The sequence below is a fragment of the Colwellia sp. genome (assembly GCF_013214175.1).
GTDB lineage: Bacteria > Pseudomonadota > Gammaproteobacteria > Enterobacterales > Alteromonadaceae > Colwellia.
Genome location: NZ_JABSPA010000003.1, coordinates 57672 through 115342 on the forward strand (window position 1 = coordinate 57672; position 57671 = coordinate 115342).

Genomic DNA, 57671 nt, shown 5'->3' on the forward strand with positions numbered 1-57671 from the left:
CTAAGGTCATCAGGGGCGACATCGCCAGAGAGGATACGCACAACTTTGACGTCAAGATCTACTAGTGTTTTTACAAACTCAGGCATTTCAGATAAAGGTGGAGTTAAAATCAAGCCGGCAATACGTGCTTGCTTAACCATATTGACCACCTCTTCGGTAATACCTTGGCTTTTGGAGTCACAAGGATGAATCAGTAATTCAAAACCTTGTTGTTTACAGGCTGATAATATGCCCTTCTGCATATCAATGATGTAATACGCATTGGGGTTATCATATATATAGGCTATGGAGTAGGATTTTGCTCCCGCTAAATTACGCGCAGACAAATTGGGTTGGTAGTTAAGCTCATCAACAGCCCGTTGCACCTTTTCTCGAGTCAGCTGGCGTACGGACGCTTCATTATTGATAACACGAGAAACTGTTTTTATTGATACACCAGCTTGCTTTGCTACGTCATTTATTGTCGCTTTCATGTGCAGGTAACCTTGTTCTTATTATTAGAAATTGACTGGTTTTACCAGAGGCGTTGTTATTATTACATGGCTGTTCAGTGGTAATCTACTGGCTTTTGCAGTATTCTGTAGAGTATTATTAATTGACAGCGCTGTCATTTTTTTATAGGGTACCATGAAATATTTACAAGTCATAATGCTTAAATCGAGTAAAAACTCAGTTTGAAGTTGTGGTAAAGTCGATAATCGTGTCTCAATCACCTATAGGAACTAGTATGTCATCTCGCCAAGCCTTAGCTAGCTGGAAAAAGCTTCAGCAACTTGCCCAAGATAAAAAATCTCAGCACATGAATACCTTGTTTGCCGAGGACAGCGAACGTTTTAATAAGTTCTCTATTGAATTGCCCAACATGCTGCTCGACTACTCTAAAAACCTGATTGACAGTGAAACGATTACCGCCTTACTCGCTTTAGCAGAAGAGACCCAGGTTTGTGATTGGCGCGCAAAAATGTTCGCTGGTGAGAAAATCAATAAAACGGAAGACCGCGCGGTACTTCATACTGCACTACGTCGTCCAAGTGATGAACCGCTTATTATTGATGGTGAAAATGTCACTGACCATGTACAAAAACAACTTGCCGAGATGGAGGTTTTTGTTAATAAGGTCCGTCAAGGGCATTGGTTAGGTTATTCAGGCAAGCGTATCACCGATATCGTAAATATTGGCGTTGGTGGTTCAAATCTTGGTCCACAAATGGTAACCGAAGCTTTAAAACAGTACAGTGATGGCAGTGTTAATGTTCATTATGTTTCGAATGTTGATGGTGCGCAAATTGTTGAAGTACTACGTCCTTTAGAGCCGGGAAAAGTGCTTTTTATTGTTTCAAGTAAAACTTTTACCACTACAGAAACAATGACAAATGCTCGCACAGCAATCAATTGGTTAACCAGTGCCTCTTTTGATGAAAACTCGGTTGCTAAACATTTTGTCGCAGTAACTGCCAATAAAGAAAATGCCATGGGTTTCGGTATTAAAGAGGAAAATATCTTTGATATGTGGGATTGGGTTGGTGGTCGCTTTTCATTATGGTCGGCCATTGGCCTTGCCATCGCCCTTGATTTAGGCTTTGATAAATTTAAAGAATTACTTAGTGGTGCCCATGATATGGATCAACACTTTATCAATGCGCCATTAAAAGATAACTTTCCCGCTATTCTGGCCTTGATCAGCGTATGGAATACCACATTCCTTGGCTCGCAGTCACAAGCTATTTTACCTTACGATCAAACACTGCATATGCTGACCGCTTATTTACAACAAGCTGAAATGGAAAGTAATGGTAAGTCGGTGAGTTGGGATGGCGATGAAGTTGACTATGCCACTGTGCCTTCTATATGGGGTGAGCTAGGCATTAATGGTCAACATGCCTTTTATCAGTACCTGCATCAAAGTAATAATGTTGTACCGGCTGACTTTATTGGCTCAGTAAAAAGTGTTACGCCAGTAAAAGGCCATCATGAAACACTGATGGCAAACTTCTTTGCCCAAACACAAGCGTTAATGACGGGTGTTAATGAGGAGCAAGTCCGAGCGGACTTAAAAGCCAAAGGTCGTGACCAAGATTACATCGATAAAGTCGCACCACATAAAGTCCATAAAGGTAATCGACCTACCAATACAATTTTATTGAAATGTATTAACCCTAGAAACCTAGGCAGCTTAATTGCAGCTTATGAGCATAAGATATTTGTGCAAGGTATCATCTTGCAAATATGTTCTTTTGATCAATGGGGCGTTGAACTGGGCAAGGGCTTAGCAGCTGAAATTCAAACCGAATTAGAAAAAAATGCTATCTCAGACCAGCACGATTGTTCAACAGCAAGTTTACTGGCGTTTTATCAGGCAGCTAAATAACCTAAAGCAGAATCAGTCTTTAGAGCACAGTTAGCTCTGTTAATCTTAAAGGTTACTTACAGCTAGCCAAACCAATAAAAGCTAATGTCTACCTAGGTAGGCGTTAGCTTTTTTTTATTCTAAAATCAAATAAGTCAGTAAAATAAATACTGGCTTCTCCCTCCTTACTCTGTGAATATTTATTCTTTAAATTAGAATAAAAAGTCAACTGGTGTCTTTTTACGTATTTTTTTCATACAGAAAGTGATAGTTATTTAGATAATTATCTTATTAACAATAAATAAGTAAAATAATAAATTCTTTTAATTCAGGTTGTTAACGTATTTGTGTAATCAATTTGTAATTTTTGGTTAATTTATTCTGGTCAAATGTAAAAATAAACGGTATGGTTTCTTACGTCTTATGACAGCGTTGTCATTAAATATTGACAGCGCTGTCGTAAAACCAAAAAAATTATTCAAAATAAAATAATAACATTCTAAAAAACAAAACGTGTGTAAGGGAAAGTCAATGTCAACTAAAACATTTAAGAAAGGCGTATTAGCTAGTTCAATTGCTATGATATTAGCTGGTGTATCATCACAAGCTATCGCAGCCGAAGAAGCAGCTTCTAAAATAAACAAAGACGAAGTTGAAGTCATTCAAGTTACTGGTATTCGTGGTTCATTAAAAGCATCATTAAACGGTAAACGATTTTCTGACGCCGTTGTAGATGTTGTAACATCGGAAGATGTAGGTAAGTTTCCAGATGGTGATGTTGGTGAATCATTAGCACGTATTCCAGGTGTAACTGTTTCTCGTCAATTTGGCCAAGGCCAGCAAGTTTCTATTCGTGGTGCATCTGCACAATTAACACGTACTTTATTAAATGGCCATTCAGTAGCGTCTACTGGTTGGTTTGACCAACAACCAGTAGACCGTAGCTTTAACTACGCAATGTTGCCATCTGAAATGGTTGGTGGTTTAGAAGTTTATAAATCTTCACAAGCTAACTTAGTTGAAGGTGGTATCGGTGGTACGGTAATCGTTAAAACTCGCAGACCATTTGATCTTGAAGCAAACACTGTTTTTGCTAGTGTAAAAGGTCAGTATGGTTCAGTTAATGAAGAATTAAGCCCAGAGCTTTCAGGTTTATATAGCTGGAAAAATGATGATGAAACTTTTGGTATCTTAGTTGGCGGTGCTTACTCTGAAACTGATTACCAACGTAATGGTGTTGAAACATCTCGTAACTGGAGTGGCGGTATGGCGCCAACGACTTTTCAACAGGAACGTGAACGTACAGCTTTAAACGTTGATATGCAATACCGTCCAACGGATTCATTAGAATTGGGTTTGAGCATAATGTCGTTAGACTTAGGCGCAAACAACGCTAATACTCAACTTATTATGTTCCCGGGTGAAGATTCATGTACAGAAACAAACCCTGTTAATGGTAACTGTGTAAAAAGAACTAAAGTGGACAATAATTTGGGTTACGGCCCTGAAGGATTTCGTTCTGGTTATTTCCAAACTTGGGCTCGTGAATCTTCAATGGACTCTAACACGATTGATTTCGATTGGACTTATGAGGCTGATGCATTCACTTTTTCTGGCCGTATAGGTAATACTGCGTCAGATGGTGGCTCAAGAACGGCACTTGTTGGTGAGTATGCTCGTGACTCTAGTGATACTTTTGGTACATGGGATATGACCGGTGACCAAGCAACATTTGATGTTGAAAATAAAAACATCCCAATTACAGTGTTACCTGACAATATTGGTATTCAAACTTGGGCAATGGGCGATGGTCCTAACTCAGATGAAGAAACTTACCTAAACTTAGATTTTGCAATTCCAGTTGAATTTGGTGTTATTGATAACATTAGAACCGGTTTCCGTTACGCTGATCACTCAGTTAAAAGGGAAGACCTTAGCGGTGTACTAGCTGATGATTATGATCATGAAAGTACCTTTAGACCTGCAAGTGAATACTACCCAGGTAGAGTAACTTCAGGTGCTGGATTTACTCTTCCAGAAGCAAATCGTGCGTTAATTCTTGCTGACTCTAAAGCGGCAACTGACCATTATGTTTCTAATGCAGCAGGTTATGGTACAGTCGAAGAAGAAAACATTGCATTATATGTTATGGGTGATTTTAGCACTGATGGTATTCGAGGTAACATTGGTCTACGTTATGTATCTACTGATGCATCATCTGATTATTATGCATTAGATGCTGAAGGAAATTACGGCACTACACTTTCTACTGATACAGCAAGTTACAATGAACTTTTACCTAGCTTAAACGTGGTAATGGATTTAGCTGATGATGTTATTTTACGTACCTCAGCTGCACAAGTTATCTCTCGCCCTAACTACGCTGATATGTTTTCTGCGACTTCTTTATCTAACCTTAACTCGAATGTACCTGGCGTACAGGTAGCAACTACTGGTAATGTAGCACTTGAACCATTTAAAGCTTTCCAAGCTGATATTGGTGTTGAATGGTACTTTAGAGACGACGGTATGGTGAGTGTTGGTTACTTTATGAAAGATGTAAGTTCATTTATATCTGCCCGTTCAGAAACTCAACAACAAATTGGCATCGATATTCCTCTTTACGTAGATGATTCTACCATGAGCCCATGTGGACCTACACAACCGGATTGCTGGGATGTAGGCCAATCTACTAACGTAGGTGGTGGTTCTATTCAAGGTATCGAATTCCAAGTTCAAGATGCATTTGATAATGGTTTTGGTTACAGCGTAAACTACACCTATGCTGATGCTGAATCTCCGGCTGAAAACTACCCTGACCTTCAGAATGTTTTCTCTGATTCATCAGAGCATACTGTTAATACCGTTGGTTTCTACGAAAATGATGACTTCTCAGTGCGTTTAGCTTATAACTGGCGTTCAGAGTACATTATGCGTGAAGCTCCAAACTGGTACTTAAACCGTACTCACGAATCATTCGGTACATTAGACTTCAGTGGATCTTGGGCAGCAACTGACTATTTAAATATTACTTTTGAAGCGGTAAATATCTTAGAAGAAGATAGCTTGCAAACAGGTGCTTATGCTTCTGGTTCTGCTCCTTCTGCCGATTTAGAGCTTGGTTTCCCATCATGGACTTTCGAAGGCGAAGCAACGTATAAAGTTGGTTTTGCTGTTCGTTTCTAAAACACTTAGATTCAAATAAGAAAACATAGTTTCATGAATAAAGCCCAGCTAATGCTGGGCTTTTTACGTATTATGACTTATTCATATTTTGATCTGTTTTTAGACAGAAATTATTGAGGTTTTATGACGATTAAAAAAATTGCTATTGTCGGTGGTGGCACGGCTGGCTGGTTAGCAGCTAATCACCTTGGTAAAGCGCTTTATAAAAGAAAAGATATAGCTATTACCTTGATCGAGTCTCCTGATATTGCCCCTATAGGTGTTGGTGAGGGTACAGTTCCCGATATAAAAAAAACCTTAGCAAGCTTTGGTATTAGTGAAACCGACTTTATCCGCCAGTGTGATGTTACTTTTAAACAGTCGATTAAATTTGTAAATTGGTTAGATCAAGCTAAACATGGTAAAGACAATTTTTTTCATCACTTATTTGATGTACCTAACCGCGATGATAGTGAAAATTTAACAGTCGATTGGTTAACTCAAAATAATGACAAAGCTTTTGCTGAGCAAATATCAGCACAATTTAAAGTGTGCGAAGAGGGCAGAGCACCAAAGCAAATAACCAGTCCTGAATATCAAGGGGATCTTGCTTATGCATATCATTTAAATGCTGCTAAATTTGCCAAGCTACTTGCCGATAACGCGCAAACTAAATTTGGCGTTAAACATCGATTAACGCATGTTAGTGATGTAAACCTTAGTGATGACGGCTCTATTGCTTCATTAACCACTAAGAATGATGGTGATTTAGCTTTTGACTTTTATATTGATTGCTCAGGCTTTCAATCCTTACTTATCTCTAAGGCGATGAAGGTGCCTTTTATTGATGTTTCAGACCAGTTGTTAGTTAACACCGCTCTTGTGGTGCAAGTGCCAACCGATAAGGACTCAGATATACCGCCGTATACTATCGCTACGGCACACCAAGCAGGCTGGATTTGGGACATAGCCTTACCCAATAGACGTGGTGTTGGTTTTGTCTATTCAAGTAATCATATGAGTGATGAAGAAGCACAAGTTAAGCTAGATCATTACTTAGGCGGACATAACCCTGAGTTAGTTTACAAAAAACTGCCAATGAAAGTAGGTTATCGTGAAAAATTTTGGCACAAAAACTGTGTCGCCTTGGGGTTAGCTCAAGGTTTTTTAGAGCCATTAGAAGCTACATCTATCTTGCTAACCGATTTTTCGGCAAACTTTCTTGCACAACGCTTCCCTAGTGAGAAAGAAGATCTCTTGGTACTTGAAAAGCGCTTTAATCATGCCATGGGACATGCTTGGGCAAGAGTTGTTGATTTTATCAAGTTGCATTACTGTTTATCAGACCGAGATGACTCATCTTTTTGGCGTGAGAATAGAGATCCTAGCACCATGTCGACAGAGTTAAAGGAGAAATTAGCTTTGTGGGAGAACTTCACACCGATCAGTGATGATTTTTTTAGTCAATTTGAAGTGTTTTATTTGGAGAACTTTCTATTTGTCTTATATGGGATGAAATATAAAACGAAATTGACTAGGGGGGAGCTAACTGACTCGAAGGACCGCATTGCCGCGCTGCAAGATATCACCGCCAGCTTAATGAATAACTTGCCTGAACATAGGGCATTACTAGAGAAAATTAACAAATTTGGTTTACAGGCTCTGTAACAGGAGGGGCTGTATAGTTAACGCTTATGCTATACAGCCATGTATCAGTTTAATTTTCTGCGGAGCTTTTGTTTAAGTTAATTTGTAGCTTAGCAAGTCTTGCTATTTGGTGCATTGAGGACAAGTGAGCATAGATGATTGGTAATAAACCTTTGCTGCGTAATTCATTAAACTCATCATCCGGTAATGCTTCTAGCTTCTTTTCATCAATTACATAAAGTCCGTTAAGGGATAATTTTTCTTCACCAGCCAAATTAATATTAAGTGATTTCAATGTTAATAATTTTTTATTAGCCAAATATTGCATGATACCACTGGTTTGCTCATGCCTTTCTGCGACATCAAGTAAGTGTTCAGTTCTTGCTTTAAGGTAATCGGTCTGTTCACCCTTATCATCAAATAACGTTTGTCCCGAATCGTTATTAATCATAGAGCTATCAGTATCTATACAGACAAAGCAGTTATCATCATCTTCACTTTGTTTGACCAGAGAGAATGGGTAATTAAAGAAGCTACTAGGGATCACTTCAGCCGGCCAGTTTGCTGTTTGGCAATACAAGTTTATACCGGGCTTAAGTCCCATCATAGCCACGGCAGTAAATTGCCCCGTTTCAGTGTTTTTAACAAAGGCAATGGGAAACTCTGCAGCTAAAGGAATAAAATCCTGCACAACAACAGGTATCAGGTGTTGCTCTTTAAAGCGGGTGAAGTCTTTTTTATCTTGAACTTTAAGTGCCGCATGCTGCTGGTGATTTAAGGGGACAATATTTGTCATTATATAAAGACTCCGATGTTAGTATTTTAATTATTATGTTTGGTTGTGTTTGGATATTTGTATTTGATAACTCTGGATTATGTTATCTAGTCATGGCGCTACAATACTCGCAAATGAGGTGATAGAGAAACGGCCCTTAGCGGTATCGCCACTATAGCTTTCTTTCGATGTTAAGTTAGCGCCGTGTAAAAGGTTGCCTTGATAGATAACAAGACGGTTGAATTTTGCCTCTACCTTTAATACTTGCTCAAATAAGCTGGTTGAATCTGTTATGTAGCCATTATGCTCGTTCGATTTTGAGCTAACCTCATTTAGCATATCATCAAGAATCACTTCATCCTGTTCATTAAGCTCAACTATATTTTTTGGAATATACCGATAAATGCTAGTACCACCAAGCTCTTGACCTGAAAGGTAATGAACAAAAGCATACTCTGAGCTTTTACAGCTATCTACATGCGGCATTTTTTGTTCGGTAAGTAATTGCGAAGGTGGGCAAGTAACTAATGAAATTAGGCTTTTGTGAATAATAGCTGTGGATTGTTCACGACCGACTAATTTAGGGATAATACTCTCCTGAAAAAAGGCATGTAGCAAACGTATGTATGGCTCCGGCATATTGTCACGAATGCCAGGGTAATATGAATTATCTGCATGCATGGGATTGAAATAGGCAATGTTCTTGGCAAAGTGCATGACACTATCAGCACTTAGAAGAAAGTCATCAATGATATAAGCATTTAAATTCGTATAAGGAATTGAAACTTCTTGTATGGATAACTTTGGGTTTAACGTTAAGTTTTTCATATTACTGCTTATTTTTATGCTGTTTTAATAAATATTTATATAGCTAATATAAGAACCTTTGAAATTAATATACTTAAATTTGACAGCGCTGTCAAAGGGCGGTGTAGCGCATGTTGGTAGCTGATATAAGTGATAAATAATAACGCTCATTAACTATTGCTATGAATCGGCTAGTAAAATCAGTTAACTGAGATTAAAACATCCTCGCTAAATGTATGTTCTTGTAATCACTTTAGTGTTTTTTGTATTTAATTTTGACAGCGCTGTCAAAATTAAGGATAGTTATGTTAACAATAACATCTAAAGCAAAGCAGCTTTATCACTGAAAGTTGTAAAAGGTCCTTTAAAAATGCACATTAGCAAGATGAATAAAAAAGTTTTAGCGCTTACTATTGCCGCTAGCTTATCTCTACTCGGTTGTGAAAAATCACCTGCGCCTGCAGTTGATACCGGTGAGAAAATTAACTTACAAGCTATTTACTCTGTTGCTCAAAGTGATATTGATAACATTGCCCAGCATTTAGAGGTTAACTATCGTGTGGTTACTAATATCCCTAGTGATAAATGTGACAGTAAAGTTGCCGATGGCGCCTGTTTTGAAGTGGAGCTATCTTTTACCGCGACACAAGCCATAGCCGCTAAAGATTGGACTATTCATTTTAGTCAAATTGCACCCATTCAGTCTTTTGAAAGTGATGACTTTAGCGTAAAACACCTGAACGGTGATTTACATCAGATTAGCTTAAAAGATAACTTTTCCGGCTTTAGCCAAGGCGAGACAAAAACCTTAAACTTCCGCGCTATGTTTTGGTCATTAGCCGAGTCTGATGTGATGCCTAATTATATTGTTAGTGCACCTAGGCTTGAAGCTCGAGTTATTGAAAGTACAGTACCTTTCATTGATAAAGATACCGGTTTAGAAGTACTTCCTCATGTTGAAACCTTCACTGATAGCAATACTCAGTTTAAACGCAGTGCCGCAGATAAAACGCAATGGCTAACCCCGGAAAAGCTTTATCAACGTAATTCAGTACTGGTACAAGACAAGCTAGCCGTGTTGCAAGCAATTATCCCAACCCCTAAGTCGGTAAGTATCGACGCTAATATGGGTTTTGCTGATATTGGCCAAGGTATTGCGGTATCTTTAGGTAATGTTAAACACGGTGATGTTGATGCTGCGTTATCACGTTTAAGCACTCTCGGCGTTAAGCAAAACGCTGCGGGTTTACCGCTACGGTTAAGTATTCGCCCTAATAACAATAAAATTATCGGTAGCTACAGCTTAAATATCACCAGTAAAGAAATTATCATCATTGGTGTTGACGGTAATGGTGTCTTTAACGGCTTGCAATCACTGGCAAGTTTAGTGACTGTTGGTGAGTCACGTATACCTATGTTAGTGGTTGAAGATGAACCACACTTTGTCTTTCGTGGCATGTTAGTGGATGTTGCACGTAACTTTCATTCAAAAGAGTTTATTTTAAAACTGTTAGATCAAATGGCAGCTTACAAGTTAAATAAACTGCATTTACACCTTGGTGATGATGAGGGGTGGCGTTTAGAAATTCCCAGCTTACCTGAACTTACCGATATAGGCGCAAAGCGCTGTTTTGATGTTACTGAAGAAAATTGTTTAATGCCGCAGCTCGGTGCTGGCATTGATGAAAACTCATCAGTCAGTGGTTATTACAGTGTTAGTGATTATCACGAAATTTTAAAAGCAGCCAGTGCTCGGCATATTCAAGTGATCCCATCACTTGATATGCCGGGTCATTCTCGTGCCTCAATTAAGGCCATGACTGCGCGTTATAAAAAATACCAAGCCTTAGAAGATGAAGCTAAAGCCAAGCAGTTCTTACTAGAAGATTTCCAAGATAAAACTAAGTATTCTTCAGTGCAATTTTATGGTGATAACACCATTAATGCCTGTTTAGAGTCGTCTTATGATTTTGTCGTCGAAGTGATGACTCAAGTGAAAAAAATTCATGCCGATGCTGGCCAGCCGCTTACTCGATATCATATTGGCGCAGATGAAACTGCCGGTGCTTGGTTAGACTCGCCAGCCTGTAAAGCTTTTGTCGCTAATAACGATAAAGGTGTCACTAAAATGAGTGAATTAGGCGCTTATTTTATTGAACGTGTTGCCGGAATTTTATCTGAACTTGATATTGAAACAGCAGGTTGGAGTGATGGCATGGAGCATACTCGCAAGGAAAATATGCCAGCAATTGTGCAAGCCAATGCTTGGGATGCGCTATTTTGGGGAGGTCACGATAAGGTTCATCTATTAGCAAACCGAGATTGGCAAGTGGTTATCTCTAGCCCTGACGTTTTATATTTTGATTTCCCCCATGAGGCAGACCCTAAAGAGCATGGTTACTATTGGGCATCACGCCACACTAATACTGAAAAAGTATTCCAGTTTATGCCTGATAACTTGCCAGTTCATGCCGAATTTTGGTTAGACCGACAAGATAATACTTATGTCGCCGATGATACTAAAACCCCTTTAGCTGCCGGTAAAAAATTCTTAGGCATTCAAGGGCAATTGTGGAGTGAAAATGTCCGCACCGATGACATGGTTGAGCATAAAGTATTTCCACGTATATTAGCGTTAGCAGAGCGTGCCTGGCATCTTGCTGACTGGGCAGTGCCTTATAACTATCAAGGTGCTAAATATTCATCGCAGAGCAATACTTTTACTACAGAAATGCAAACTATGCGTGATAGCCAATGGGCTGAATTTGCCAATACCTTAGGGCAAAAAGAGTTTGCTAAACTTGAGCTAGCGCAAATTGATTATCGCCTTCCTACCGTGGGCGCCATTATCCAAGCAGGTAAACTGCATGCCAACATCGCTTTTCCAGGCCTGACAATTGAATATCAAGTGAGTGGCGGCAACTGGCTTACTTATCAAGAGCCTATTGCCGTTTCTGGTCAGGTAAATATCAGAAGTCGTAGTACTAATGGTCTAAGAGCAAGTCGTATCACCCAGGTTCAATAAGAAGGTTCAAATTAACTAACTGATATTTATCTAATATTATCAGTTAGTTAATTTACATTTGGTAACACTTGTAAAAAAAGCTGATATTTTATCCAAAAAACAAATGACAACGCTGTCATTTCTAGCTAAGATGAAAAAATCAAAAAATTAAAATATAGACAGTGAACATGGGATCGGTATGCTGACAAGTAGTGACAAAAACAATGAATTATTTTTAGGCATTGATGGTGGAGGCAGTAAATGTAAAGCCATTATTATGAATAAAGATAATGAAATACTTGGTACAGGCATCTCAGGTCCCGGTAATCCATTGCATGGTTTTGAGCAAGCAACTTATTCTATTACTGACTCTGCTAAATTAGCGTTAGCAGATGCTGGTTTAGCTCATATAGAGCTGAGTGAGATAATCGCTGGTGTTGGTTTAGCAGGCGTTAACTTACCTGTGCTATTTGACCAAATGGCCGCTTGGCAACATCCCTTTAAAGCAATGCATCTAGCGACTGATTTGTTAATCGCCTGTTTAGGTGCCCATAATGGTAGCGATGGCGCTGTGATGATTACCGGTACTGGCTCATGTGGCTTTGCTTGTGTCGATGAACAGCACACTATTGTTGGTGCTCATGGTTTCCCTCATGGTGATAAAGGCAGTGGTGCTTGGTTTGGTTTACAAGGGGTTAAGCAGGTTTTATTATCCCTTGATGGCTTAGTCGAGCCAACCTTGATGTCAGCGGTATTGTTGAAAAAACTTAACTGCAATGACGATACTGATTTAGTTGAAGCTGTTGCCAGTCAAAAAGCGACTTTTTATGCACAGCAAGCTAATTTAGTTTTTGATGCCGCTGAGCTAGGTGATAAAGTTGCCTTGGATATTGTTGCTGAAGGCGCCGAATATATTAATGGCATTGCTCGTACTTTAGCGGTAAAAAATCCACCGCGAATGTCTATGATTGGCGGCCTAACACCGCGATTGAAATCTTGGTTAGCGAGCGATATAAAAGCTAATCTGACTGAGCCATTAAATCCACCGGAAGTTGGCTCAGTACTTTTCGCTCGGCAGCAACAAGCTAAAGCGTCTGTGCAACAATCGGCGTAGTACTTTATCGCAAATACTTTTTAAAAAATTTTACCCATTGAAGTTGATACTCTAGGACAATCCATGACACAAACGCGCTTCCATGCTCAACGACTATTTGACGGACACACTTTTCTTGATGATCAAGTGTTGACTATAGTGGACGGTAGAATTACCGACATTGACCAAAACACGAGTCATGTCGATGTGTTTGCTCAAGGTTTAGTTGTTCCTGGTTATATCGACTTACAAGTTAATGGTGGTGGCGGAGCATTATTTAACGACTCGCCCTCAGTTGATAACCTAAAAATCATCATGGCTGCTCATGCTCAGTTTGGCACAACGGGTATGATGCCAACGTTAATTACCGATAAAGTTGCCGTCATGCAACAAGCTGCAGATGCGATTGCTCAAGCGATAGCCGAAGATGTTCCAGGCATTCTTGGTATTCACTTTGAAGGGCCGCATTTATCTATTGAGAAAAAAGGCACCCATTGTGCCGATTATATCCGCGGCATCTCTGCCGTTGAATGGCAGATCCTGTCCCGCCAAGATATTGGTCAGGTTATTGTCACTCTCGCGCCGGAAACGGTCAGTGCTGAAGATATTTCCCGTATGGTTGAGTTAGGTATTAAAGTTTGTCTAGGTCATACCAACGCTGATTTTGAAACGACGCAAAAAGCTATCGATGCGGGTGCTAGTGGCTTTACGCATTTATTTAATGCTATGTCACCATTACAGGGACGAGAGCCAGGGGTCGTTGGTGCAGCGCTATTAAATAACAACACTAGCTGTGGCTTAATTGTTGATGGTTTCCATGTTGATTACGCCAGTTGTAAATTAGCGATACAAGCTAAACCCCAAGGAAAAGTATTCTTAGTTACTGATGCTATGCCGCCAGTGGGAACAACACAAACCCAGTTCGCTTTATATGATCGCACTGTTTATGTCGACAATGGCAAGCTGACCTCAACCACGGGTGAACTTGCTGGCTCTTCGTTAGATATGGCGAGCGCGGTTAAAAATACTCATCAAGGCTTAGGTATTCCTTTGGATGAAGCACTTCGTATGGGTAGTTTATACCCGGCACAATATTTATACCAAAACCAAGCAGTCATTCGTGGTCAGCTTAGTCAAGGAATGCAAGCTGATATAGTGGTATTGAATGATGACTTATCAGTAAAAGAGACCTGGATTGCCGGTCAGAAATTTTAATTAATACAAAAAAAATTACGCAAAAACTATAATAACAATGCAAGTTAACGAGGAAGTTATGGAAATGTCACTCACGCAAGATAAACAAGAAAAAAAACAGAGTAATGCTGTGCCGATGATAATCGTCGCCGGGTTATTCTTCATATTAGGTTTCGTCACCTGGTTAAACGGCTCCTTAATGCCTTACTTGCAACAGATTTTGCAATTAACACCCTTCCAAGCATCACTGATATTATTTTCATTTTATATTGCAGTAACATTTACTGCGCTACCTTCTGCTGCGGTTATCCGTAAAGTTGGTTATAAAAATGGTATGGCACTTGGCCTAGCAACAATGACGTTTGCCGCTTTATTATTTATTCCTGCAGCTAAAACACAAATGTTTCCATTATTTTTGTTAGCTCAATTAATCATGGGCGCAGGACAAACATTACTGCAAACAGCTGTTAATCCGTATGTTGTCCGTATTGGTCCTGAAGAGTCTGCAGCAGCACGTATTTCAATTATGGGTATCTTAAATAAAGGCGCTGGTGTAGTAGCACCTATCGTCTTTACTGCCTTAATTTTAAGTGGTTTTACTGATACCGTTGGTACTGAATTAACACAGATTCAAATTGATGATATGGCAAACAGCCTAATTACACCGTATTTAGGACTTGCTATTTTTATTGGAGTATTAGCTTTTGCTATCCAAAAAGCTCCTTTACCTGAATTACCGAGTGAAGCAGAAGAAGGTGAACATAAAGGTCAGTTAAAAGAAGCGCTTACTCATCCTAACTTAGCACTTGGTGTGGTTGCACTGTTTTTATATGTAGCGGTAGAAGTTATCGCCGGCGATACTATTGGTGCGTTTGCCCTAGCATTAGGTGTTGAAAGCTACAGTGTTATGACCTCATATACTATGGCATGTATGGTTTTTGGTTATATTTTAGGTATTGCCCTTATCCCTCGCTTTATCTCACAACAAAAAGCTTTGATGGTCTCTGCAGTATTTGGTTTAGTATTAAGTTTTGGTGTTATCTTAGGTGATAACAACTCTTTTGCTATTGCTAATGCGCTTTCATTTATTTTGGGTGATGTTCAATTGCCTGATACTTTGATTTTAATTGCCTTTTTAGGGCTTGCTAATGCCATCGTCTGGCCGGCTATTTTCCCATTAGCACTTTCAGGTATGGGTAAGTTAACCAGTGTCGGCTCTGCGCTGTTAGTCATGGGTATTTCAGGTGGTGCTTTTGGACCATTGTTCTGGAGTTTAGCAAGTGGCAGTAGCGGACAAGCCGTTGATCTTCAAGGTGGTTATATCGTTATGTTACCTTGTTATTTATATATTTTATTCTACGCTGTTAAAGGCTGCAAAATGAAATCTTGGAAGTAAGTTAATATAACTGTGTTTATTGTTACTCACTAAAGAGTGTGATTTAAACACAAATAAAGACAACCTCAATGCTGCCCTGTTTTAACTTGGTTGGCTTGAGGTTTTTTTATGATTAAAATTCAATAGCTTAACTTATATAGGAAAGGGCTGTAGCATATGAATTTTTATTGTTTAAAACATGGATTACTGGTTGTACCAGATGTTGACCTAGTGCTCGAACCATACTAGTATTGGCTAACTGGTTAAGGTCTGACCACTTTTATGGTTTTGGGAAATAAAAGTGATTATCTGCTCTTAGCTGAAAGTAAATAATAATAAAATGACTTAAAATGACTTAAAATGACTTAAAAGGATTTAATAATGTCGGAAGCTAAAAGGAAAGTAACTGTGATCTATTGTTGTGATGACGACTTAGCTATGTATAGAAAAACACAGAGCTTTAATCTAAACGCCTATGGCGATATGATCATTCCACAAGACTTCAAACGTGGTAAAACCATAGTAGCGGTTTGTGAAGGCGAGGTAGATATTATCAACAGTGTTGGTGATAAGCTTATTGGCGAATACTAGTATTAACTTCACTAGTGATAAATAACCCGCTTAATAAAAAGTACTTAAGTAAAAAATAAGTAAAAAATAGATAAAAAAAAGGTGACAGTTATGTCACCTTTTTTTGTGTCGACCTATACTAGGACGGGTCAATTAAATCAAATGGTGTAATTTAAATTAATAGCCGCTAGATTTTTTACTTTCTAATTGTTTGTCAGTGTAAGTAGCTTTTTCATGCTTTTTCCCTGCAGCCTCTGCTAACTCAGCCGGCATATAGTTTTCATCATGTTTAGCAAGTACTTCACTGGCTTCAATACTTAGCCCTGTTGGCGGGTGTTCTGCCAGCCGGCCATTAGCCACTATGCCTTGGCCTTCACGGAATAGATCCGGCAAAATACCATCATAATAAACGGTAATCGTAATATCGCTATCTTTGAATACGATTGGCATGGTCATATCACTAAGCTTAAATGATACTTTAAGACTTTCAGGGTCGCGCTTTACTGACCCTGGAACCACTAAACCCCCTATACGAATACGTTGACCTAGACTTGGCTTTAAACCAGTCTCTTTTTTACCTTGGGTAATTTCAGAAGGGGTAAAAAATAAATCAATATTTTGACTTAAGGCATATAAAACAAGTCCAGCAACGGCACTTATGCCAATCAGGACAGAGCCAACAATAGCTAGACGTTTTTTACGGCGTGGATTCATTATTCAGTAACCTCATTTAATGCTTTATTTTGCTGTTCATTTTGTTGCTTACGTAGCTCTCTGGCTTGGCGGAGTTTATCTTCTCGCTGTTTACGCTTAGCTATTTGGTTGATGATCTGCTGATGACCAGCTTTAGAACTGATCAATAAAAAGGTAAGTATCAAAGCTGTCGCACCAAACGATAGCCAGACATAAAAGCCATAACCGCCCATATTGATGAAATCGCTAAAACTATTAAATTGCATTGAGTGCTCTCCTACTACTTTGCTCTATTTTTGAATTATCTAACTGGAATGATTAACTGTTATGTTTTTGTACTAGCTCACGCACCCAAGGACGAATGCTATTGCGCGCTAGAATTTCATTACGAAAACGTAGACAGATAATCACAGCAACTAATAAAGAAAAGCCGATAAAACAAATGATAAATGGCCATAACATATCTAAAGACATAGATGGTTTACCCAGTTTACTGACTGTAGAGCCTTGGTGTAGGGTATTCCACCAGTCGACAGAGTACTTAATAATTGGAATGTTTATTACGCCAACCAGCGTTAAAATACCAGCCGCTTTACCGGCTAAGTTTTTATCTTCAAAGGCATTATGCAAAGCAATGACGCCTAAATATAAAAATAATAAAATGAGTTCTGAGGTTAAGCGTGCATCCCAAATCCACCAAGTACCCCACATAGGTTTACCCCAAGCAGCACCCGTAATTAATGCTATGGCAGTAAACGCAGCGCCGACAGGGGCCATAGCAGCAGCAGAGGCGTCAGCCAATTTTAATTGCCATACTAGGCTGCTAAATGCTGCGATTGCCATAGCAAAATAAATGCCCATAGACAAAGAAGCTGCAGGTACATGCACATAGAAAATACGGAAGCTGTGACCTTGCTGATAATCGGCAGGAGCAAACAGTAATGCCCACACTAAGCCAATGCTCAAAAATATTGCGGCAAGAGCACTTAACCATGGTAATAATTTATTGGTAAAGTGATAAGACACTTCCGGGTTTGCATAGGGGTGTAACCATTTCCACATTAATTTATTCTCACTATTTTTGTCGGTTATAAGGCAGGATCACCGTGTTGTTTTTTATGGCAAAGTAACAGTGCTCTTTCGTGTTTATTGTGTCTATATTGAGCGTTACCATTTCCACGTACCGCCTATCATGTTAATTGGTACTCACTATTTTTGTCGGTTATAAGGCAGGATCACCGTGTTGTTTTTCATGGCAAAGTAACAGTGCTCTTGCGTGTTTATATTGGGCGTTACCATTTCCATGTGCCGCCTAGCATGTTAATTGGTACTCACTTTTAAGGCCGCGCCAACAGCAAAGGGGGCGAGGGTTAAAGATCCAAAGAATAAGGCGGCGATTATAGCAAGTTGGCCGCTGTAAGGTAAGCCAAGTGCGGCAGTGTCTATCGCGCTGGTGGCAAAAATTAATACCGGGATATATAGCGGCAGTACTAGCAAGCTAAGTAATACACCGCCTTTTTTTATGCCCACGGTAAGTGCAACGCCAACTGCACCAAGTAAGCTGAGTACCGGCGTACCTAGTAACAAGGTCAGAAACAAAGCGGTATAACTGTTTTCATCGAGATGCAGTAATACCGCCAGTAATGGCGCAATTAATATCAGTGGTAAGCCGGTAATTAACCAGTGAGCAAATATTTTAGCGAGTACTAATAAAAATATTGGGTGTGGGCTTAGCAACATTTGCTCAAGCGAGCCGTCGAGGTGATCTGATTTAAATAAGCGGTCTAACGATAATAATGTTGCTAATAATGCGGCAACCCAAATAATTCCTGGGGCAATTCGACTTAAAGTTTCCGCTTCAGGACCTATGCCTAAAGGGAAAAGCGTAATGACAATAACAAAAAATAATAACGGATTAATAATGTCATCTTTATGGCGCATGGCAATGGTAAGGTCACGCTTTAATACCAACATAAAGGCATGGCGATAAGAAAACTGCTGTGATAACTGCGCTTTATTATCGACTGAGCTATTTTCTACAGCAGTACTGTCGATAACTATATCCCTTACCACGCTACTGTCGATATTTGCTGCTGAGGTTTCAGTCTTTTGCGCTGACTGGGCTTTTAAGGTCATTAGGTTACTTTCTCTAAAACGGTGTTCATTTTCATATTAATCAAAAGCACTATCATAGCTGTAATCTAAGGTGATTTTTTTGATTTGCTCGGGCTTAATGCTAATTAAATCTTGGTGTGTGGTTAAGATAACACAACCACCACGCTCGGCATGGGCAGAAAACAGCTTTTCTAAACTGGCAACGCCTTGTTTATCAATGGCGGTAAAAGGTTCATCTAAAATCCAAATAGGCGCCTTACTTTGATATAAACGCGCTAAAGCAATACGTCTATGCTGACCAGCACTTAAGTGTGATGCTAAGCTATCTTCAAAACCTGCCAGGTTTACTTTAGCCAAGTAAGCTAAGGTTTCTGTGGTTTTGTTACCATGTAAGGCCAAATTAAACTCAAGGTTTTCTTCTGCGGTCATCTCACCTTTTACCCCAGCTAAGTGGCCGAAATATAATAAGTTTTCATGGAAATCTTCTCGGCAGCGCTGAATAGCTTGGCCTTTATAGTCAACTTGACCATCATAAGGTTGCGATAAACCAGATAAAATACGTAATAAACTCGTTTTTCCTGAGCCATTAGGACCTTCAACTTGCACGATATCACCAGCATTAATTTCAACTGATAATTCATCAAATAATAAGCGCTCTTCTCGAATACAGGTTAATTTTATTGCACTGAGTAAGGGCGTTGAGGTTTGTTTAGGCAATGTATTTACTTCTTTATTTATCAATGTTTTGTCAAAGTTTATCGCATTAAGCTAGGAGTGTGAATTCTAGCGTATGTTTGTCGAGTAATTCTTGATATGGATCGTATAATCACTTTGGGTGATATAATACCATAGCGAACATTAGCGTAGCCAAGAAAGTTGTAACATTATGAAACAACTTGGTGACCTAAATTACATTAATATCTCGCCCGATAAAATGTTAGTATGACGCGGTAATTTTTAACCTCATTAGTAATGATAACTATTATTAGAGGTTAATTGTTTTTTTTGAAGTAGAGCGGAGAAATCAATGATACCTGACCTGGTAGCAACCCAAATGCCTGAGCTTATACCCGAGCTTGGTCACTTAGCCCTTATTATTGCTTTAGCATTTTCTATTTGCTTAAGCTTGATTCCGTTAATAGGTGTTCATAGCCCTGAGCAGAGTTCTTTAAAGAAACTCATGAGCTATGCTAAACCCCTAAGTTACGGTATGTTTTTCTTTACCGGTATCAGTCTTGTTATTCTCGCCTACAGTTTTGTCGTTGATGATTTCTCCGTTAAATATATTGCCAGTCATTCCAATACACACTTACCTTATTATTTTAAAATAAGCGCCGTTTGGGGCGGTCATGAAGGCTCATTATTGTTGTGGGTTTTTTCTTTAACCGCATGGACTGCTGCGGTTGCACGGTTCTCAAACGGTATTGAAGAAGAATTCATTGCTCGTGTTTTAGCTGTTATGGGCATGATCGCCATAGGGTTTATCGCTTTTACCTTACTGACATCTAATCCATTTGAACGTTTATGGCCAAATGTACCCATGGAAGGTCGAGATTTAAATCCATTATTACAAGATGTTGGTTTAATTATCCATCCGCCATTATTATATTTTGGCTACGTTGGTTTTGCTGTTGCCTTTGCTTTTGCTGTTGCCGCGTTAATGGCAGGCAAGATGGATGCTGCTTGGGCACGTTGGTCTCGTCCTTGGACTGTTGGCGCTTGGGTGTTTTTAACCGTAGGTATCGCACTAGGTAGCTGGTGGGCATATTATGAACTTGGCTGGGGCGGTTGGTGGTTCTGGGATCCTGTTGAAAATGCATCATTTATGCCTTGGCTTGTTGGTACTGCACTGATCCACTCGTTAGCGGTAACAGAAAAACGTGGTACCTTTAAAAATTGGACTATTTTACTGGCAATATTTGCTTTTGGCTTAAGTTTATTAGGCACATTCTTAGTGCGCTCAGGAGTGATTACTTCTGTGCATTCCTTTGCAGCCGATCCTAGTAGAGGTATCTTTATTTTAGTGTTGTTGGCTATCGCAATGGGCGGAGCGTTAACCTTGTATGCCTTTCGAGCAAATAAGGTATCGAGCTTTTCTCGCTTTGCATTTTACTCCCGTGAAACCGCGCTACTACTGTGTAATGTAATTTTGGTTATTGCTACCGTCACGGTACTGCTAGGCACCTTGTATCCATTGTTGGTTGATGCCTTAGGTTATGGGAAAATTTCCGTCGGTCCTCCGTACTTTAATGCCGTTTTTATTCCGATAATGAGTATTCTCTTTATCATCATGGGTGTTGGTCCTTTAATTCGTTGGAAAAAAGCCAAAAAAGGCGAGTTACGTAAACAGCTATTAAAGCCGTCAGTGTTTAGTATTGCTTTTGGTTTATTGTTCCCCGTGGTTTATGGCGGTGAGTTTAATGCTTTAGTTGCCATGGGTATCACCTTAGCGACTTGGGTTTTCTTAGTTGTTGTTAAAGAAGTTAAAAACCAATATCAATTAGCCGGAAAATTAACTACCAGTCATTTAGGTATGGCAACGGCTCATGCTGGTATTGCGATCACTATTGTTGGCGTCACGCTTGTTTCCATGTATGAAAGTGAAACCAATGTAAAAATGTCGCTAAACGAAAGAGTCACTGTTTCAGGTTATGAAATTGAGTTCAAAGGCATTAAACATGTTGAAGGGCCAAACTATAGTGCTGAGCAGGGACAAATCAATATCTATAAAGTGACTGGCGAAAACGAAAGTGAATTTGTTACTTTACTCAAACCTGAGCGTCGCGAATATCGTGTGCAAACGATGGGCATGACCGAAGCAGGTATTGATGCTGGGTTGTTCCGTGATGTTTATGTCGCTTTAGGGGATCCATTACCAGGTGGTGCTTGGGCAATTCGAGTACACTATAAGCCATTTGTTCGTTGGATTTGGTTAGGCGCTATTTTCATGGGTATTGGTGGCATTCTTTCAATAGTTGATAAACGCTATCGCCGTAAAAAAGCCGTTGTCGTTAAATCAGCTCTAAAGGCCGATTCACTTAACGATACTGTGGCAGTTTCTGCTGCCAGTGCGGCAAAAGTGTCGGAGGCATAATTATGGGCAAGTTAATACGTTTTCTGCCACTGATTTTAGTCATTGCTTTAGGTGTGGTGCTATATCGTGGCCTATCACTTAACCCACAGGATATGCCGTCGGCGTTAGTGGGCAAAACTATGCCCGCTTACTCACTGAAAACGCTAAATGATAATGGACAAGTTGTAACCCAGGCAGATCTAAAGGGTGATATTGTTTTAGTTAATGTTTGGGCGACTTGGTGCCCAACTTGTAAGTATGAGCACCCGTATTTAGTTGATATAGGGAAAGACCCACAAGTTAAACTTTATGGTTTGAACTACAAAGATGATCGCGCTGCAGCGCAGCAGTGGCTAGAACATTATGAAGACCCATATGTGTTTTCTATTTTTGATGACGAAGGGACTTTAGGTCTAGACCTTGGCGTTTACGGCGCGCCGGAAACATTTGTTATTGATCATCACGGTATTATTCGTAAACGTTTTGCTGGTGCTATTGATACCCGAGTATGGCGACGCGAATTTGAGCCATTAATTGCTCAGCTCATTGAAGAAAAAAAGCAGGGGAAATAACATGCGCTTAACCAGACTATTTATACTCTTTTTGACCTTAGCTTTTAGCGTTAATCAGGCAGAGGCTAGTCCAGTAGATACTTATGAATTTCATGATGAAGTGACGAAAATTCGCTTTCAAGCGTTAACTAAAGAGCTACGCTGTCCTAAGTGTCAAAATCAAAATTTAGCCGATTCAAATTCACCTATTGCTGCTGACTTACGTAAAGAGCTATATGAGTTGTTGCAGCAAGGGAAAGCTGACAGTGAAATTGTTAACTTTATGGTAGACCGCTATGGTGAATTTGTTTTATATCGACCAAGAGTTTCATCGTTGACCTACGTGTTATGGTTTGGTCCAATAGTGCTGATTTTGTTAGGCATTATTGTCGTTATTGTCATTGTGCGCAGAAAGCCAGTGGATAAAAGTGACTTGGTTTTATCGAAAGAGCAACAAGATAAGCTTAAAAACTTTTTAAATGATAAATAACCGTTAGCATTCGAAGCATTCAAATAAGTAGTAGATAACATTATGGAATTTTTAGTAATCGGCCTTATATTTTTAATTTTATTATTATTAATGGTATGGCGACCTTTCTTTAAACAGAAAACAGAACAAGTAAGTGTTAGTGGTAACTTACGTGATGAAACCAATGTCCGTTTATATCATGAACACAAACAAGAAATAGAAAAAGATTATCGTGAAAATAGGATGGATGAGGAGAACTATCAATACTTGCTAGCTGAGCTTGATAATACCTTGTTACAAGATATTGAAAGCACAGCTAAAGCAGATAACGTTGCTATCGGTATGGGTAAAAAATATTCTCCTTTTTGGCCATTAGGCTTGAGTGTCTTTATTATCATTTTTTCTGTGGCGCTCTATAACAAACAAGGCAGTTATAAACTCATTACCGAATTACCAGCCGGACATGGCCAGCAACAAGCGATGTCAGCAGATAAAATGCTTAAGCAACGTGAAATTCAAGCGATGGCGCATATTGAAAAGCTGCAACAGCATATTGAAGCAACTCCTGAAGATAGTGAAGCTTGGTATAACTTAGGGCAAACCTATGTTGCCGTGGGTAGTTTTGATGAAGCGATTGCCGCCTTTACCCAAGTGATGAAAATTGAAGGCGAACATGCCGATTTATTAGGGGCTATTGCCCAAGCGCTTTATTATAAAAACGACCAACAAATTAATGTGCAAGTACAAGAGTATATTGATAAAGCATTAGCCCTTGATGTAAATGATGCATCAACTAATATCTTACTCGGTATGCACAATTTCATTGGTGAAAATTACCAGAGTGCCATTACTTATTGGCAACGTGTTATTGATGCCAATAATCAAGGCGTGAATATTGAAGCACTTACAGAAGCTGTGGCTGAGGCTAAAAATAGGCTCGGTAACTTTGCTAGTAATTCGGCAGGTAACCAAGCGAGTAATTCGGCAGCTAACTCAGCAAGTAGTTCGGCGGCTAGCTCAAAAAATGAAGCAAAAGATACTTCAGGGCCGCAACTTAAAGTGAGTGTTAGCTTGTCTGACGATATTGCCAAGCAATTAGCACAAGGCGAAGACCGCGTAGTATTTATTTATGCCGTACCAACAAATGGTCAACGTATGCCACTTGCCGCGGTTAAAATGAAAGCCAGTGATTTACCAACCGTTATTGTATTAAATAATAGTCAAGCCATGAGCAGTGAACATACTATAGGTAGTGTCGATAACGTGCATGTTTACGCCATTGTTTCAATGCAAGGTGGTGTTGGCATTAAGTCAGGAGACTATAAAGCTGAAGCTCTTGGTATTGATGTAAACCGCACTGAAACCCTTGAGCTTATAGTGAATAAACTCGTTGAATAATCTGCTTGAACAAAAGCCTAGGTTATTAATATAAAATAAGAAGAAAAAGCCAAATGAAATCTCGCTTTAGTGCACGGAAAGAAAGTAGCGACTGTACCGTTGAAGATAACACTGTTGAAGGTAATTCTGCTGAAGGTATTGCCGATAAGCAAAGTTCAACAACGGCAGTGTTATTAACTAATTTAGGTTCGCCAGATGAACCTAGCACTAGTGCTTTACGTCGTTACTTGCGAGAATTTTTATCAGATAGAAGGGTGGTTGAAATTCCTCGCTTGCTCTGGCTTTTTATTTTACACGGAATTATTTTACGTATTAGACCGGCGAAATCAGCCAAGTTATATCAAAGTATTTGGCAAGAAGATGGTGCACCTTTACTTACCACCACCGCCGCGCAAAAAGAAAAATTAGCCACGAAAATTAAAGCGCAATATGGCGATAATGTTATTGTTGATTACGCCATGCGTTATGGTAATCCATCAATTGCTAGTGCTTTACAGAAATTTCAGCAACAAGGTGTTGATAAAATAGTGGTGTTACCTTTGTACCCACAATATGCAGGGCCAACAACGGGCTCGACTTTTGATGCCTTAAGTAAAGAGCTGCAACAATGGCGCTATGTGCCATCAATCTACTTTTTAAACACCTACCACCACAACCCGCTTTATATTAAGGCGTTAGTTAATACTATTGTTGAACATGTTAAAGCGCATGGTAAGCCGGATAAATTGGTATTGTCTTACCATGGTATGCCCGAGCTATTTCGCCAGTGGGGTGATCCTTATTATGATTTTTGTTTACAAACAACCGACTTGTTAAAGCAACAATTATTAGCGACAGAGATAGCCTCGCAGTGTTGTTTTAAAGAAGATGAAATAATCTCTACTTTTCAATCTCGTTTTGGTAAAGCGCAATGGCTACAACCTTATACCGATGAAACATTAGCGAGTCTGCCGCAACAAGGTGATAAACATATTGCCATTCTAAGCCCTGCCTTTAGTAGTGACTGTCTGGAAACACTAGAAGAATTAGAGCATGAAAACCGGGAAATATTCATCAATGCTGGTGGTGAGCAATACCATTATATTGCTGCATTAAATGATCGCGACGATCATATTGACGCCTTGTTTGATGTCTTAGTACCCGCTTTGGGCTCGCCTGAGCTTAATTAGTACGGTATAAATGCGACTTTAAGCATCAAGCACTCTATTCAACTCATTTGCTAAGCCACACAAAGTCAGTATACTGTATTTGTATACAGTTGTCCTGGTGGTGGGTGGTAAATGAGTAATCAGCGAAAAATAATTCATATCGATATGGACTGCTTCTATGCTGCCGTTGAAATGCGAGATTTTCCTGAGTATCGAAATATCCCGCTGGCAGTGGGTGGCGATGGCCCTCGTAGTGTCTTGTGTACCAGTAACTATCAAGCACGTAAATTTGGCGTCCGTGCTGCCATGCCTGCCATAAAAGCAAAACAACTTTGCCCAAACCTGACCATAGTTCATGGTCGCATGGATGTGTACAAAGAAGCCTCTAAACATATCAGAGAAATATTTTCTCGCTACACCGACCTTATTGAACCTTTATCCCTAGATGAGGCCTTTCTTGATGTCACTGAGGCAACCTTGTGTCAGGGCAGTGCCACGCTTATTGCTGAACAGATTAGAGCTGATATTTTTAATGAGCTTAACTTGACTGCCTCAGCGGGCATTGCCCCGAATAAGTTTTTGGCTAAAATTGCCAGCGACGAAAATAAGCCTAATGGCCAATGTGTAATCACCCCTGATAAAGTCGCGAATTTTGTTGAACAATTATCGCTAAAGAAGATACCGGGTATTGGACCTAAAACTTTTGAAAAGCTCAATCGCCATGGTTATGTCACTTGCGCGGATGTACGTCAAAGTAATATAAGAGCATTACAGAATATTGTCGGTAAATTTGCTAATAGTTTGTATTTAAAAGCCCATGGTGTCGATAATCGAGCTCTAGAGGTCAGTCGGCAACGAAAGTCACTCGCCATTGAAACTACTTTGATGGAAGATTTATCAACCCAAGATGAGTGCCAGCTTGTTATTGAGTCCTTATATGAAAAACTGTTAATTCGATTAGCACCACACAGTAATAGGGAAATCATTAGGCAAGGGGTGAAATTGAAGTTTGCCGATTTTAATCAAACTACTGTTGAAACCCAGAGTAATGCCTGTCAACAAGCCCTGTTTTATAGCTTACTGTCAAAAGCCTATAGTCGAGCAAATAAGCGTGGCATCCGCCTCGTCGGCTTAACCTTAGGTTTTGCTGACAACCCAAGTGAAAGCCTTCAGTTGTCACTTTCACTCTAGTTTTTAGTAGCCAAGCACAGATAGACCTGAACCAAACGGCATAAGCTTACGCAGTTGGCTTATCAGCATGGCAACTTCCCTCACCGCAATTGATATGGCTATTAAACGCTTATTGGAAAAAGCTATTTCAATGCTGATGTTTTTGCTAGCAACGGCTGTCTATACCAAGCTAACCCTGGCTATGCTTGGCTTTCTATCGCTAACAAACTGAAACAAAAGCGTGTCTGCACAACAATTATCCAAAAATTGCGTGAAAGTTGTGAAATTGATTGGTATCTTCAAGCGGAGCTTGGGTATAATAAGCGTTTTGGCGCCAAGTACTCTATTGATGAAAGCATTAATAGTAAGCTTGACTAAAAGCAGCAAAAGAAAAACAAGCCAAGCAGCTTTGTTTTTTACCATCCCGTGGTTATTCCAGTGATGAAATCTTTGCGGTATTAGACTAAATTACAGCACGTAAATAGCGCCAAAATTAGCATAAACCCAGAATTTAAATAGACCTAAATCGATTTGTTGAGTATCCCATGATTAAAAGCACCGCCGAAGTCCGTCAGGCATTTTTAGATTTCTTTGCCACCAAACAACATCAAATAGTTAAAAGCAGCTCGTTAGTACCAGGTAATGATGCCACGTTATTGTTTACCAATGCCGGTATGGTGCCTTTTAAAGATGTATTTTTAGGCGCTGAAAAGCGTAGTTATACCCGAGCAACCTCAGCACAACGTTGTGTGCGAGCAGGTGGTAAACATAACGATTTAGAAAATGTTGGCTACACTGCGCGTCATCATACTTTTTTCGAAATGTTAGGCAACTTCAGCTTTGGTGATTATTTCAAAGAAGATGCTATTGGTTATGCTTGGGAGTTTTTAACTGTTGTTCTAGGCATACCAAAAGAAAAACTACTGGTTACTGTATATGCAACAGATGAAGAGGCTTTTTCATACTGGAAAGATGAAATTGGTGTACCAGAAGATAAAATAATCCGCATTGGTGATAAATCAGCGGATAAGAAGTATGAATCAGATAACTTCTGGTCAATGGGTGATACCGGTCCTTGTGGACCTTGTTCGGAAATTTTCTTTGATCACGGTGCCGATATTTTTGGTGGACCACCGGGCTCGCCTGATGAAGATGGTGATCGTTTTATTGAAATTTGGAACATAGTCTTTATGCAATATAACCGTCAAAGTGACGGTACTATGGAGCCATTACCTAATCCTTCTATTGATACTGGTATGGGCTTAGAGCGTATTTCAGCTATTATGCAAAATGTGCATAGCAACTATGAAATTGATATTTTCCAAGCATTAATTAAAGATACCGCTGCGCTACTTAGTTGTAGCGATTTAGAACATAAATCATTACGTGTTATTAGTGACCATATTCGTTCATGTAGCTTTTTAATTGTTGATGGTGTTGTGCCATCAAATGAAGGTCGTGGTTATGTACTGCGTCGTATTATTCGTCGTGCTATTCGCCATGGTCATAAATTAGAAGCTCAAGATCATTTCTTCCATAAATTAGTTGCCTCGTTAATCGGACAAATGGGTGAAGCCTATCCTGAGTTAGTCCAGCAACAAGCAATCATTGAAAAATTATTACGTATAGAAGAAGAGCAATTTGGTCGTACTCTAGATCGTGGCATGATTTTACTTGAAGATATTTTAGCTAATTTATCTGGCGATACCATCAAGGGTGATGACGTCTTTAAGTTATATGATACTTATGGTTTTCCAGCTGATTTAACCGCTGATATTGCTCGTGAACGTCAATTGAAAATTGATCAAGACGGATTTATTGCTGCGATGAAACAGCAACGTGAACGCGCACAAAAAGCGAGTAACTTTGGTACTGATTATAATCAACAGCTTAAATCTGATCACAAAACAGCATTTAAAGGCTACGACAATGACTCATATTCAGCGACTGTGGTTGAGTTATTTAATAGCCAAGATCAAGAGCCGATTCAGCAATTAAATGCTGGTGAGCAGGGCATTGTTATTTTAGATCATACGCCGTTTTATGCTGAATCAGGTGGGCAAGCAGGTGATAGTGGTTTATTACACCTAGACGGTGATGTGTTTGAAGTAACCGATACGATTAAATTAGGTAATGCTTTTGCCCATAGAGGCACTGCACGGACAGATATTGGCTTAAACCGTAGGGTAAAAGCTGAAATCAACGTTGAGCGCAGAGCTGCTATCGTTAAAAACCATACCGCAACACATTTATTACATGCAGCATTACGCAAAGTATTGGGTGAACATGTTACTCAGAAAGGCTCATTATGTGATAGTGATAAATTACGTTTTGACTTCTCTCATTTTGAAGGTGTTACAGCACAAGAGTTACATGCGGTTGAGCAAATGGTTAATGATGAAATTCGTCGTAACCACGCAAAGAAAACTGAGTCTATGTACATAGAAGAAGCTAAAGAAAAAGGTGCTATGGCACTCTTTGGTGAAAAGTATGATGATGAAGTACGCGTAGTTACCCTTGGCGATTTTTCAATAGAGCTTTGTGGTGGTGTCCATGTTGATAGAACCGGTGATATTGGTTTATTAAAAATTGTTTCTGAATCTGGTATTGCTGCAGGAGTTCGTCGTATCGAAGCTGTTACAGCTACCGGGGCACTTGACTTTATTAATCAACAGAGCGCCTCTTTAACGAATATTGCCGCGCTGGTTAAAAGTGATGTGGCTAATGTTGGTAACAAAGTAGAGCTGCTAGTTAGTCGCTCTAAGCAGCTTGAAAAGGAAATCGGACAACTTAAACAGGAATTAGCTGCACAAGCTGGCTCTGATTTAATTAATGATGCTATAGACATTAATGGCGTTAAAGTTTTAATTGCTGATCTAGGTGGTGTGGAGAGCAAAGCACTTCGTGGCATGGTTGATGAACTTAAAAATAAAATGCAATCAGGCATTATCATGTTAGCAACGGCTAATGGCCCGAAAGTGGGCTTGATCGCTGGTGTAACCAAAGACTTAGTTGGCCGTGTTAAAGCCGGTGAGCTAGTTAATATGGTCGCCCAACAAGTGGGTGGTAAAGGCGGTGGCCGTCCAGATATGGCACAAGCAGGTGGTAGCCAGCCAGAGAACATCACACCGGCCCTTGCTAGTGTATCTGCATGGTTAACAGAAAAGCTCGCTTAAACGCTAGATAAAATGGTTAGTAGTAATTAACTACTGATTTAAAGGGAATATAAAAGGAAGCATTTGCTTCCTTTTTTGTTTTTATTTCATGTTATAAAAATGAAAATGCCCATGGAGGCAGGGGCTTATTTGTTGTGATGTACAAATAAACACCAAAATATTGCAATTGATTACAGGATCGGTAGTAAAAATAGACTATAAAAGTATTCAAGGATATGGAATTATTGCTAAAATATGAAAGATAGATGTAGCAACAAAGTTACTTGTTGCCTATTATCGAAGCTTCATTGAAAACTATCATCGGATATGGTGTTTTTAGTGAATAATGACTTTTTATCGAAAATTGACTATTAGTTATAGTGGATGGATTAAAAAGTAACTAATTCTAATATATTACTAGCTTATATATATTTATTTAGTGATCTCACTTTAAAGGATAAGGAAGAAAACATGCTTATATTAACACGACGCGTAGGCGAAACTTTAATGATTGGTGATGAAGTCACCGTAACTGTTTTAGGCGTTAAAGGAAATCAGGTAAGAATAGGTGTTAATGCGCCAAAAGAAATCTCAGTGCATCGCGAAGAAATTTACATGCGTATTCAAGCTGAGAAAGGTGATGCTGAAGTTTCAGGTAACAAGGTCTAACTAATCACTGCTTTTTTAGTTGATTATTAGAGACTTTACTGAGAAGCGTTATATATTACGTTATATATAACAGCTAACAAAACACTGCTAAGGCGGTGTTTTTTTATGTATATGCTTGGTAAATGATTAAAAAACAATACAATCGGATGAATTGTCAGCAAACAGTAATAAATCCTAATTAAATACTAAAAATTGTTTGACTTATTTTTAGAATCCCTTATTATTCGCCCCGTTGGAGAGGTGGCCGAGAGGCCGAAGAGCTTCCTGTTAAAAGGGTTTCTGGTTTATCCCAGATGAAAGTTCTTTTCTAACGCGTTTTATTATTAAACGCATTGGAACTTGACAATGAAAAGGTAAAGTATTGGAGAGGTGGCCGAGTGGCCGAAGGCGCTCCCCTGCTAAGGGAGTAACGGCTTTAAATCCGTTCGAGAGTTCGAATCTCTCCCTCTCCGCCATTACTTTTATTACGATAAATAATGGTTGTGAAGAACGAAAGTTCACTATCTTGAGACTAGGATATAAAATATAGCTAATGAGGGCGCGTAGCTCAGCTGGATAGAGTACCTGGCTACGAACCAGGCGGTCGCAGGTTCGACTCCTGCCGCGCCCACCACATTGAAAACCCCACCTAATTGGTGGGGTTTTTTTTCGTTATAAAGTCAAAGGTGATATTGCTTAATATAAAGCATCACTTGAGTCATTTAGAATGAAGAGAGTTAATCGCGGGTAATAAGGTTTTTTTAGAGTTCCTTATTATTTGTAATTATTGGAGAGGTGGCCGAGTGGCCGAAGGCGCTCCCCTGCTAAGGGAGTATCTGGTTTGTAGCCGGATCGAGGGTTCGAATCCCTCCCTCTCCGCCATTATTTTTCTTATGAGAAATTATGGTTGTGTAGAACGAAAGTTCACTATCTTTAGACTAAGATATAAAAGATAGTTTATTGTGGGCGCGTAGCTCAGCTGGATAGAGTACCTGGCTACGAACCAGGCGGTCGCAGGTTCGACTCCTGCCGCGCCCACCACATCGAATGCCCCATCTAATTAGGTGGGGCTTTTTCGTTTCTGGATATCTACAAATTAATTAAAGTATGTGGGGCGTGTAGCTCAGCTGGATAGACTTATCTATATGGAACGTTGGCTACGATGGGTCACTGTACAGTCGCAGGTTTCTCTTGTAGGTAGATGTCTGCCGCGCCCACCATATCGAAAGCTCCTCCTTAACAGGTGGGGCTTTTTTCGTTTCTAATCAGGTAGAAATGTATTAATACTACTTGCCTGAATAGCCCTGCGTAGGCCTACGACAAATGGAAGTTCGGCTATATTAATTTCCTTATTCTGTTGCCGGATCTTAACTCAACGCTAGCCATGTTCTTTAGCTGAACAGTTTGCTTTATTCGTGGGCATTCTATGAGGCTCATCATTAGGATGAACGCCGTTTGGTGGTAAAAGTAAATGTTTGTTATTTAATTTGTGTTGTTTTTTGTCCGTGTTTTTTGTACTAACTACCAATAGTTTCGTATATATATTCCATAATATGGGTGGTGCGTCCAGTTGTGTATATTGTATATTATTGCGTTTTATCTTTTGCTGAATGCCTATATTCATGGATTTGATAATGTATACAATATTACAAGTATGCAAAGTGCTCCGTATATTTCTGTATATTTCTGTATATATGGTGAATATTCGCCATTTAAGGGCTTGACGGTGAGTTATTTTTATGAAATTGAATAAAATTGTTTGCAATGTAGCTATTGGAGTGATTATTCTAATTATAAGATATTTGAATGAGAATAAATAATGGACAATATGCAGCAGCAGTTTATTGAAGCTGGCACCCTAATGTTAGCCGGAATGGTATTTGTATTTGTATTTTTAAGTATGTTAATTATATTTATTAATACAGTACTGGCAAAACTGGCAATAAAATTTCCGGATCCTATTGTCGCATCGTCTTCTCGCGCTAATAAAAAGAGCAAGAGCCACAGTAAACCTCATGGTGATTTTTCACCAGCAGTTGTTGCTGCAATTAGCGGAGCGGTCAAACGCTATCGTAGCCAACATGGCCAAGATAAATAATCTTGATAAAAATTGAAACTCTTCTTCACCATTATAATTAAAAATTAGATTAAAGGGCATAAACATGAGTAAGCCATTAGGTATCACCGAAGTAGTCTTAAGAGATGGGCATCAGTCAATTTTAGCCACCAGGCTTCGCTTAGCCGATATGCTGCCTATTGCTGCGACACTTGATGAGGTTGGCTATTGGTCAATTGAGTCGTGGGGCGGAGCAACCTTTGATTCGTGTATTCGTTATTTAGGTGAAGATCCTTGGGAACGAATTCGTGCCCTTAAAAAAGCGATGCCTAAAACCAAACAGCAAATGTTATTTCGTGGCCAAAATATTCTAGGTTATCGCCATTATGCTGATGACGTAGTTGAAAAATTTGTAGAGCGTGCTCATATCAATGGTATTGATGTGTTTCGTATTTTTGATGCCATGAATGATGTTCGTAACTTGCAAACATCTATTAAAGCCGCAGTTAAAGTCGGCGCGCATGCCCAAGGTACGCTAAGTTACACCGAGAGCCCAGTACATAGCTTGGACGGTTGGTTAACGATGGCGAAAAAAATCGAAGACATGGGTGCTCATTCTTTATGTATTAAAGATATGTCAGGATTATTGAAACCTTATGATGCAGCTGAGTTGATTGGTAAGTTAAAAGAGACGGTTGCTCTACCTATTGCTTTGCATTGTCATGCGACCACAGGTTTAAGTCTTGCCACGCAAATGAAGGCTATCGACAGTGATATTGATGTAATTGATACCTCTATTTCTTCAATGAGCATGACTTATGGTCACTCTCCAACAGAAACCATTGCTGCGATTGTTGAAGGTGGTCCTCGGGCTACAGGGCTCAATGTTGAAAAAATGGCAGAAGTTGCTGCATATTTTCGTGATGTAAGAGAAAAATATGCTGAATTTGAAGGTAGCTTAAAAGGTGTTGATGCCCGAATTTTAACCGCGCAAGTTCCTGGTGGCATGTTAACTAACATGGAAAACCAGTTAAAAGAGCAAGGCGCGGCGGATAAATTTGATGAAGTATTAATTGAAATACCCAAGGTACGTAAAGACCTAGGTTATATCCCTCTAGTTACTCCTACGTCACAGATTGTTGGTACACAAGCTGTACTTAATATCTTAACCGGTGAGCGTTATAAATCGATAACAAAAGAAACTGCTGGGGTGTTAAAAGGTGAATATGGTGCAACAGCTGCGCCAGTTGACTTGGAATTACAAGCAAGAGTATTGGACGGTAAAGAAGTTATCACTTGTCGTCCGGCTGATTTACTTGACCCTGAAGTTGATAAATTATCAGAAGAGCTACAAATTCTAGCCAAAGAGAAAGGCATTAGCTTAGCGGATGAAATTATTGATGATGTATTAACCTATGCATTGTTTCCGCAAATAGGCTTGAAATTCTTAGAAAATCGCAATAATCCTGCAGCTTTTGAACCTATCCCAACTAAAGCTAGTACTAAGGCAAAAACTGTCGCAGACAATGCTAGTACAGGTGCAACTGAAAATTATGCCGTGAGTGTTGATGGTAAGGTTTATGATGTAATCGTTGCGCCTGGTGGCTCTATTGATTCGATAACCCTTCCTGCCGGTGATGATGCGATGAAACAATCTGCGTCTATCTCTGCAGAAGAAACGCTAAATGCGCCATTAGCAGGTAACATCTTCAAAGTTTTGGTAAGGGAAGGTGATCATGTTGAAGCGGATGATGTCGTTATCATTATGGAAGCTATGAAGATGGAAACTGAAATTCGCGCGGTTACGGCTGGCGAAATTGTATCGATATTTACCAAAGAAGGTGACTCAGTTGCCGTTGGTGATGCCTTGCTTAGCTTTTCATAGGAGTTATCATGGATTCATTAACTAAATTATGGCTTTCAACTGGCTTAGCAAATTTTGAGTTAGGGCAAGTAGTGATGATGTTAGTGGGCTGCGGCCTGCTTTATTTAGCCATTGCTCGAAACTTTGAACCATTATTATTATTACCAATGGGCTTTGGTGCTATTTTAACCAATATCCCATTGTCAGGCTTTTCAGAAGTCGGTGGTTTATTGCATTATATCTACTATGCAGGTATTGATACGGGAATTTTTCCACTCATTATCTTTATGGGCGTTGGTGCGATGACGGACTTTGGTGCCCTTATCGCTAATCCTAAAACCTTGCTTTTAGGCGCAGCAGCGCAGTTCGGTATTTTTGCTACCTTGTTTGGCGCTATCGCCTTAAACTATGTCCCAGGTATAGAGTTTACCCTTAAAGATGCTTCAGCTATTGCTATTATTGGTGGCGCAGATGGCCCTACCGCAATATTTCTTGCTTCGAAATTAGCACCAGATTTATTAGGCGCAATCGCAGTGGCAGCTTATTCTTATATGGCTTTGGTACCTATTATCCAACCGCCAATCATGAGAGCATTAACCACGTTAGATGAACGTAAAATTGAAATGGCGCAACTTAGATCAGTCACTAAAATAGAAAAAATTATTTTTCCATTAGGTGTCTTGTTAATGACTATTTTCTTTTTACCGGCAGCAACACCCTTGGTCGGTATGTTTTGTTTAGGAAACTTAATGCGAGAGTCGGGTGTGGTTGATCGCTTAAGTTCCACCGCGCAAAATGAGCTTATTAATATTACTACTATATTCTTAGGTCTAGGTGTTGGTTCCAAGTTAAGTGCTGAAGCGTTCTTGAATGTCGAAACCTTAGGTATTTTAGGATTAGGCGCAGTGGCTTTCTCCATTGGTACTGCTTCAGGGGTAATCATGGCTAAAACCATGAATAAGTTCTCTAAAGTTCCTATTAATCCTCTTATTGGCGCTGCTGGTGTCTCTGCTGTACCAATGGCGGCACGTGTTGCCAATAAAGTTGGTTTGGAAGCAAATCCGCATAATTTCTTACTAATGCATGCTATGGGACCCAATGTTGCTGGTGTGCTTGGCTCAGCTGTTGCTGCTGGGGTTTTGTTGGCTCTAGTGGGCGGTTAAGTAGCTAAAGTGATTTAACAAGCAATACCCATTAAAAACCGAGCCTTGCTCGGTTTTTTGTTTATTAGGCTTTTATTTCTTAGCTTTGTGTTTTATTGAAATTTCGAGCTAATACCAGTTTCATTAAGTTTGTGATCTTGTTGTGTATAGGAAAAATAAATCAGGGCAAGGCGCTCGATTGAGCAATAGCTAGCTATTGGGATTGAGAGCAACGCTGACATGGCGTATTTAAACCAGCACAAGTGATCAATAATTTAATGGAATTGGTATAAGGTAACTAAAAGCTATAACTGACTAGTATCTTGCTAGTCATCGTCATAAAATACCCTTACTTACAATTTACGGATAATATAAGTTACCCATGAAACTTCCCCTCATTATGCTTAGCGCATTAATTGCACTTACTGCCTGTACAAGTTCGAGCACTGGTCGCAAACAAGTGATGCTATTTTCAGATAGCGAGCTTGATAAAATGGGCGCCGCTTCATTCGAAGAGATGAAAACGAAAACCCCAATTAGTACAGATAAAGCGACCAACGACTTTGTCCAGTGTGTGGCTAAGGCTATCACCAAAAATGTGCCTAAATCAGTTCATAAAGGTAACTGGGAAGTGGTTATTTTTGCTTCCCCACAAGTTAATGCTTTTGCCTTACCTGGCGGTAAAATTGGTGTTTATACCGGTATTTTAAAGGTCACTGAAAACCAAGATCAGTTAGCTGCCATTATTGGTCATGAGGTTGGTCATGTCATTGAACACCATTCTAATGAGCGCTTATCAGCTAACAAGCTACAAAATATGGGCATGGCTGCAGCAACGGTAGCAGTAGGTATGACTGATGTAGAAAATAAAGGCTTGTGGATGGCAGGGCTAGGTGTCGGGCTACAATATGGCGTAATTATGCCTTATGGGCGAGCACATGAGAGTGAAGCTGATATTGTCGGCCAAGATCTGATGGCGCGTTCGGGTTTTGAACCCAGTGCCAGTATTAAACTTTGGCAAAACATGGCGAAGTTAAGTAAAGATGCTCCAGCTGAGTTTATGTCAACCCATCCATCTAACCAAACACGTATCAAGCAACTAACCGAACATTTACCAGTGTCGATGAAGTATTATCAAACGGGTAATCGACCACATTGCCAAAAACCTAGCGTGACCCCAGCAGCTAAGTCTTAACAGCCTTTTTATAAATATTAGCTTCATTATTATAAGGCTTAGAAAATCTAAATAATTCTCTAAGCCTTTGCATTCTATTAAGGGTGTAATTTATGGTGTTGCCAGTTATCACCTTGTTTTTCAAAGCATATCCTGTCATGTAAACGGTTGGCTCGACCTTGCCAAAATTCAATCGCGTGCGGTTTAACGCGCCAGCCGCCCCAAAATTCAGGGTGGGGAACTTCACCTTCGGCGAACTTTTCCTGGTAATGGCTCATTCGATCTTTTAGTTCACTATCATGTTTTAGCTTTTGACTCTGCTTAGACGCCCAAGCGCCAACTTGACTACCTCTGTCTCGGCTATGAAAGTAATCAGCAGACTCTTGCGCGGATATTTTCTCTACCGTGCCTTCAATACGAATTTGACGTTGTAAAACGTTCCAATGAAACAATAAGGCTACCTTATTGTTGTCAACAAGTTCATTACTTTTACGACTGGCGTAGTTGGTGTAAAAAACGAAACCTTCATCATCATAATCTTTAAGCAAAACCATACGAGAGCTAGGTTGCCCATCGGCACTGCAACTACTAACTGACATGGCTTCAGGTAATAATATTCCTGATTTATTGGCATCTGCAAACCATTGCTCAAATAACTGTGCCGGGGTTGTGTTTTCGGAAATTTCAGGAAGGGGTAGGGCGACGCCTTGACCAAAGGTGAATAGACAGCGTAGTTTTTCAAATAACGTCATAATATTTAAAAGTGATTGAGTGTTAAGGTGTGCGGTTATTTTATGCTTAACTGATGTTATTGCAAGGTTATGCCGAGGTTATCTTTGGCTCATAGCAAAGTTATATAAAAATGAACCATCATTAGCGATTGCTTACCAATCTTCACTATCATCCAGTAAATCTTTAAGGCGTTTCTTTTCTCGCAACTCATCAATACGCTTACGCGCTAATAGGTTCTTTTGTGCTTGCGCTTGGGCGTGCTTTTCAGCCAAGGAAATACCGTTAAGGCTATATTTTTCAACGTTTTCATCTGAACTTGCTTCATCGGGGAAGTTATTGTTAATATCGCTTATCATTGGCTTGACCTTATGTTGCTATTGGTAAAACATTTCAATGTATATTGCTTAACATAGGTAAGATAATGGCTATTTTCAATGCCTCGTTACAAAAAAAATCAAAAAATGCACGAATCATTACAGAGCGATTAAGGTAAGCTAAGTAGGTATAAAACTTACATTAATCGCTGACTAGCTCTTTATAACCGGCACAAGTATAGGTTTTCCTAGGTTAGCTATTAGTATCGGTATATTTCACTATGTGATTTTAAAACTTGTTGATGGAGTGCTTACTAAGCAATAAAAAATAACTAATAAAAAGTAGCAGGCAATAAAAAACCAGTGACAAGCACTGGTTTAAATTATCGCTATTTAGCTAAAAATTACCAACCTTCAACACCTTTCATGTCAGGTAATTGGTGAGCAATACCTTTATGACAATCTATACAGGTTTTCTCTCCGCTTGCTAAGGCAGTAGAGTGTTGGTACGCAGCCCGATCACTTTGTTCAGTAAAGTCCATGTAGTCGAAGTTATGACAGTTACGACACTCTAAAGAATCATTGGCTTTAAGCCTACGCCATTCGTTTTCAGCTAAACTTCTACGGTGCACTAAAAACTTCTCGCGAGTATTAACAGTACCAAAAACCCAACCCCATACATCTTTTGATGCGCGAATTTTAGCGGCTATTTTGTTGGACCATTTATGTGGAACATGGCAATCAGGGCAAGTAGCGCGCACGCCTGATCGGTTGCTAAAATGAATAGTAGTTTTCAGCTCTTCATAAGAATTGCTTTCCATTGAATGACAAGAAATACAAAACTCTTCAGTATTAGTAAATTCAAGCGCGGTATTAAAACCACCCCAAAAAATAACACCCGCAACAAAGCCACCGATAACCAAAGCTCCTAAGCTGTAATAACCACTCGGTTTCATGAGCGTTTTCCAGCCAATCATTAATAATTTTTTCATGGCTACTCCTGCTGTTCTTTAGTCTGATTTGATGACATTTTGTGTTTTGCCAAACTAATATGCATTAATAAATATTTCATGGCTACTCCTAGTGTTCTTTAGCGTTAGCTGTTTTTTGTTTCATTAAGCTATGCATATCAGTGAAGGTATTTTCTACTAAAGGCTCTGCATCAAGTTGGGTAACATGACACTGGTTACAAAAGTAACGACGCGGTGATATTTCTGCTAAGAAATTACCATCACGATTCATATAGTGAGTCACACTTACCATAGGAGCTTGTGATTTCTCCGTACGGTGACGTGAATGACACGACATACACTTGTTGTTATATTTGTTGACCTCATAACTACGGGTAGTATGAGGAATTACCGGTGGCTGCATTGGGTAATTACGCCCTTGCTTGATATCTTTATTCACCACTTTAGGGATTCTGTTTGGCTCTTTTTGCACATCGATAGGGGTAGCATCCCTAAGTGTAGCCACAGAGTTAACCGTTTCTTTATCCGCCGCATTGGCGTTTAGCGAGTACATAATTGGTGATACTGCTAGTACCAATAAACTGGCAATGACTGCTAGGTTAAAATTTTTCATTGTAGACTCCTAAACTTTAACAATTTTGATAGCACATTTTTTGAAATCAGTTTGTTTCGATAACGGATCTGTGGCATCTAAAGTGACTTTGTTAACTAAACGGCTGGCATCAAACCAAGGCATATACACTAAACCTATAGGTGGTTTGTTACGGCCTCTCGTTTCTACGCGGGTTTGTACTTCACCACGACGAGAAATAAGCTTAACTAAATCACCACGACGCATGTTGCGAGACTTAGCATCATCAGGATGCATATAAACCAAGGCATCAGGCATAGCTTTATATAACTCAGGAACACGTTGGGTCATTGAACCTGAATGCCAATGTTCTAAAACACGACCGGTTGATAACCATAAGTCATATTCTTCATCGGGTGATTCTGCCGGTGGCTCATAAGGGAGAGCAAAAATTCTTGCACGACCGTCTTTGTGACCATAAAAATCCCAGCCACTACCCGCTTTAACGTAAGGATCAGAACCCTCTTTAAAGCGCCATTTAGTTTCTTTACCGTTAACTACCGGCCAGCGTAAACCACGCTCTTTATGATATCTATCATAAGGTGCTAAATCATGAGCATGACCTCGACCAAAGGTTGCATATTCTTCAAATAAGCCTTTTTGGATATAGAAACCAAAATCACGAGCATCGTCATTTAAGCGATCTTCAGGGACTTCATCAAGGGAGAACTTACCAACAGACGAATCTTTATAGAGTACGTCATATAAAGTTTTACCACGTACTTCTGGTTTTTTAGCAATAAGCTCTTCTGGCCAAACATCTTCAATGGCAAAACGCTTTGAAAATTCAACTAACTGCCATAAATCTGATTTAGCGCCGGTCGGTGCTTCAACCATTTGATACCAAGATTGAGTACGACGCTCAGCATTACCGTAAACACCTTCTTTTTCTACCCACATAGCGGTCGGTAAAATTAAGTCAGCTGCTTGTGCGGTAACCGTTGGGTAGGGGTCTGAAACGACAATAAAGTTTTTAGGGTTACGGTAACCTGGGTAAGCCTCTTCATTAATATTAGCGGCGGCTTGCATATTGTTATTACATTGCACCCAATAGAAATTAAGCTTGCCGTCTTTAAGCATACGGTTTTGTAACACCGCATGGTAACCTGGTTTCGGAGGAATAGTGCCCTCAGGTAAATCCCATATTTTTTCAGCGATGGCTCTATGTTTAGGGTTAGCAACCACCATATCTGCCGGTAACCGGTGTGAGAATGTGCCCACTTCACGAGCAGTACCACAAGCCGAAGGTTGGCCAGTTAATGAAAACGGGCTGTTACCCGGTGTTGAAATTTTTCCGGTTAATAAGTGAATATTATAAACTAAGTTATTAGCCCAAACGCCACGCGTATGTTGGTTAAAACCCATAGTCCAGAAAGAGGTTACTTTTATTTTTGGATCGGCATATAACTCAGCTAAGGCTTCTAATTTATGCTCAGGTACACCTGATAATTTTGAGGTATATTCCACCGTGTAAGTACTAACAAATTTAGCATATTCTTCAAAATCAATAGGTGTAGAACTACCGGCGGTTTTGCCATTGTTCTTAGCTGCTTGCTCTAATGGATGTTCTGGACGTAAACCATAACCAATATCCGTTTCACCTAATCTAAAGTTAGTGTGTTTACTAACAAAATCTTTGTTAACCCTGCCTGTGCTAATAATATAATGGGCAATGTAGTTTAAAATAGCTAAATCAGTTTGAGGCGTGAAAATCATGCCATTATCGGCTAGATCAAAACTTCTATGCTCAAAAGTAGATAATACGGCAACTTTTACATGAGGTGAACTTAAACGGCGATCGGTTAAACGCGTCCATAAAATAGGATGCATTTCGGCCATGTTTGAGCCCCACAAGACAAAGGCATCAGCGGCTTCTAAGTCATCGTAACAACCCATAGGTTCGTCGATGCCAAAGGTACGCATAAAACCACCTACAGCTGAAGCCATACAATGACGAGCGTTAGGGTCTATGTTGTTTGAACGAAAGCCTGCTTTCATTAACTTAACTGCAGCATAACCTTCTTGTACAGTCCATTGACCTGAGCCAAACATACCAACTGCTGTTGGGCCATCCTTTTTTAAGGTCTCTTTGGCTTTTTCAGCCATAACATCAAACGCTTGATCCCAAGAAACTGGCGCAAATTCACCTTCTTTATCGTACTTGCCGTTGGTCATACGAAGTAGTGGCGTTGTTAATCTATCTTTGCCGTACATTATTTTTGAAAGGAAGTAACCTTTAACACAGTTAAGGCCTTTATTTACCGGTGATTTGATATCGCCATGGGTAGCAACAACTTTGCCATCCATCACACCAACATTCACACTACAGCCAGTACCACAAAAACGACAAGGGGCTTTATCCCACTTTAGTTTGGTAATATCAGAGCTGGTAATTAAGTTTGAGGCTATTGCAGGAACAGACACCCCGGCAACAGCTGCGGCTGCAGCAATTGCATTTGCTTTAATAAATTCTCGGCGATTAATTGTCATCGTGTCACCTTCCTTTTGCTTATTTTGATTCGATTTTAAATAAATGGTTATATTTTCTATGATTTTTATAAAACTGATTTGCTGGTATTATTTGATTTGATAGCTAAGTGCGTCTGCTTTATCACTTTCAGCAAGCTTTTTCTCTTGCTCTTCATCTAGGACTTGATGATATACCGGTGATAAATTGATGATGCCAGTATGGACTCTTATAATATCTATTTTTTTGTCAAGATTTTTAAATCCAGTACCTTCAACAGTCAAAACTATTTTACCTTCATCGCTGACTGCATGAATTTCTGCACCTTCAACAGCAGTTATAGCCGCTTTCACCTCATCCACTTGTGCCAATATGCAATAGGCAACAAGACTAGCTACATGATATTCAGAAGGACGATTGTCTTTTTTATCGGTCATAATTACTCGTGATATAGGTTAATTTACTGTTGGATCGAAGTTGAATGCTATTGCGCTTTGTGGACAAACGCTGATACAAGCGCCGCACTGACTACAATCAAGGTCATTTAAACTCGGTTGCGGAATGCTTGAATCTAGGTAGTTAAATTTAATTACGCTGGTTTCACATTCATCACGGCAACTTTGACAATAGATGTTATTTTTAGCTAAACACTTATCACTGATTTCTAATGTGACAGGCCAAGCTTTTTCGCTATTGTTGATTATGTTTTCTTCAGTGAAAGAGCCGGAAAAAAGTGGTTGTTCACAGGTTTCGATACATTTATTACAAAAGGTACACTCACCTAAGCTGAAATCGACCTTTGGAAAGCCATCTTCATCTTTAACAATAATATTGCTTTCACAACTGCTAATGCAGTCTTGGCATTGTGTGCAACCTGAGGTAAAAACAGCCTCGTTAATAACCCAAGGTAAACGCAGTTCTTGTTTAGTTTTAACACGGCCGCGAAAAAAACGTCTTCTTGAGGGATCTGCTAAGCGTTCCACAGTTTTAGCCTTTTCAGTGAACAAGGGGCTAAGCGCTTGGTGGACCAAAAAATATCTGGCTGATCCACACGGAAAAGCCAAAACCGGCAACGATAATTACCGATAAAATTGGCGCTAAAAATACCGCTAAAAAGATAAAGGTATTTCGCTCATGCTTTTTTTGTTGTTCAGGAGATGTTGCTTGATTCATAATGCTCTCGAAAGTTTATGATTAAGGTAAGCTATATTTAGGACTAATTTTAATCCCTTGCTAAGTCGTTTATATTGACCTAGATCAAACTTTGCAAAATAACCATAGTTAATTTGGGGTTTTATCCAGTATAGATGTTAAATAATGTAAATGGCTAGGTTAATTTTTTATTCTTTTGCTTTAACATACTTGATAAACTTAATGTTATTCCCCTTCTGCTTATTTCAGGATGCTAACAACCTATGCATGTTCAATTCTTCACTTCTTGGGTTAAAGCTTATGCTAAGCAAGCCTTGTTAAACAATGAACGTCGCTTGGTTGTTTTATCTGGCAGTGAGTCATGGGCATTGTCCTTGTTAGGCTCTATCGATGTGGTATCTGAGACTTTGCAAAGCAATGTTAATGGTCATTCGACTTGTTTAATATATGGCGATAGTGCCACCTTTCCTGCAAACGTACAGAAAAAGCGCTATCGAGATAAGTTAGGCAGTGAGAGTGATGTCATGATTTTTGTCGACAGCCCATTTACTATTGATGCTTTTGCAGCATTATCAGGAACCCTAAAAGCTGGCGGATTATTATTTATAGTAATACCAGAAATCAATAAAGCGTCTAAAAAAAGTCTGTTTTTTAATCGGTTTTATGCATTGATTCAAGCGATGCCTCGCCATACTATTATCACTGAATCACAAGCTAAGCTTTCATCACCAAGCATATCTATAGTTGAGCAAGAACATAAAAAAGTACAAGGAAGCTATCCATTAGGCTGCATTACTGCCGAGCAGTACCAAGCGGTACAAGCCATTGTTAAGGTTGTTACCGGACATAGGAAAAGACCGCTGGTGTTAACCGCTGATCGCGGTAGAGGTAAATCATCGGCTTTAGCTATTAGCTGTGCTCAGCTATTACAAGCGAATGAAGAAAGTGTATTTCAAATTGTTATTACCGCCCCTGATCTTCAAGCGTTAACGGTTTTTTTTCGGCAATTAAGTAATAGCTTGCCCAATGCTGAGCAGCGAGGCAATACATTTACTTATGGTAAAGCTAGTGTGGAATTTATCGCCATTGATCAACTATTAAAACAGCCAATAAAAGTTAATCTACTCTTGGTTGATGAAGCGGCCGCGATTCCTGTGTATCTGCTTGAGCAATTGCTTAGCCATTATCACCGAATGGTTTTCTCTAGTACTGTTCATGGCTATGAAGGTGCAGGACGTGGTTTTACCATTAAGTTTCAGCAGAGCCTTGCTAGGTTATGTCCTCAATGGTCGAGTTTACATATCAATCAGCCGATCCGTTGGCGGAAAAATGATCCATTGGAACAGTTGGTTTTTGATAGCTGTTTATTAAATGCCGAGTTACCGGTTTTACCTGCTCAGCTACAAATAAATAGTGATGATAGCGCCAATGAAAAGGCTGATTTTATTGCCTCGACTGTATTTAAAGTCATAAGTGCAGCAGAGCTAGTTACTGATGAAGGGTTGTTACAGCAAGTTTTCGCAGTTTTAGTGACGGCACATTATCAAACTAAGCCGAGCGATTTACAGTTGCTGCTAGATAATCCCCAGGTACAACTGGCCTGCCTTTATTCAAAAAGTAATGGTCAAGTTGCAGTGATAGCAGTTGCTTTGTTGATGAATGAAGGAAAGAGCTATGGTGTTGATAAGGCAGATGTAAGGGCGATAAAAAGCTCACAACGTCGTTTACGTAATCACTTTTTACCGCAATCATTATTAAGTCATTGTGGTTTTGAACAAGCCTTTGATTATAACTATTTACGAATTATGCGTATTGCCGTGCATCCACAAATACAGCAGCGAGGTATTGGTTTACATTTTCTAGCACAAATACAGCAGTTAGCGACAGAGCAGGGTGCTGATTTTGTTGGCTCCAGTTTTGGTGTTAATGCGGAGCTGTTATCTTTTTGGTTTAAAGCTGGCTTTACTATGGTGCGTATTGGTTTTACTAAAGATAAGGCCAGTGGTGAACACTCTGCTTTAGTCATTAAAGGCAAAAATAAAAATACTGAGCAAAGACAGCAGCAATTTAAAGACAACTTTTATCGTAGCTTTGATTATTTACTTTTAGAAGAATATAAAACGCTAAGCAGTAAACTTGTGCATTTACTGTTGACACATAATACTAAGGAATCCCTAACTAAGTTGTCGGCTGCTGATATCGAAAGTGTATATGCCTATGCCCAAGGTGAGCGTTTATATAGTAGTTGTGCCTTTAGTCTGTATCAATGGCTCAAACATGACTTGCTAACTCATCATAAACATACTCCTACTGATGTTATTCAGCACTCCTTAGTGCTTATTGCTCGGTTAATACAAAAGCATGATAGTGACACCGTTTGTCAGTTATATGGCTTAACAGGGAAAAAAATGTTGAACCAACACATTAAAGAATATATTGCCTTGCAGCTAGCTGCATACCAGGCAGCTAATTAATGGACTTAAGCTCTTCGGGCATGCCAGTGCCAAAAGCGCTGCATAGCTATATAATCGCAGCGTTTTTCACCACAAAAATTGATATCATCGTGTTGCAGTAGCTTGTTTAAGTAAAAGCAGATGGTTTGTGCTAAACCGCTGCTCGGATTGTTTTTATAAGTGGTTAGCAACATAACTAACCACTTCTCCATATAGGTAAACTCTTTTGATGCGGTTAGACACATAATAATTTTCTCCCTAAAGAACATCACTGTTGGTACTACTTGCCAGTAAGGTATGCCAGATAACTGCCTTTGCATTCGCATTTAAGCATTTACAGTCACCGCAGTGTAGTAAACCTGAGTCGAGTAAATGAGTCAGTAGATTACTTGATATCTCTACTTGTACTTTATCGTAATTATTAACAGCTATAGTGGTCATATCTATCCCCCCATGTTTTTATTAAGCATAAACAAAGAAAACCATTAATGCAAATGATAATTGTTATCATTTAGTGTTGTTTAGTAAAGTTATTGAAAGTAATACAAGTTTCATTAAGTTTGTGATTTTGTTGTGCATAGGGAAAATAAATTAGGGCAAGGCGCTTGATTGAGTAATAGCTGGCTATTGGGATTGAGAGCAACGCTGACATGGCGTATTTTAACCAGCACAAGTGAGCAATAATTTAATGACATTGGTATAAATGTTATTTCATTTTACTAAAAGCTATTAGTAGTACAGTATGGATAAGCATTAATAAGAGGGAACAGATATATGAGTGCAGCAGTTAGCGTGCAGTCACTTTGCAAGCAGTATAAAGATGTTTGCGCCGTTGATAAGGTCAGTTTCGATGTTCAACAGGGACATTGTTTTGGTCTCCTTGGACCGAATGGTGCGGGCAAAACCACTACCATTGAAATTATGGAAGGTATTGTCAGCGCTACTTCAGGGCAAGTGCTCTATCAAGGCCAGCCCGTCGATAAACAGATGTCTCAACAAATAGGAATTCAGTTTCAAAATACCGCCTTACAAGACTTTTTAACCGTGAAAGAAACGCTTAATTTATTTGCTTCCTTTTATCAGCATACTTTAGCGCAAGAGCAATTGATTGAACTGTGTGATTTAAGTGAGTTTATTAACCGTGATAACCGTCTATTGTCGGGAGGGCAAAGGCAGCGATTATTACTGGCTTTAGCTTTGATTAACGACCCGGAAATACTCTTTCTTGATGAGCCGACTACCGGTTTAGATCCCCATGCAAGACGCAATTTTTGGCAATTAATTAAAAATATTAAAGCGCAAAATAAGACCATTATTTTAACGACTCATTATATGGATGAAGCAGAGCAGCTTTGTGACGATATCGTGATTATGGATCAAGGCAAGATTATTGCCGCAGGTACCCCTCATCAATTATTAGCCAAACACTTTGACGATGTTTTTATATATTTGCCTCTGGCACAAGTTTCAAATGAACTGGTAACTGTGCATGGCTGGACTAAATTAGCTGATCGTATTGAGATTGCTAGTAAAAACGTTGAACAAACGCTAACGCTGTTGATGGGACAGGGCGTTTCTCTTGATGGCTTACATGTTAAATCAGCTAATCTTGATGATTTGTTTTTGAAGTTAACAGGTCATTCTCTTCAAGCCTAGTTGCTAAAGTAGCCTTATACCTTAGGATGTTTTATGAATTTCAAACGTTTTTTTGCCGTATTTAAAGCGCGTAATATTGAGTTTTTCCGTGATAAGTCATCTCTTGGCTGGAACTTGTTTTTCCCGGTTTTATTATTAGTTGGTTTTTCATTTATATTTTCAGGTGATGGTCGTCCGGCTTATAAAATAGGTTTGCTTAGCCAACAAGGTCAAAGCGAAAGCTTGGAACAAGCAACATTGGCGCAACTACGCTTTATTGATTTTATTGACTATAACGATGTTGATTTAGCAAAAGCAAAACTTAGTCGCCACAGTCTTGATTTGTTAGTTGATTATAGTACTCAACGTTATTGGGTGAATGAAGAGTCTTCGAAAAGTTATTTAGTCGAAAAAATCTTTCTTGGTGAACAGTTTGGCCAGCAGCTAGGCCAACAACTAGGTAAGCAATCCGCTTTTACTCGCTTAGAAAGTAGTGGTAAGAGTATTCGCTATGTTGATTGGGTGTTACCTGGGATTTTAGGTATGAATATGATGTTCAGCTGCCTGTTTGGTGTTGGCTATGTCATTGTGCGCTACCGAAAAAACTCAGTACTAAAGCGCCTAAAAGCAACGCCGTTATCGGCTTTTGAATTTGTATCGGCGCAATTATTATCACGCTTATTTATCGTGATGTTTATGTCGCTAGTCGTCTACAGTGGCTGCAATGTGTTTTTTGATTTCTTTATGTTGGGCAGTTATTTAGATTTATTCATCATAGGTGTCTTAGGCGCTTTTTGCTTAATTAGTCTAGGCCTGCTGGTGGCTAGTCGTAGTAAAAGTGAAGAGCTTATTGGCGGCTTATTAAATTTAACATCTTGGCCTATGATGATGCTCTCCGGAGTATGGTTCAGCTTAGAAGGGGCGCCTAATGCGCTTAAAATATTTGCTGATTTTATGCCGCTGACTCATTTAGTTGCTGGCGCTAGAGCAGTAATTACTGAAGGGGCATCATTGAGTGATATTAGTTTTCATGTCAATGCATTGCTACTAATGAGTGGTGTATTTTTACTGTTAGGGTCTTATTTGTTTAGTTGGAATACCGAGCGATAAAGAATTGTTGCTCTTAACATAAGCGCAGAGCACCATATTTAGCAATAAAATAAAATTGTAATGATAGTGTTGTGGTGTAGTATTGGTAGTATAAACAAGCAAGTAGAGTTAGATTTCTTATAGCTTTCCTCCATGCACTGAGTTTGTGGTAATCATATGGTCATACCAGTATACTTGTTTTAAAATAGGTAGTTGTAACAACGGCTACCAGTGTTTTATCCCTTTTTATTGAGAGACCTATTATGGCTGTTGTGATTAGCGGAACGGGGTTATACACTCCTTCGCAGAGCATTTCAAATGATGAATTAGTACACTGTTTTAACCAATACGTAGAAAAGTTTAACCTTACCCATAGCCAAGAGATTGAAGAGGGTAAGGTAACGGCGTTATCTCCTTCCGATAGCAGCTTTATTGAAAAAGCTTCGGGCATTAAAAGTCGCTATGTTATGGCGAAAGAAGATATTTTAAATGTTGATGTAATGTCGCCACGCTTTACTGAACGCAGTAATGATGAGCTTTCCATGCAAGCCGAAATGGGCGTAGCTGCAGCTAAAGATGCTATGTTAGCTGCCAATAAAACCCCAGCAGATATTGACCTAATTATTGTTGCTTGTGCTTATACACAGCGCTCTTACCCGGCGATGGCCATTGAAATACAAAATGCCCTTGGTTGTGATGGTTGGGGTTTTGATATGTTAGTGGCATGTTCTGCCGCAACCTTTGGCATTATCAATGCTGCTAATGCCATTCGCAGTGGTACAGCTAAAACAGTGTTGGTGATTAACCCTGAAATATTATCTCCGCAAATTAATTATCGTGACCGAGACAGTCACTTCATCTTTGGCGATGTTGCTACTGCTTCTATTATTGAAGATGAAAGTACCGCCAATGCGGAGCATGTTTTTAAAATAGTGAGTGAAAAACCTATTACCCGTTTTTCCAACAATATTCGCAGTAATATTGGTTATATGAATAACTGTAGTCCAGAGAGTGTTGATGATATAGATAAATACTTTATTCAGCAGGGGCGTAAGGTTTTTAAAGAAGTTTTACCTATGGTATCTCATTTAATTATTACCGAAATGGAAAAGCTTAGCTTGGGTGCTAATGATATTAAACGGCTTTATTTACACCAAGCCAATATCAATATGAATAATTTTATTGCTAAAAAAGTATTAGGTAGGGAGCCGCTTAGCAGTGAAGCACCTATTATTTTAGATGAATACGCCAATACCAGTTCAGCGGGTTGTATCATCACATTGCACAAAAATAAGCAAGGCTTGGTCGCGGGAGATAAGAGTGTCTTATGTTCATTCGGCGCTGGTTATTCTGCATGTTGTTTAATATTGGAATATCTATAAAAAATAGTATCTGCGCTTATGACACAGTCTAGTTTTTGGCAAACACATACTGAGACCGGAGATTTTGCAGAATTATGCAATGGCCTTTATCAGCGAGAAATCAACCTTATTGCTAAGGGCGATTATGCCAGTGTTCAGGCTGTTCAAGCGCGTTTACAAAGTTTACCTTATTACATCACTCGAACAGCTCATGCGATGACAGACGTTATCTCTCAAGGGCTGTCACCCTTGCAATTGGATAGTCAAAACGCCAGTTGGTCGGCAAAACAAAGTACAAAATTACCTTTGTCAGGACAAGAAACCGAGCAAGAGCGTGATAAAGTTTTTGCCTGGTACTTGCAAGAAGGTATTTGTGTAGGCTTAGCTGTGCCAGTGCTGTTGTTTGATCATATTATTATTGATTGTATTGACCGCATTGATGTCGACAGGCAGAGACTACGTACTAATGTTGGTGGCTGGTTTTCACTAGTCGCTACTAATAGTGTCACCCAAGGCAGGGATGTAAATAAACAGCTACTTAAACCCAGTAAAAAAATTATGACCTCAGCTTGCGCAGGTCATTGTTGGCAAAGAAATATCAAGCAACTTCCTATTATTCCAAGTTTGCGAGAATTATTACTATCTTGCTCTATTAACTGGAAAAACTTCAAAAAACCTTTGGCTATTTAACTCTGCCTTTACTTAGGTATAATAACCATACTATTTACTGAATTTTATATCCTCTTCTTAGGTTTTTATGCGCGTATTTACCGCTGTTTTACTGATACTATTAGTGTTACTTCAATACCGACTTTGGTTTGGTAAAAATAGTGTGCCTGACTATATTGCCTTAAAAGAAAATCTAGTACGTCAGTTGGGTGCAAATGAAAAGCTGCAGCAACGCAATAAATTACTTTATGCCGACACTGACGATTTGAAGTTGGGGCTTGAAGCCATAGAAGAACGAGCTCGAAACGAGTTGGGTATGATCAAAGAAAATGAAACATTTTTTCGTCTCATTCCCAAAGAACGTGGTAGACGTAATGTGAGTGATAATATAAACGGCAAGGTGATGCCATAATGGAACAAGCACAAAAAATTATTGTTATTGTCCCAGCTGCCGGTGTTGGCAAAAGAATGCAAGCCAATTGCCCAAAACAATACTTACTTATTAATAATGAAAGCATTCTTAGCCACACTGTGATGAGACTGTTAAGTCACCCGAGGATTGCACAGGTGATTCTTGCCTTAGGTGAGCACGATCAATATTTTAATGAGTCTGAGTTAGCTCACCATAACGATATTATTCGAGTAAAAGGTGGCGCCGAGCGAGTAGATTCTGTGCTCAGTGGTTTACAAGCGGTTGATAGACAAAAATATCCCTGGGTGTTGGTACATGACGCCGCGCGTCCTTGTGTTAGCCATGAAGATATAGATAACTTGATTAATCAATGTTTAAGTAATAATTGTGGTGGAATTTTAGCAACACCTGTTCGAGATACCATGAAACGTGGTGTGAGTAAAATAGGTGCAATGAACACGATTAAAAATACCGTTGATAGAGAACAGTTATGGCATGCGTTAACGCCGCAGTTATATAAAACAGTTGAGCTAACTCATGCCATTGAGCAAGCATTAGTGCAGGGTTTGATCATCACAGATGAAGCTTCAGCAATGGAACATGCTAATCATAAAAGCCTACTTGTTTCTGCCAGTAGTGAAAATATAAAAATAACTCACCCTAATGATTTAGCATTAGCTGAATTTTATTTAAATAAGCAAGCAAATAGCTAGATAAAGGATGACACAATGCGAATAGGTCACGGTTTTGATGTACATAAATTTGGTGGTCAAGGGCCGATAGTGCTTGGTGGGGTCGCAATACCCTTTGACCATGGTTTTATCGCTCACTCTGATGGTGATGTCGCTATTCATGCACTTTGTGATGCTATCCTAGGCGCATTATGCTTGGCGGATATTGGTAATCACTTTCCTGATACTGATGGCCAATATGAAAATATTTCCAGCAGAATCCTATTACGCCATGTGGTCTCGTTAATGACAGAGAAGGGTTTTCAACTAGGTAATGCCGATATTACTATTGTTGCCCAAGCACCTAAAATGGCGCCACATTTGTTAGCCATGCGCACCTGCTTAAGTGAAGACTTACAAACCAGCATTGGACAAGTCAATGTGAAAGCTACCACGACAGAGAAACTGGGCTATACCGGACGAAAAGAAGGTATCTCGGTGCATGCCGTCGTGCTCTTAACTGCTATGGAACACCCATTTCCGCCAATGGAAGAGATTCAAAATACTTAGTTTTTACTCGCTCTATAGAGCTCACCACAGCATTAAAAGAAGATTCATAAATGTTAACAGAAAACGCCTATTTACACGGAAAACCAGAATCAAGTGGTTTATTACGTAGCCAAATAACTGACTTTAAAGTTTTTGAAAAATTACCTTATTTACCCTGCGGTGAAGGAGAACATTTATTTGTTCATATTCGTAAAACAGGTGCTAATACTTTATTTGTTGCCCGTGAACTCGCTAAGTATTTTCAAGTGAAAGAGCAGCTTGTTTCTTATGCTGGTTTAAAAGATCGTTTTGCGGTTACCGAACAATGGTTTGGTGTGCATGTACCAGGTAAGCAAGAATACAATTTAGACGACTTGAGTATTGAAGGCGTAGAGGTGCTGTCTTACCAGCGACACAATAAGAAATTACGTACCGGAGCATTAACGGGTAATCGCTTTGAGCTTATTTTACGTGACGTGACCGCTATCAAAGCGTTCACCGAACGCTGGCAAAAAATTGTTGAACAGGGTGTGCCAAACTATTTTGGCGAACAACGTTTTGGCATTGGTGGCGGTAACATTGAGCGTGCTTTGGGGTTGTTTTCAGGTCAAAAAGTAAAAGATAAGAAAAAACGTGGTATTTATTTATCGGCGGCGCGCTCACATATTTTTAACGCTGTGCTTAATGAACGTATACAGCAGCAATGTTTTGATAAAGTGGCTGTTGGCGATGTATTAATGTTGGCTGGTACCCAGTCGGTATTTCACCTTGATGAAATAGACGACACCATTAAACAGCGTTTTGTTGATAAAGATGTTGATATCACTGCCCCTATGTGGGGAGCTGGGGAGTTGATGACAAGTGATGAACCACTTAACCTTGAGCAAAAAATAGCAGGAGAACATCCGGAGTTTTGCCAAGGATTACCCCGTTTTGGTTTAAAACAAGAACGTCGACGCATTCGCTTAACTATCAGTGAAACTGATCTTGAATTATTATCGACAGGAGAAGGTTCAGCACAAAAAGAGCATAACGTCGTGAAAATTAGTTTCTTTTTACCTGCTGGTTGTTACGCTACCACCATTTTACGTGAGTTATTGACCTACCAAGATATGACCACCCGTATTGATAAAAGAGCAACAAGTGCTAGCCCTACTGCAGCAACGCCAGATACCAATAATGGATAAGAAGCCCTTAACAACTAAAATGAAGATATTACTGAGTAATGATGATGGTGTGCATGCCTTAGGCATCAAAGTACTGTTTGATGAACTGGCTAAGCATTTTATCGTCAACGTGGTAGCACCAGATAGAAACTGTAGCGGTGCCAGTAACTCTTTAACGTTACTGAACCCTTTGCGAGCTGAACACTTAGATAATGGCTTTACTTCAGTAAATGGCACGCCAACAGATTCAGTGCACTTAGGTCTTAGTCAGCTTTACACTGATTGTGACTTGGTTGTTGCTGGGATTAATAAAGGTGCTAACTTAGGTGATGATACCTTGTATTCAGGTACCGTCGCTGCAGCGACTGAAGGGCGTCATATGGGTATGCCAGCTATTGCAGTATCCTTAGCGGGTAAAAGTGAACAACATTACCAAACGGCAGCAATTGTTACTGCAAAAATAATCCAACGTTTACGGACTCATCCATTACCCGCAGATCAAATTTTAAATATTAATGTGCCTGATATGCCTTTAACTGAACTTAAAGGCATAAAAGTAACGCGCTTGGGTCATCGTCACAAAGCTGAAAGTATGCAAAAAATGCAAGATCCATGGCAACGTGACATTTATTGGTATGGTTTATTAGGCCAGGAATTAGACGGTGGCGAGGGCACAGATTTTCATGCTGTCGCCAATGGTTATGCTTCAGTAACACCGTTGACAGTGGATATGACCGCGCACCGAAGTATAGACAATATTAAAAGTTGGCTCAGTGAGCTCAACTTATCAGACTAAATCGAGATGTATTTTTATGATGTCTAGTCGCATAGGCGGAAAATCAAGACGCAGCGGAGAATTGCTGGCGCAAAAGTTACAAAATGAAGGGATCAGTAACACTGCCGTTTTGCAGGCTATTGCTCAATCCCCGCGGCATATTTTTGTGCCTGAGATATTGGCACATAAAGCCTATGACAATACCGCTCTTCCTATTGGCCAAGGGCAAACTATCTCACAACCTTATATAGTTGCCAAGATGTCTGAGTTATTACTGGCAGACGGGAGACCGAAAAATATATTAGAAATAGGCACAGGATCGGGTTATCAAACCTCTATTCTAGCTCAGCTAACGGATAAGGTTTTCTCTGTTGAGCGTATCAAAGCGCTACAGTGGCAAGCAAAGCGTTGCTTGCGGGCGATGGACTTACATAATGTCTCAATGAAACACGGTGATGGCTGGCAAGGCTGGCAGAGTAAGGGACCCTTTGAGGCTATTATCGTTACTGCCGCTCCTGCGAGCGTACCACCCGCATTATTAAGCCAGCTCGCTGATGGCGGCCGTTTAATTATCCCTGTTGGCGAACAAACTCAAATTTTAAAAATAATCACCCGCGATGGTGATACATTCAACGAACAGCAGGTAGAAGCCGTGCGCTTCGTGCCTTTAGTACCCGGAGATTTATTGTAGTGAAAATATTTTCTAGCCTTTATAAGTGGACTTTACGTTGGGCCGAACATCAATTTGCGCCACGATTTTTAGCCGTACTTACTTTTGCTGAGTCCATTTTTTTCCCTATACCACCGGACGTCTTACTCGCGCCTATGGTTTTGGCTAAGCCTCATAAAGCATGGTACTTTGCCAGTTTAACCACAATAGCGTCTATTTTAGGTGGGGCTGTTGGTTATTGGCTGGGGTACTTGATGTTTGAACCTTGGATTCAGCCACTAATAACAGAATTTGGCTACCAAGATCGTTTTAATACTGCAATTAGCTGGTTTAGTGAATGGGGTGTTTGGGTAGTATTTATTGCCGGTTTCTCACCTATTCCTTATAAGCTATTTACGGTCAGTGCTGGCTTTTTGCATATGGCATTCTTGCCGTTTTTTATTGCCTCAGCGATAGGGCGGGGCTTACGTTTTTTCATGGTTGCAGGTCTGATAAAATGGGGCGGTAGTGCCATGGAACAAAAGATTCGTCAGTGGGTTGATGTACTAGGTTGGGGCTTTGTTGGTGCCATTGTTATTGGCTATTTTTCTTTACGTTAAAGTGAATTGTTATTCTTCTTATTTATATAAATAGTCAGGTTGTGTGGGCGGTAAAGCAAAGGGCACTTCCCCGAAGGGAGTCATTGTGATTGCTTTTCGTACCATCAAATACACATTTGCTTACTTTATATTCGCTGTCACACTTTTCTCTTGTAGTAGCAGGAATACTCCTGCTCCGGTATCAAATATTCATAGCACTCGTATCTTAGGTGAACATAACCGAGATTCGATAAAATCTACGCAATACACTGTAAAGAAAGGCGAAACTCTTTATTCTATCGCTTGGCGGGCAAATTCTGATATTAGAAAAATAGCTCAGTTAAATAAAATCTCTCCTCCTTATCGAATTTACCCCGGACAAAAATTATTTTTAGTTGAACAAAGGGCTAAAAAATCAACGAAAGTAAGTAAGGATAAGGTGTCGAATAAAAATTCGACTAAAAGCTCTACAGCTAGCAAGAAAAATAGCAAAAAAAATACACTTGCATCTACGAAAAAGCAGGCGTATGGTGAAAATGTAAGCGCTCAGAAAACATACCAAAACAGCACTTTACCAGCAGGAAAATTTTCACAGAAAATTAGCCGTTGGCAATGGCCCGTTAAAGGCAAAGTTGTTAAGTTGTTTTCAAATAGTGCTCAAGGTAATAAAGGCATTGATATTACTAATCGTCGCGGTACTAAAATTAAAGCTACGGCGAAAGGTAAGGTGGTATATGCAGGTAACGCTCTTCGGGGCTACGGTAAACTCATTATTATAAAACATAACGATGACTACCTTAGTGCATATGCCCACAACGATCGCATCCTAGTTAAAGAAAAGCAGTTCATTAATATAGGGGATGTTATTGCCACCATGGGAGATACTGATGCCAACAAAGTTATGCTTCATTTTGAAATACGCTTTCGAGGAAAATCAGTTAACCCTTTAAAATATTTACCAAAAAGATAATGCTATAAAATAATAGCAGTAAATAAAAACCTTAAGATAAATACTAAAAAACAATCGGAGTTACCGTGAATATTTAAATATTAAAAACAAGCTTTGCAAATTTGGGAGAATAGCATGGTCAAATTACAAGAAGAAAAAAGTACTGTAGAATCAAAGGAAGACGTATCATCTAATTTAGATGCGACGCAGATTTATTTAAGCGAAATTGGTTTTTCACCATTATTAACCGCTGAAGAAGAAGTATATTTCTCACGCCTAGCCCTTAAAGGGGACGAGCCTTCACGCAAACGTATGATAGAAAGTAATCTACGTTTAGTTGTCAAAATTGCCAGACGTTATAATAATCGGGGACTGCCCTTATTAGACTTAATTGAAGAAGGTAATTTGGGCTTAATTAGAGCGGTTGAAAAATTTGACCCCGAAAGAGGCTTTCGCTTCTCTACCTATGCCACATGGTGGATACGGCAGACCATTGAACGGGCAATCATGAACCAAACCCGTACTATTCGATTACCCATACATGTTGTTAAAGAACTTAATATTTATTTACGTGCATCACGTGAATTAGTTCAAAAACTTGATCATGAACCTACCGCAGAAGATATAGCCTCTCACCTTGATAAACCTGTAGCTGACGTCAATAAAATGTTGCGTTTAAATGAGCGTATTGCTTCAGTCGATACGCCTTTTGCCGGAGATTCAGATAAAGCACTACTTGATGTTATTGCGGATGAAAAAAGCGCCGGTCCTGAAAGTGACTTACAATCTGAAGATATGAGCAATAACATAGTTCATTGGCTAAATGAGCTTAATACTAAGCAAAGGGAAGTCTTAGCAAGACGTTTCGGTTTACTTGGCTATGAAGCGGCAACCTTAGAAGATGTAGGTTGTGAAATTGGTTTAACTCGGGAACGTGTTCGCCAAATTCAAGTGGAAGCATTAAAACGCTTACGTGATATTTTATCGCAGCAAAACTTATCAATTGAGGCTATTTTTCAGGCCTAATTAAAATTATGGTTGGGGTAAGTTGTTGATATAGCAACTAGACTAGACATAAAAGTAGAACGTTTAAGGCAGCAATATTTTTTGCTGCTTTTTTGTTGCTAATAAAACACATTGATTAACTTGATCACCTAGGCTTATTGCAATAATTCAGCTCTTATACTTTACTTAATTGACCTAGTACAAAAAGTGGTCAGTTAGAGGTGTAAATTGAGCCTTAAGTTAGTCAAACCTTTCCTTACTCACTCAATACTATTGCTACTTTTAGTGTTGCAAGGTGTTAATGCTAACTTAGCACCTAGTAACCATTTCCCCCCGGCTTATCATCTGCAAAACCCTTTGGGCGCTTTACAAATTGAAAGTTTAACTATTTTTACCATGTTTCAAGATCATCAGGGCTTTATTTGGTTGGGTACTTCCGGAGGGGTATTGCGCTATGACGGCTATGAGTTTAAAAGTATCAGCAAAGACTTCGAGCAGCTAGAAGTCTGGTCTATTATTCAAGACAATAATAAGGATCTGTGGTTTGGTACCCGTAATAAAGGTCTGGTGAAACTGACGAGCAGTAATCAAAAAATCACCTTGTTTCAGCATGATAAAAATAATTCGTATAGCCTGAGCCATAATAATATTCGCAAACTGTTACTTTCTAAACAAGGTGATTTATATATTGCTACCTCTGGTGGCGGTTTAAATAAATATAATACCGATAGCAATAACTTTCAGAGAATCCCATTAATTAATCCGCAAAATACTGCAACGCTATATTTA

Annotated in this window: 54 protein-coding genes and 4 tRNA genes (2 of these 58 cut by a window edge); 40 read left to right on the plus strand and 18 right to left on the minus strand. The window is 39.5% G+C overall.

Going from position 1 to position 57671, the window contains the following annotated elements:
* Nucleotides 1-473: the start of a LacI family DNA-binding transcriptional regulator gene (locus tag HRT55_RS08725; RefSeq protein ID WP_291620566.1), read on the minus strand. The gene continues 559 nt to the left of window position 1, outside the view; only the first 473 of its 1032 coding nucleotides appear in the window; its start codon is at nt 471-473; its stop codon lies off the left edge, out of view.
* A gap of 254 nt (nt 474-727) precedes the next feature.
* Between HRT55_RS08725 and pgi the strand changes: the two genes are divergently transcribed.
* The 3 genes from pgi (at nt 728) to HRT55_RS08740 (ending at nt 7180) form a co-directional block, all read left to right on the plus strand.
* Entirely contained in the window at nt 728-2368 is a 1641-nt protein-coding gene (pgi, locus tag HRT55_RS08730) for a glucose-6-phosphate isomerase (protein WP_291620568.1), read from the plus strand.
* Between the two features lie 510 nt (nt 2369-2878).
* Nucleotides 2879-5533 (plus strand): TonB-dependent receptor, encoded by a 2655-nt coding sequence (locus tag HRT55_RS08735; protein WP_291620570.1) that lies wholly within the window; start codon nt 2879-2881, stop codon nt 5531-5533.
* Nucleotides 5534-5656: 123 nt separating this feature from the next.
* Entirely contained in the window at nt 5657-7180 is a 1524-nt protein-coding gene (locus HRT55_RS08740; RefSeq protein ID WP_291620572.1) for a tryptophan halogenase family protein, read from the plus strand.
* Between the two features lie 49 nt (nt 7181-7229).
* Here HRT55_RS08740 and HRT55_RS08745 read toward each other — a convergent pair whose 3' ends face one another.
* Complete coding sequence (locus HRT55_RS08745) at nt 7230-7955, minus strand: SapC family protein (protein ID WP_291620574.1); 726 nt, start codon at nt 7953-7955, stop codon at nt 7230-7232.
* Between the two features lie 90 nt (nt 7956-8045).
* Nucleotides 8046-8762 carry a DUF6445 family protein gene (locus HRT55_RS08750; RefSeq protein ID WP_291620575.1) on the minus strand — a complete coding sequence of 239 codons (717 nt, stop codon included), beginning with the start codon at nt 8760-8762 and terminating at the stop codon, nt 8046-8048.
* 364 nt (nt 8763-9126) lie between these two features.
* On the opposite strand from HRT55_RS08750, the gene HRT55_RS08755 reads away from it, so the two are divergent.
* From HRT55_RS08755 to HRT55_RS08775, 5 genes are all read left to right on the plus strand, one after another.
* Nucleotides 9127-11766 (plus strand): family 20 glycosylhydrolase, encoded by a 2640-nt coding sequence (locus HRT55_RS08755; protein ID WP_291620576.1) that lies wholly within the window; start codon nt 9127-9129, stop codon nt 11764-11766.
* 178 nt (nt 11767-11944) lie between these two features.
* Nucleotides 11945-12859 (plus strand): N-acetylglucosamine kinase, encoded by a 915-nt coding sequence (gene nagK, locus HRT55_RS08760; protein ID WP_291620577.1) that lies wholly within the window; start codon nt 11945-11947, stop codon nt 12857-12859.
* 63 nt (nt 12860-12922) lie between these two features.
* Nucleotides 12923-14053 carry an N-acetylglucosamine-6-phosphate deacetylase gene (nagA, locus tag HRT55_RS08765; protein WP_291620579.1) on the plus strand — a complete coding sequence of 377 codons (1131 nt, stop codon included), beginning with the start codon at nt 12923-12925 and terminating at the stop codon, nt 14051-14053.
* A 58-nt stretch (nt 14054-14111) separates the two neighbouring features.
* Nucleotides 14112-15428: an N-acetylglucosamine MFS transporter NagP gene (nagP, locus tag HRT55_RS08770; protein WP_291620580.1), complete on the plus strand. Its 1317-nt coding sequence runs from the start codon at nt 14112-14114 to the stop codon at nt 15426-15428.
* Nucleotides 15429-15788: 360 nt separating this feature from the next.
* Nucleotides 15789-15998, plus strand: a complete 210-nt coding sequence (locus HRT55_RS08775; RefSeq protein ID WP_291620581.1) for a TIGR02922 family protein — start codon at nt 15789-15791, stop codon at nt 15996-15998.
* Between the two features lie 156 nt (nt 15999-16154).
* On the opposite strand, the gene ccmE is transcribed toward HRT55_RS08775, so the two are convergent.
* The 5 genes from ccmE to ccmA form a co-directional block, all read right to left on the minus strand.
* Nucleotides 16155-16691, minus strand: coding sequence for a cytochrome c maturation protein CcmE (ccmE, locus tag HRT55_RS08780; RefSeq protein WP_291620583.1), 537 nt, complete (start codon nt 16689-16691; stop codon nt 16155-16157).
* A complete protein-coding gene (ccmD, locus tag HRT55_RS08785) occupies nt 16691-16936 on the minus strand; it encodes a heme exporter protein CcmD (RefSeq protein WP_291616869.1) in 246 nt (81 codons plus the stop codon). Before ccmD ends, ccmE begins: the two co-directional genes overlap by 1 nt.
* A 52-nt stretch (nt 16937-16988) precedes the next feature.
* Entirely contained in the window at nt 16989-17732 is a 744-nt protein-coding gene (locus HRT55_RS08790) for a heme ABC transporter permease (RefSeq protein WP_291620586.1), read from the minus strand.
* A 258-nt stretch (nt 17733-17990) separates the two neighbouring features.
* A complete protein-coding gene (gene ccmB, locus HRT55_RS08795; RefSeq protein ID WP_291621300.1) occupies nt 17991-18644 on the minus strand; it encodes a heme exporter protein CcmB in 654 nt (217 codons plus the stop codon).
* A gap of 198 nt (nt 18645-18842) precedes the next feature.
* Nucleotides 18843-19502: a cytochrome c biogenesis heme-transporting ATPase CcmA gene (gene ccmA, locus HRT55_RS08800; protein WP_291620587.1), complete on the minus strand. Its 660-nt coding sequence runs from the start codon at nt 19500-19502 to the stop codon at nt 18843-18845.
* Nucleotides 19503-19812: 310 nt separating this feature from the next.
* Here ccmA and HRT55_RS08805 point away from each other — a divergent pair, with 310 nt between their 5' ends.
* From HRT55_RS08805 to HRT55_RS08885, 17 genes are all read left to right on the plus strand, one after another.
* Entirely contained in the window at nt 19813-21879 is a 2067-nt protein-coding gene (locus HRT55_RS08805) for a heme lyase CcmF/NrfE family subunit (protein WP_291620589.1), read from the plus strand.
* 2 nt (nt 21880-21881) lie between these two features.
* Nucleotides 21882-22430 carry a DsbE family thiol:disulfide interchange protein gene (locus tag HRT55_RS08810; protein ID WP_291620590.1) on the plus strand — a complete coding sequence of 183 codons (549 nt, stop codon included), beginning with the start codon at nt 21882-21884 and terminating at the stop codon, nt 22428-22430.
* Nucleotide 22431: 1 nt separating this feature from the next.
* On the plus strand, nt 22432-22899 hold the full coding sequence (locus HRT55_RS08815) for a cytochrome c-type biogenesis protein (protein WP_291620591.1): 468 nt from the start codon (nt 22432-22434) through the stop codon (nt 22897-22899).
* Between the two features lie 42 nt (nt 22900-22941).
* Nucleotides 22942-24276 carry a c-type cytochrome biogenesis protein CcmI gene (gene ccmI / locus HRT55_RS08820; RefSeq protein WP_291620592.1) on the plus strand — a complete coding sequence of 445 codons (1335 nt, stop codon included), beginning with the start codon at nt 22942-22944 and terminating at the stop codon, nt 24274-24276.
* Nucleotides 24277-24329: 53 nt separating this feature from the next.
* Nucleotides 24330-25445 (plus strand): ferrochelatase, encoded by a 1116-nt coding sequence (gene hemH, locus HRT55_RS08825; RefSeq protein ID WP_291620593.1) that lies wholly within the window; start codon nt 24330-24332, stop codon nt 25443-25445.
* 111 nt (nt 25446-25556) lie between these two features.
* Nucleotides 25557-26615: a DNA polymerase IV gene (gene dinB, locus HRT55_RS08830; RefSeq protein WP_291620594.1), complete on the plus strand. Its 1059-nt coding sequence runs from the start codon at nt 25557-25559 to the stop codon at nt 26613-26615.
* A 67-nt stretch (nt 26616-26682) separates the two neighbouring features.
* The gene (locus HRT55_RS08835; RefSeq protein ID WP_291620595.1) at nt 26683-26826 is read left to right on the plus strand and encodes a hypothetical protein; all 144 of its coding nucleotides are present in this window, start codon (nt 26683-26685) and stop codon (nt 26824-26826) included.
* A 313-nt stretch (nt 26827-27139) separates the two neighbouring features.
* Complete coding sequence (alaS, locus tag HRT55_RS08840) at nt 27140-29770, plus strand: alanine--tRNA ligase (RefSeq protein ID WP_291620596.1); 2631 nt, start codon at nt 27140-27142, stop codon at nt 29768-29770.
* A 450-nt stretch (nt 29771-30220) separates the two neighbouring features.
* Nucleotides 30221-30418 carry a carbon storage regulator CsrA gene (gene csrA / locus HRT55_RS08845; protein WP_057179906.1) on the plus strand — a complete coding sequence of 66 codons (198 nt, stop codon included), beginning with the start codon at nt 30221-30223 and terminating at the stop codon, nt 30416-30418.
* 363 nt (nt 30419-30781) lie between these two features.
* A tRNA-Ser gene (locus tag HRT55_RS08850) sits at nt 30782-30873 on the plus strand.
* 81 nt (nt 30874-30954) lie between these two features.
* Nucleotides 30955-31031 (plus strand) — tRNA-Arg (locus HRT55_RS08855).
* 155 nt (nt 31032-31186) lie between these two features.
* Nucleotides 31187-31279, plus strand: a tRNA-Ser gene (locus HRT55_RS08860).
* Nucleotides 31280-31361: 82 nt separating this feature from the next.
* Nucleotides 31362-31438, plus strand: a tRNA-Arg gene (locus HRT55_RS08865).
* Nucleotides 31439-32216: 778 nt separating this feature from the next.
* Complete coding sequence (locus HRT55_RS08870) at nt 32217-32495, plus strand: OadG family protein (protein ID WP_291615335.1); 279 nt, start codon at nt 32217-32219, stop codon at nt 32493-32495.
* Between the two features lie 64 nt (nt 32496-32559).
* Nucleotides 32560-34338: a sodium-extruding oxaloacetate decarboxylase subunit alpha gene (oadA, locus tag HRT55_RS08875; protein WP_291620597.1), complete on the plus strand. Its 1779-nt coding sequence runs from the start codon at nt 32560-32562 to the stop codon at nt 34336-34338.
* 8 nt (nt 34339-34346) lie between these two features.
* Nucleotides 34347-35480 carry a sodium ion-translocating decarboxylase subunit beta gene (locus HRT55_RS08880; protein ID WP_291620598.1) on the plus strand — a complete coding sequence of 378 codons (1134 nt, stop codon included), beginning with the start codon at nt 34347-34349 and terminating at the stop codon, nt 35478-35480.
* Nucleotides 35481-35841: 361 nt separating this feature from the next.
* Nucleotides 35842-36654, plus strand: a complete 813-nt coding sequence (locus HRT55_RS08885) for a M48 family metallopeptidase (protein WP_291620599.1) — start codon at nt 35842-35844, stop codon at nt 36652-36654.
* A gap of 77 nt (nt 36655-36731) precedes the next feature.
* Here the strand turns inward: HRT55_RS08885 and pdxH are convergent, their stop codons facing one another.
* From pdxH to napE, 8 genes are all read right to left on the minus strand, one after another.
* Nucleotides 36732-37385 carry a pyridoxamine 5'-phosphate oxidase gene (gene pdxH, locus HRT55_RS08890; RefSeq protein WP_291620600.1) on the minus strand — a complete coding sequence of 218 codons (654 nt, stop codon included), beginning with the start codon at nt 37383-37385 and terminating at the stop codon, nt 36732-36734.
* A gap of 132 nt (nt 37386-37517) precedes the next feature.
* Nucleotides 37518-37721, minus strand: coding sequence for a PA3496 family putative envelope integrity protein (locus HRT55_RS08895; protein WP_291620602.1), 204 nt, complete (start codon nt 37719-37721; stop codon nt 37518-37520).
* 362 nt (nt 37722-38083) lie between these two features.
* The gene (locus HRT55_RS08900) at nt 38084-38671 is read right to left on the minus strand and encodes a NapC/NirT family cytochrome c (protein WP_291620603.1); all 588 of its coding nucleotides are present in this window, start codon (nt 38669-38671) and stop codon (nt 38084-38086) included.
* Between the two features lie 88 nt (nt 38672-38759).
* A complete protein-coding gene (locus HRT55_RS08905; protein WP_291620605.1) occupies nt 38760-39263 on the minus strand; it encodes a nitrate reductase cytochrome c-type subunit in 504 nt (167 codons plus the stop codon).
* A gap of 9 nt (nt 39264-39272) precedes the next feature.
* Nucleotides 39273-41771, minus strand: coding sequence for a nitrate reductase catalytic subunit NapA (gene napA / locus HRT55_RS08910; protein WP_291620606.1), 2499 nt, complete (start codon nt 41769-41771; stop codon nt 39273-39275).
* 87 nt (nt 41772-41858) lie between these two features.
* The gene (locus HRT55_RS08915; RefSeq protein WP_291620608.1) at nt 41859-42185 is read right to left on the minus strand and encodes a chaperone NapD; all 327 of its coding nucleotides are present in this window, start codon (nt 42183-42185) and stop codon (nt 41859-41861) included.
* A gap of 18 nt (nt 42186-42203) precedes the next feature.
* Nucleotides 42204-42731, minus strand: coding sequence for a ferredoxin-type protein NapF (gene napF / locus HRT55_RS08920; RefSeq protein WP_291620610.1), 528 nt, complete (start codon nt 42729-42731; stop codon nt 42204-42206).
* A 28-nt stretch (nt 42732-42759) separates the two neighbouring features.
* Nucleotides 42760-42921: a periplasmic nitrate reductase, NapE protein gene (gene napE, locus HRT55_RS08925; protein WP_291620612.1), complete on the minus strand. Its 162-nt coding sequence runs from the start codon at nt 42919-42921 to the stop codon at nt 42760-42762.
* 242 nt (nt 42922-43163) lie between these two features.
* Here napE and HRT55_RS08930 point away from each other — a divergent pair, with 242 nt between their 5' ends.
* Entirely contained in the window at nt 43164-45374 is a 2211-nt protein-coding gene (locus tag HRT55_RS08930; protein WP_291620613.1) for a GNAT family N-acetyltransferase, read from the plus strand.
* A gap of 5 nt (nt 45375-45379) precedes the next feature.
* Here the strand turns inward: HRT55_RS08930 and HRT55_RS08935 are convergent, their stop codons facing one another.
* A complete protein-coding gene (locus HRT55_RS08935; protein WP_291614013.1) occupies nt 45380-45598 on the minus strand; it encodes a hypothetical protein in 219 nt (72 codons plus the stop codon).
* A gap of 13 nt (nt 45599-45611) precedes the next feature.
* Entirely contained in the window at nt 45612-45794 is a 183-nt protein-coding gene (locus HRT55_RS08940) for a hypothetical protein (protein WP_291620614.1), read from the minus strand.
* Between the two features lie 333 nt (nt 45795-46127).
* Here HRT55_RS08940 and HRT55_RS08945 point away from each other — a divergent pair, with 333 nt between their 5' ends.
* The 14 genes from HRT55_RS08945 to HRT55_RS09010 form a co-directional block, all read left to right on the plus strand.
* Nucleotides 46128-47009 carry an ABC transporter ATP-binding protein gene (locus HRT55_RS08945; protein WP_291620615.1) on the plus strand — a complete coding sequence of 294 codons (882 nt, stop codon included), beginning with the start codon at nt 46128-46130 and terminating at the stop codon, nt 47007-47009.
* Between the two features lie 33 nt (nt 47010-47042).
* Entirely contained in the window at nt 47043-48098 is a 1056-nt protein-coding gene (locus HRT55_RS08950) for an ABC transporter permease (RefSeq protein ID WP_291620616.1), read from the plus strand.
* Nucleotides 48099-48340: 242 nt separating this feature from the next.
* Nucleotides 48341-49459: a beta-ketoacyl-ACP synthase III gene (locus tag HRT55_RS08955; RefSeq protein WP_291620617.1), complete on the plus strand. Its 1119-nt coding sequence runs from the start codon at nt 48341-48343 to the stop codon at nt 49457-49459.
* Nucleotides 49460-49477: 18 nt separating this feature from the next.
* Nucleotides 49478-50128, plus strand: coding sequence for a hypothetical protein (locus HRT55_RS08960; RefSeq protein ID WP_291620618.1), 651 nt, complete (start codon nt 49478-49480; stop codon nt 50126-50128).
* Nucleotides 50129-50195: 67 nt separating this feature from the next.
* A complete protein-coding gene (gene ftsB / locus HRT55_RS08965) occupies nt 50196-50519 on the plus strand; it encodes a cell division protein FtsB (protein WP_291614024.1) in 324 nt (107 codons plus the stop codon).
* Nucleotides 50519-51232 carry a 2-C-methyl-D-erythritol 4-phosphate cytidylyltransferase gene (gene ispD / locus HRT55_RS08970; protein ID WP_291620619.1) on the plus strand — a complete coding sequence of 238 codons (714 nt, stop codon included), beginning with the start codon at nt 50519-50521 and terminating at the stop codon, nt 51230-51232. Before ftsB ends, ispD begins: the two co-directional genes overlap by 1 nt.
* A 15-nt stretch (nt 51233-51247) precedes the next feature.
* Entirely contained in the window at nt 51248-51760 is a 513-nt protein-coding gene (gene ispF, locus HRT55_RS08975) for a 2-C-methyl-D-erythritol 2,4-cyclodiphosphate synthase (RefSeq protein ID WP_291620620.1), read from the plus strand.
* 50 nt (nt 51761-51810) lie between these two features.
* The gene (gene truD / locus HRT55_RS08980; protein WP_291620621.1) at nt 51811-52926 is read left to right on the plus strand and encodes a tRNA pseudouridine(13) synthase TruD; all 1116 of its coding nucleotides are present in this window, start codon (nt 51811-51813) and stop codon (nt 52924-52926) included.
* A gap of 19 nt (nt 52927-52945) precedes the next feature.
* Nucleotides 52946-53701, plus strand: a complete 756-nt coding sequence (surE, locus tag HRT55_RS08985; RefSeq protein WP_291621302.1) for a 5'/3'-nucleotidase SurE — start codon at nt 52946-52948, stop codon at nt 53699-53701.
* Between the two features lie 19 nt (nt 53702-53720).
* Nucleotides 53721-54371 (plus strand): protein-L-isoaspartate(D-aspartate) O-methyltransferase, encoded by a 651-nt coding sequence (locus tag HRT55_RS08990; protein WP_291621304.1) that lies wholly within the window; start codon nt 53721-53723, stop codon nt 54369-54371.
* Nucleotides 54371-54949 (plus strand): YqaA family protein, encoded by a 579-nt coding sequence (locus HRT55_RS08995; RefSeq protein WP_291620622.1) that lies wholly within the window; start codon nt 54371-54373, stop codon nt 54947-54949. Before HRT55_RS08990 ends, HRT55_RS08995 begins: the two co-directional genes overlap by 1 nt.
* Before the next feature lie 85 nt (nt 54950-55034).
* Entirely contained in the window at nt 55035-55898 is an 864-nt protein-coding gene (locus HRT55_RS09000; protein ID WP_291620623.1) for a peptidoglycan DD-metalloendopeptidase family protein, read from the plus strand.
* Between the two features lie 114 nt (nt 55899-56012).
* Nucleotides 56013-56903: an RNA polymerase sigma factor RpoS gene (gene rpoS / locus HRT55_RS09005; protein ID WP_291620624.1), complete on the plus strand. Its 891-nt coding sequence runs from the start codon at nt 56013-56015 to the stop codon at nt 56901-56903.
* Nucleotides 56904-57110: 207 nt separating this feature from the next.
* Nucleotides 57111-57671, plus strand: partial view of a ligand-binding sensor domain-containing diguanylate cyclase gene (locus HRT55_RS09010; RefSeq protein WP_291620625.1) — the 5' end (the start) only. Its footprint extends 2619 nt past the window's final position; 561 of the gene's 3180 nt are visible here — the first part of the coding sequence; the start codon lies at nt 57111-57113; the stop codon falls past the right edge of the window.

Bases quoted from the DNA above. Each gene is read 5' to 3' on its own strand.
- HRT55_RS08960 (WP_291620618.1), top strand. From the start codon at position 49,478: ATGACACAGTCTAGTTTTTGGCAAACACATACTGAGACCGGAGATTTT.
- oadA (WP_291620597.1), top strand. From the start codon at position 32,560: ATGAGTAAGCCATTAGGTATCACCGAAGTAGTCTTAAGAGATGGGCAT.
- HRT55_RS08885 (WP_291620599.1), top strand. From the start codon at position 35,842: ATGAAACTTCCCCTCATTATGCTTAGCGCATTAATTGCACTTACTGCC.
- HRT55_RS08745 (WP_291620574.1), bottom strand. From the start codon at position 7,955: ATGACAAATATTGTCCCCTTAAATCACCAGCAGCATGCGGCACTTAAA.
- HRT55_RS08810 (WP_291620590.1), top strand. From the start codon at position 21,882: ATGGGCAAGTTAATACGTTTTCTGCCACTGATTTTAGTCATTGCTTTA.
- HRT55_RS08990 (WP_291621304.1), top strand. From the start codon at position 53,721: ATGTCTAGTCGCATAGGCGGAAAATCAAGACGCAGCGGAGAATTGCTG.
- csrA (WP_057179906.1), top strand. From the start codon at position 30,221: ATGCTTATATTAACACGACGCGTAGGCGAAACTTTAATGATTGGTGAT.
- pgi (WP_291620568.1), top strand. From the start codon at position 728: ATGTCATCTCGCCAAGCCTTAGCTAGCTGGAAAAAGCTTCAGCAACTT.
- HRT55_RS08805 (WP_291620589.1), top strand. From the start codon at position 19,813: ATGATACCTGACCTGGTAGCAACCCAAATGCCTGAGCTTATACCCGAG.
- HRT55_RS08900 (WP_291620603.1), bottom strand. From the start codon at position 38,671: ATGAAAAAATTATTAATGATTGGCTGGAAAACGCTCATGAAACCGAGT.
- rpoS (WP_291620624.1), top strand. From the start codon at position 56,013: ATGGTCAAATTACAAGAAGAAAAAAGTACTGTAGAATCAAAGGAAGAC.
- ftsB (WP_291614024.1), top strand. From the start codon at position 50,196: ATGCGCGTATTTACCGCTGTTTTACTGATACTATTAGTGTTACTTCAA.
- ccmI (WP_291620592.1), top strand. From the start codon at position 22,942: ATGGAATTTTTAGTAATCGGCCTTATATTTTTAATTTTATTATTATTA.
- HRT55_RS08775 (WP_291620581.1), top strand. From the start codon at position 15,789: ATGTCGGAAGCTAAAAGGAAAGTAACTGTGATCTATTGTTGTGATGAC.
- HRT55_RS08755 (WP_291620576.1), top strand. From the start codon at position 9,127: ATGAATAAAAAAGTTTTAGCGCTTACTATTGCCGCTAGCTTATCTCTA.
- surE (WP_291621302.1), top strand. From the start codon at position 52,946: ATGAAGATATTACTGAGTAATGATGATGGTGTGCATGCCTTAGGCATC.
- ispF (WP_291620620.1), top strand. From the start codon at position 51,248: ATGCGAATAGGTCACGGTTTTGATGTACATAAATTTGGTGGTCAAGGG.
- ccmB (WP_291621300.1), bottom strand. From the start codon at position 18,644: ATGTTGGTATTAAAGCGTGACCTTACCATTGCCATGCGCCATAAAGAT.
- ispD (WP_291620619.1), top strand. From the start codon at position 50,519: ATGGAACAAGCACAAAAAATTATTGTTATTGTCCCAGCTGCCGGTGTT.
- HRT55_RS08880 (WP_291620598.1), top strand. From the start codon at position 34,347: ATGGATTCATTAACTAAATTATGGCTTTCAACTGGCTTAGCAAATTTT.
- hemH (WP_291620593.1), top strand. From the start codon at position 24,330: ATGAAATCTCGCTTTAGTGCACGGAAAGAAAGTAGCGACTGTACCGTT.
- HRT55_RS08930 (WP_291620613.1), top strand. From the start codon at position 43,164: ATGCATGTTCAATTCTTCACTTCTTGGGTTAAAGCTTATGCTAAGCAA.
- HRT55_RS08750 (WP_291620575.1), bottom strand. From the start codon at position 8,762: ATGAAAAACTTAACGTTAAACCCAAAGTTATCCATACAAGAAGTTTCA.
- alaS (WP_291620596.1), top strand. From the start codon at position 27,140: ATGATTAAAAGCACCGCCGAAGTCCGTCAGGCATTTTTAGATTTCTTT.
- HRT55_RS08895 (WP_291620602.1), bottom strand. From the start codon at position 37,721: ATGATAAGCGATATTAACAATAACTTCCCCGATGAAGCAAGTTCAGAT.
- nagK (WP_291620577.1), top strand. From the start codon at position 11,945: ATGCTGACAAGTAGTGACAAAAACAATGAATTATTTTTAGGCATTGAT.
- HRT55_RS08835 (WP_291620595.1), top strand. From the start codon at position 26,683: ATGGCAACTTCCCTCACCGCAATTGATATGGCTATTAAACGCTTATTG.
- HRT55_RS08735 (WP_291620570.1), top strand. From the start codon at position 2,879: ATGTCAACTAAAACATTTAAGAAAGGCGTATTAGCTAGTTCAATTGCT.
- napE (WP_291620612.1), bottom strand. From the start codon at position 42,921: ATGAATCAAGCAACATCTCCTGAACAACAAAAAAAGCATGAGCGAAAT.
- HRT55_RS08940 (WP_291620614.1), bottom strand. From the start codon at position 45,794: ATGACCACTATAGCTGTTAATAATTACGATAAAGTACAAGTAGAGATA.
- HRT55_RS08935 (WP_291614013.1), bottom strand. From the start codon at position 45,598: ATGTGTCTAACCGCATCAAAAGAGTTTACCTATATGGAGAAGTGGTTA.
- HRT55_RS08950 (WP_291620616.1), top strand. From the start codon at position 47,043: ATGAATTTCAAACGTTTTTTTGCCGTATTTAAAGCGCGTAATATTGAG.
- HRT55_RS08905 (WP_291620605.1), bottom strand. From the start codon at position 39,263: ATGAAAAATTTTAACCTAGCAGTCATTGCCAGTTTATTGGTACTAGCA.
- nagA (WP_291620579.1), top strand. From the start codon at position 12,923: ATGACACAAACGCGCTTCCATGCTCAACGACTATTTGACGGACACACT.
- ccmD (WP_291616869.1), bottom strand. From the start codon at position 16,936: ATGCAATTTAATAGTTTTAGCGATTTCATCAATATGGGCGGTTATGGC.
- HRT55_RS08915 (WP_291620608.1), bottom strand. From the start codon at position 42,185: ATGACCGATAAAAAAGACAATCGTCCTTCTGAATATCATGTAGCTAGT.
- napA (WP_291620606.1), bottom strand. From the start codon at position 41,771: ATGACAATTAATCGCCGAGAATTTATTAAAGCAAATGCAATTGCTGCA.
- pdxH (WP_291620600.1), bottom strand. From the start codon at position 37,385: ATGACGTTATTTGAAAAACTACGCTGTCTATTCACCTTTGGTCAAGGC.
- HRT55_RS08740 (WP_291620572.1), top strand. From the start codon at position 5,657: ATGACGATTAAAAAAATTGCTATTGTCGGTGGTGGCACGGCTGGCTGG.
- dinB (WP_291620594.1), top strand. From the start codon at position 25,557: ATGAGTAATCAGCGAAAAATAATTCATATCGATATGGACTGCTTCTAT.
- HRT55_RS08955 (WP_291620617.1), top strand. From the start codon at position 48,341: ATGGCTGTTGTGATTAGCGGAACGGGGTTATACACTCCTTCGCAGAGC.
- truD (WP_291620621.1), top strand. From the start codon at position 51,811: ATGTTAACAGAAAACGCCTATTTACACGGAAAACCAGAATCAAGTGGT.
- HRT55_RS08815 (WP_291620591.1), top strand. From the start codon at position 22,432: ATGCGCTTAACCAGACTATTTATACTCTTTTTGACCTTAGCTTTTAGC.
- nagP (WP_291620580.1), top strand. From the start codon at position 14,112: ATGGAAATGTCACTCACGCAAGATAAACAAGAAAAAAAACAGAGTAAT.
- HRT55_RS08790 (WP_291620586.1), bottom strand. From the start codon at position 17,732: ATGTGGAAATGGTTACACCCCTATGCAAACCCGGAAGTGTCTTATCAC.
- HRT55_RS08945 (WP_291620615.1), top strand. From the start codon at position 46,128: ATGAGTGCAGCAGTTAGCGTGCAGTCACTTTGCAAGCAGTATAAAGAT.
- HRT55_RS08870 (WP_291615335.1), top strand. From the start codon at position 32,217: ATGGACAATATGCAGCAGCAGTTTATTGAAGCTGGCACCCTAATGTTA.
- ccmE (WP_291620583.1), bottom strand. From the start codon at position 16,691: ATGAATCCACGCCGTAAAAAACGTCTAGCTATTGTTGGCTCTGTCCTG.